The organism is Alloactinosynnema sp. L-07, assembly GCF_900070365.1.
GTDB lineage: Bacteria > Actinomycetota > Actinomycetes > Mycobacteriales > Pseudonocardiaceae > Actinokineospora.
This window is the reverse complement of record NZ_LN850107.1, coordinates 1359050-1414997: the sequence shown is the minus strand read 5'-3', so window position 1 is coordinate 1414997 and position 55948 is coordinate 1359050. Positions and strand designations below refer to the sequence as shown.

General features: G+C 70.3%; 54 protein-coding genes and 1 pseudogene (1 of these 55 only partly in view). 22 read left to right on the top strand and 33 right to left on the bottom strand.

Going from position 1 to position 55948, the window contains the following annotated elements; all coding sequences use genetic code 11:
• Positions 1 to 78: 78 nt before the first annotated feature.
• Complete coding sequence (gene arc / locus BN1701_RS06765; protein WP_054046519.1) at positions 79 to 1917, bottom strand: proteasome ATPase; 1839 nt, start codon at positions 1915 to 1917, stop codon at positions 79 to 81.
• 479 nt (positions 1918 to 2396) lie between these two features.
• Here arc and BN1701_RS36770 point away from each other — a divergent pair, with 479 nt between their 5' ends.
• Together BN1701_RS36770 and BN1701_RS37130 are read left to right on the top strand one after the other, a co-directional pair.
• Entirely contained in the window at positions 2397 to 3074 is a 678-nt protein-coding gene (locus tag BN1701_RS36770; protein WP_054046517.1) for a hypothetical protein, read from the top strand.
• A gap of 92 nt (positions 3075 to 3166) precedes the next feature.
• The gene (locus BN1701_RS37130) at positions 3167 to 3934 is read left to right on the top strand and encodes a hypothetical protein (protein WP_054046515.1); all 768 of its coding nucleotides are present in this window, start codon (positions 3167 to 3169) and stop codon (positions 3932 to 3934) included.
• A gap of 55 nt (positions 3935 to 3989) precedes the next feature.
• Here the strand turns inward: BN1701_RS37130 and BN1701_RS06750 are convergent, their stop codons facing one another.
• Both BN1701_RS06750 and BN1701_RS06745 read right to left on the bottom strand, forming a co-directional pair.
• A complete protein-coding gene (locus BN1701_RS06750) occupies positions 3990 to 4823 on the bottom strand; it encodes a tRNA (adenine-N1)-methyltransferase (RefSeq protein ID WP_054046513.1) in 834 nt (277 codons plus the stop codon).
• A gap of 73 nt (positions 4824 to 4896) precedes the next feature.
• Positions 4897 to 5997: a site-2 protease family protein gene (locus BN1701_RS06745; protein ID WP_054046510.1), complete on the bottom strand. Its 1101-nt coding sequence runs from the start codon at positions 5995 to 5997 to the stop codon at positions 4897 to 4899.
• Positions 5998 to 6077: 80 nt separating this feature from the next.
• Between BN1701_RS06745 and BN1701_RS06740 the strand changes: the two genes are divergently transcribed.
• Together BN1701_RS06740 and BN1701_RS06735 are read left to right on the top strand one after the other, a co-directional pair.
• On the top strand, positions 6078 to 6977 hold the full coding sequence (locus BN1701_RS06740) for a RecB family exonuclease (RefSeq protein ID WP_054046508.1): 900 nt from the start codon (positions 6078 to 6080) through the stop codon (positions 6975 to 6977).
• Positions 6977 to 7747, top strand: a complete 771-nt coding sequence (locus BN1701_RS06735; RefSeq protein WP_054046506.1) for a thioesterase family protein — start codon at positions 6977 to 6979, stop codon at positions 7745 to 7747. The genes BN1701_RS06740 and BN1701_RS06735 overlap by 1 nt, the downstream gene beginning before the upstream one ends.
• A 214-nt stretch (positions 7748 to 7961) precedes the next feature.
• Here BN1701_RS06735 and hisG read toward each other — a convergent pair whose 3' ends face one another.
• The 3 genes from hisG to BN1701_RS06720 are packed head-to-tail and all read right to left on the bottom strand — an operon-like array spanning position 7962 to position 9585.
• The gene (hisG, locus tag BN1701_RS06730) at positions 7962 to 8807 is read right to left on the bottom strand and encodes an ATP phosphoribosyltransferase (RefSeq protein WP_054046504.1); all 846 of its coding nucleotides are present in this window, start codon (positions 8805 to 8807) and stop codon (positions 7962 to 7964) included.
• A 47-nt stretch (positions 8808 to 8854) separates the two neighbouring features.
• Positions 8855 to 9118, bottom strand: coding sequence for a phosphoribosyl-ATP diphosphatase (locus BN1701_RS06725; protein ID WP_054055680.1), 264 nt, complete (start codon positions 9116 to 9118; stop codon positions 8855 to 8857).
• Positions 9119 to 9171: 53 nt separating this feature from the next.
• On the bottom strand, positions 9172 to 9585 hold the full coding sequence (locus tag BN1701_RS06720) for a DUF3995 domain-containing protein (RefSeq protein ID WP_067521084.1): 414 nt from the start codon (positions 9583 to 9585) through the stop codon (positions 9172 to 9174).
• A 64-nt stretch (positions 9586 to 9649) separates the two neighbouring features.
• On the opposite strand from BN1701_RS06720, the gene BN1701_RS06715 reads away from it, so the two are divergent.
• Positions 9650 to 10216 (top strand): TetR/AcrR family transcriptional regulator, encoded by a 567-nt coding sequence (locus BN1701_RS06715; protein WP_054055679.1) that lies wholly within the window; start codon positions 9650 to 9652, stop codon positions 10214 to 10216.
• Here the strand turns inward: BN1701_RS06715 and BN1701_RS06710 are convergent.
• Positions 10200 to 10877, bottom strand: a complete 678-nt coding sequence (locus BN1701_RS06710) for an HAD family phosphatase (RefSeq protein WP_054055678.1) — start codon at positions 10875 to 10877, stop codon at positions 10200 to 10202. The genes BN1701_RS06715 and BN1701_RS06710 overlap by 17 nt on opposite strands.
• 11 nt (positions 10878 to 10888) lie before the next feature.
• Positions 10889 to 14434: a methionine synthase gene (gene metH / locus BN1701_RS06705; RefSeq protein WP_054046499.1), complete on the bottom strand. Its 3546-nt coding sequence runs from the start codon at positions 14432 to 14434 to the stop codon at positions 10889 to 10891.
• Between the two features lie 73 nt (positions 14435 to 14507).
• On the opposite strand from metH, the gene BN1701_RS06700 reads away from it, so the two are divergent.
• On the top strand, positions 14508 to 15410 hold the full coding sequence (locus BN1701_RS06700; RefSeq protein WP_157368401.1) for a PAC2 family protein: 903 nt from the start codon (positions 14508 to 14510) through the stop codon (positions 15408 to 15410).
• Between the two features lie 147 nt (positions 15411 to 15557).
• Here the strand turns inward: BN1701_RS06700 and BN1701_RS06695 are convergent, their stop codons facing one another.
• Entirely contained in the window at positions 15558 to 16148 is a 591-nt protein-coding gene (locus tag BN1701_RS06695; RefSeq protein ID WP_231949517.1) for a hypothetical protein, read from the bottom strand.
• Between the two features lie 81 nt (positions 16149 to 16229).
• On the opposite strand from BN1701_RS06695, the gene BN1701_RS06690 reads away from it, so the two are divergent.
• Genes BN1701_RS06690 through BN1701_RS06680 form a run of 3 tightly spaced genes read left to right on the top strand, consistent with a single transcriptional unit; the run spans position 16230 to position 18727 of the window.
• Positions 16230 to 17501: a cyclopropane-fatty-acyl-phospholipid synthase family protein gene (locus tag BN1701_RS06690; protein ID WP_231949516.1), complete on the top strand. Its 1272-nt coding sequence runs from the start codon at positions 16230 to 16232 to the stop codon at positions 17499 to 17501.
• Positions 17498 to 18268, top strand: coding sequence for a DUF1295 domain-containing protein (locus BN1701_RS06685; RefSeq protein WP_054046493.1), 771 nt, complete (start codon positions 17498 to 17500; stop codon positions 18266 to 18268). Before BN1701_RS06690 ends, BN1701_RS06685 begins: the two co-directional genes overlap by 4 nt.
• Before the next feature lie 6 nt (positions 18269 to 18274).
• The gene (locus BN1701_RS06680; protein ID WP_054046491.1) at positions 18275 to 18727 is read left to right on the top strand and encodes a peroxiredoxin; all 453 of its coding nucleotides are present in this window, start codon (positions 18275 to 18277) and stop codon (positions 18725 to 18727) included.
• Between the two features lie 14 nt (positions 18728 to 18741).
• Here the strand turns inward: BN1701_RS06680 and BN1701_RS06675 are convergent, their stop codons facing one another.
• From BN1701_RS06675 to BN1701_RS06650, 6 genes are all read right to left on the bottom strand, one after another.
• A complete protein-coding gene (locus tag BN1701_RS06675; protein ID WP_369800667.1) occupies positions 18742 to 19446 on the bottom strand; it encodes a peptidylprolyl isomerase in 705 nt (234 codons plus the stop codon).
• Between the two features lie 112 nt (positions 19447 to 19558).
• Positions 19559 to 20743, bottom strand: a complete 1185-nt coding sequence (locus BN1701_RS06670) for an LCP family protein (protein ID WP_231949515.1) — start codon at positions 20741 to 20743, stop codon at positions 19559 to 19561.
• Positions 20744 to 20862: 119 nt separating this feature from the next.
• Entirely contained in the window at positions 20863 to 22086 is a 1224-nt protein-coding gene (locus tag BN1701_RS06665) for a cyclopropane-fatty-acyl-phospholipid synthase family protein (protein WP_054046489.1), read from the bottom strand.
• The gene (locus tag BN1701_RS06660; RefSeq protein WP_054046487.1) at positions 22083 to 22805 is read right to left on the bottom strand and encodes a DUF1365 domain-containing protein; all 723 of its coding nucleotides are present in this window, start codon (positions 22803 to 22805) and stop codon (positions 22083 to 22085) included. Before BN1701_RS06660 ends, BN1701_RS06665 begins: the two co-directional genes overlap by 4 nt.
• Positions 22802 to 24061: an NAD(P)/FAD-dependent oxidoreductase gene (locus BN1701_RS06655; RefSeq protein ID WP_054046484.1), complete on the bottom strand. Its 1260-nt coding sequence runs from the start codon at positions 24059 to 24061 to the stop codon at positions 22802 to 22804. The genes BN1701_RS06660 and BN1701_RS06655 overlap by 4 nt, the downstream gene beginning before the upstream one ends.
• A gap of 9 nt (positions 24062 to 24070) precedes the next feature.
• Complete coding sequence (locus BN1701_RS06650; RefSeq protein ID WP_054046482.1) at positions 24071 to 24766, bottom strand: alpha/beta hydrolase; 696 nt, start codon at positions 24764 to 24766, stop codon at positions 24071 to 24073.
• A 73-nt stretch (positions 24767 to 24839) separates the two neighbouring features.
• Here BN1701_RS06650 and BN1701_RS06645 point away from each other — a divergent pair, with 73 nt between their 5' ends.
• Complete coding sequence (locus tag BN1701_RS06645) at positions 24840 to 25676, top strand: alpha/beta fold hydrolase (RefSeq protein WP_054046480.1); 837 nt, start codon at positions 24840 to 24842, stop codon at positions 25674 to 25676.
• A 144-nt stretch (positions 25677 to 25820) separates the two neighbouring features.
• Here the strand turns inward: BN1701_RS06645 and BN1701_RS06640 are convergent, their stop codons facing one another.
• Both BN1701_RS06640 and BN1701_RS06635 read right to left on the bottom strand, forming a co-directional pair.
• Positions 25821 to 26516, bottom strand: a complete 696-nt coding sequence (locus BN1701_RS06640) for an ABC transporter permease (RefSeq protein WP_054046478.1) — start codon at positions 26514 to 26516, stop codon at positions 25821 to 25823.
• On the bottom strand, positions 26513 to 27424 hold the full coding sequence (locus tag BN1701_RS06635; RefSeq protein ID WP_054046475.1) for an ABC transporter ATP-binding protein: 912 nt from the start codon (positions 27422 to 27424) through the stop codon (positions 26513 to 26515). The genes BN1701_RS06640 and BN1701_RS06635 overlap by 4 nt, the downstream gene beginning before the upstream one ends.
• A 145-nt stretch (positions 27425 to 27569) precedes the next feature.
• On the opposite strand from BN1701_RS06635, the gene BN1701_RS06630 reads away from it, so the two are divergent.
• From BN1701_RS06630 to BN1701_RS06615, 4 genes are read left to right on the top strand one after another with little or no spacing between them, the layout of a single operon-like run.
• Positions 27570 to 28694 (top strand): sensor histidine kinase, encoded by a 1125-nt coding sequence (locus tag BN1701_RS06630; RefSeq protein WP_231949514.1) that lies wholly within the window; start codon positions 27570 to 27572, stop codon positions 28692 to 28694.
• Positions 28691 to 29287: a DNA-binding response regulator gene (locus BN1701_RS06625; protein WP_054046471.1), complete on the top strand. Its 597-nt coding sequence runs from the start codon at positions 28691 to 28693 to the stop codon at positions 29285 to 29287. Before BN1701_RS06630 ends, BN1701_RS06625 begins: the two co-directional genes overlap by 4 nt.
• Positions 29288 to 29337: 50 nt before the next feature.
• Entirely contained in the window at positions 29338 to 29940 is a 603-nt protein-coding gene (locus BN1701_RS06620) for an NTP transferase domain-containing protein (RefSeq protein ID WP_054046469.1), read from the top strand.
• Positions 29906 to 30619: a sugar isomerase domain-containing protein gene (locus BN1701_RS06615; RefSeq protein WP_054046467.1), complete on the top strand. Its 714-nt coding sequence runs from the start codon at positions 29906 to 29908 to the stop codon at positions 30617 to 30619. Before BN1701_RS06620 ends, BN1701_RS06615 begins: the two co-directional genes overlap by 35 nt.
• Before the next feature lie 6 nt (positions 30620 to 30625).
• Here BN1701_RS06615 and BN1701_RS06610 read toward each other — a convergent pair whose 3' ends face one another.
• Positions 30626 to 32476 carry an ABC transporter ATP-binding protein gene (locus BN1701_RS06610; protein WP_231949513.1) on the bottom strand — a complete coding sequence of 617 codons (1851 nt, stop codon included), beginning with the start codon at positions 32474 to 32476 and terminating at the stop codon, positions 30626 to 30628.
• A gap of 302 nt (positions 32477 to 32778) precedes the next feature.
• Between BN1701_RS06610 and BN1701_RS06605 the strand changes: the two genes are divergently transcribed.
• Complete coding sequence (locus BN1701_RS06605) at positions 32779 to 34068, top strand: glycosyltransferase family 87 protein (RefSeq protein WP_082860284.1); 1290 nt, start codon at positions 32779 to 32781, stop codon at positions 34066 to 34068.
• A gap of 21 nt (positions 34069 to 34089) precedes the next feature.
• Here BN1701_RS06605 and BN1701_RS06600 read toward each other — a convergent pair whose 3' ends face one another.
• Together BN1701_RS06600 and BN1701_RS06595 are read right to left on the bottom strand one after the other, a co-directional pair.
• Positions 34090 to 34365: a helix-turn-helix domain-containing protein gene (locus BN1701_RS06600; RefSeq protein ID WP_255364598.1), complete on the bottom strand. Its 276-nt coding sequence runs from the start codon at positions 34363 to 34365 to the stop codon at positions 34090 to 34092.
• A gap of 120 nt (positions 34366 to 34485) precedes the next feature.
• Positions 34486 to 36114 (bottom strand): ABC-F family ATP-binding cassette domain-containing protein, encoded by a 1629-nt coding sequence (locus BN1701_RS06595; RefSeq protein ID WP_054046465.1) that lies wholly within the window; start codon positions 36112 to 36114, stop codon positions 34486 to 34488.
• 175 nt (positions 36115 to 36289) lie between these two features.
• Between BN1701_RS06595 and BN1701_RS06590 the strand changes: the two genes are divergently transcribed.
• The gene (locus BN1701_RS06590) at positions 36290 to 37051 is read left to right on the top strand and encodes an SDR family oxidoreductase (protein ID WP_054046463.1); all 762 of its coding nucleotides are present in this window, start codon (positions 36290 to 36292) and stop codon (positions 37049 to 37051) included.
• Positions 37052 to 37057: 6 nt separating this feature from the next.
• Here the strand turns inward: BN1701_RS06590 and BN1701_RS35280 are convergent, their stop codons facing one another.
• From BN1701_RS35280 to BN1701_RS06575, 3 genes are read right to left on the bottom strand one after another with little or no spacing between them, the layout of a single operon-like run.
• Positions 37058 to 37498 carry a hypothetical protein gene (locus tag BN1701_RS35280; RefSeq protein ID WP_157367794.1) on the bottom strand — a complete coding sequence of 147 codons (441 nt, stop codon included), beginning with the start codon at positions 37496 to 37498 and terminating at the stop codon, positions 37058 to 37060.
• Positions 37499 to 37553: 55 nt separating this feature from the next.
• Complete coding sequence (locus BN1701_RS06580) at positions 37554 to 38222, bottom strand: acVLRF1 family peptidyl-tRNA hydrolase (protein WP_054046458.1); 669 nt, start codon at positions 38220 to 38222, stop codon at positions 37554 to 37556.
• Positions 38222 to 39772 (bottom strand): deoxyguanosinetriphosphate triphosphohydrolase family protein, encoded by a 1551-nt coding sequence (locus BN1701_RS06575; protein ID WP_157367793.1) that lies wholly within the window; start codon positions 39770 to 39772, stop codon positions 38222 to 38224. The genes BN1701_RS06580 and BN1701_RS06575 overlap by 1 nt, the downstream gene beginning before the upstream one ends.
• Before the next feature lie 86 nt (positions 39773 to 39858).
• On the opposite strand from BN1701_RS06575, the gene BN1701_RS06570 reads away from it, so the two are divergent.
• Together BN1701_RS06570 and BN1701_RS06565 are read left to right on the top strand one after the other, a co-directional pair.
• Entirely contained in the window at positions 39859 to 40962 is a 1104-nt protein-coding gene (locus tag BN1701_RS06570; RefSeq protein WP_231949512.1) for a lycopene cyclase family protein, read from the top strand.
• Between the two features lie 169 nt (positions 40963 to 41131).
• Complete coding sequence (locus BN1701_RS06565) at positions 41132 to 42868, top strand: EAL domain-containing protein (protein ID WP_054046456.1); 1737 nt, start codon at positions 41132 to 41134, stop codon at positions 42866 to 42868.
• Positions 42869 to 42872: 4 nt separating this feature from the next.
• Here the strand turns inward: BN1701_RS06565 and glmS are convergent, their stop codons facing one another.
• The 4 genes from glmS to BN1701_RS06545 are packed head-to-tail and all read right to left on the bottom strand — an operon-like array spanning position 42873 to position 46935.
• A complete protein-coding gene (glmS, locus tag BN1701_RS06560; protein ID WP_054046454.1) occupies positions 42873 to 44699 on the bottom strand; it encodes a glutamine--fructose-6-phosphate transaminase (isomerizing) in 1827 nt (608 codons plus the stop codon).
• Positions 44700 to 44711: 12 nt separating this feature from the next.
• Positions 44712 to 44984: a hypothetical protein gene (locus BN1701_RS06555; RefSeq protein WP_054046452.1), complete on the bottom strand. Its 273-nt coding sequence runs from the start codon at positions 44982 to 44984 to the stop codon at positions 44712 to 44714.
• Positions 44985 to 45043: 59 nt separating this feature from the next.
• The gene (locus tag BN1701_RS06550) at positions 45044 to 45685 is read right to left on the bottom strand and encodes a response regulator transcription factor (RefSeq protein WP_054046450.1); all 642 of its coding nucleotides are present in this window, start codon (positions 45683 to 45685) and stop codon (positions 45044 to 45046) included.
• Positions 45682 to 46935, bottom strand: a complete 1254-nt coding sequence (locus BN1701_RS06545; protein WP_054046448.1) for a histidine kinase — start codon at positions 46933 to 46935, stop codon at positions 45682 to 45684. Before BN1701_RS06545 ends, BN1701_RS06550 begins: the two co-directional genes overlap by 4 nt.
• Positions 46936 to 47124: 189 nt before the next feature.
• Between BN1701_RS06545 and BN1701_RS06540 the strand changes: the two genes are divergently transcribed.
• Positions 47125 to 49116 carry an AarF/ABC1/UbiB kinase family protein gene (locus tag BN1701_RS06540; RefSeq protein ID WP_054046447.1) on the top strand — a complete coding sequence of 664 codons (1992 nt, stop codon included), beginning with the start codon at positions 47125 to 47127 and terminating at the stop codon, positions 49114 to 49116.
• Between the two features lie 438 nt (positions 49117 to 49554).
• Positions 49555 to 50295, top strand: a complete 741-nt coding sequence (locus tag BN1701_RS06535; RefSeq protein ID WP_231949511.1) for a bifunctional 2-polyprenyl-6-hydroxyphenol methylase/3-demethylubiquinol 3-O-methyltransferase UbiG — start codon at positions 49555 to 49557, stop codon at positions 50293 to 50295.
• On the opposite strand, the pseudogene BN1701_RS37125 reads toward BN1701_RS06535, so the two are convergent.
• A pseudogene (locus BN1701_RS37125) lies at positions 50285 to 50431 on the bottom strand (multicopper oxidase domain-containing protein); the annotation flags it as partial. The gene BN1701_RS06535 and the pseudogene BN1701_RS37125 overlap by 11 nt on opposite strands.
• Before the next feature lie 926 nt (positions 50432 to 51357).
• Between BN1701_RS37125 and BN1701_RS06520 the strand changes: the two are divergent.
• Together BN1701_RS06520 and BN1701_RS35275 are read left to right on the top strand one after the other, a co-directional pair.
• Complete coding sequence (locus BN1701_RS06520; protein ID WP_054046439.1) at positions 51358 to 51594, top strand: hypothetical protein; 237 nt, start codon at positions 51358 to 51360, stop codon at positions 51592 to 51594.
• Positions 51595 to 51624: 30 nt separating this feature from the next.
• Complete coding sequence (locus BN1701_RS35275) at positions 51625 to 51795, top strand: hypothetical protein (RefSeq protein WP_157367792.1); 171 nt, start codon at positions 51625 to 51627, stop codon at positions 51793 to 51795.
• A gap of 20 nt (positions 51796 to 51815) precedes the next feature.
• Here the strand turns inward: BN1701_RS35275 and mug are convergent, their stop codons facing one another.
• The 5 genes in view from mug to BN1701_RS06495 are tightly spaced (at most 21 nt apart) and all read right to left on the bottom strand, a layout consistent with a single transcriptional unit that may run on beyond the window.
• Positions 51816 to 52385, bottom strand: a complete 570-nt coding sequence (mug, locus tag BN1701_RS06515) for a G/U mismatch-specific DNA glycosylase (RefSeq protein ID WP_054046437.1) — start codon at positions 52383 to 52385, stop codon at positions 51816 to 51818.
• Between the two features lie 21 nt (positions 52386 to 52406).
• Positions 52407 to 53543, bottom strand: coding sequence for a glycosyltransferase (locus BN1701_RS06510; RefSeq protein ID WP_054046435.1), 1137 nt, complete (start codon positions 53541 to 53543; stop codon positions 52407 to 52409).
• The gene (locus BN1701_RS06505; protein ID WP_054046432.1) at positions 53543 to 54307 is read right to left on the bottom strand and encodes an alpha/beta fold hydrolase; all 765 of its coding nucleotides are present in this window, start codon (positions 54305 to 54307) and stop codon (positions 53543 to 53545) included. The genes BN1701_RS06510 and BN1701_RS06505 overlap by 1 nt, the downstream gene beginning before the upstream one ends.
• Positions 54307 to 54579, bottom strand: a complete 273-nt coding sequence (locus tag BN1701_RS06500) for an acyl carrier protein (protein ID WP_054046430.1) — start codon at positions 54577 to 54579, stop codon at positions 54307 to 54309. Before BN1701_RS06500 ends, BN1701_RS06505 begins: the two co-directional genes overlap by 1 nt.
• Positions 54576 to 55948, bottom strand: the final stretch of a protein-coding gene (locus tag BN1701_RS06495; protein WP_054046428.1) for a type I polyketide synthase. 2791 nt of this gene lie beyond the right edge of the window; only the last 1373 of its 4164 coding nucleotides appear in the window; the start codon falls outside the window, past its right edge; the stop codon is at positions 54576 to 54578. Before BN1701_RS06495 ends, BN1701_RS06500 begins: the two co-directional genes overlap by 4 nt.

Below are 55948 nucleotides of genomic sequence, written 5' to 3'. Positions count from 1 at the left end.
CTTCGTCTCGATCTTTCGCGCGAAATCTACAAGACGAGACCCCGCACGGACTCGTGCGGGGTCTCGTCTTGACTGTCCTTACAGGTACTGGCCGGTGTTCGTCGCGGTGTCGATCGCCCGGCCCGAGTCCTGGTTCTTTCCGGTCACCAGGGTTCGGATGTAGACGATGCGTTCGCCCTTCTTGCCCGAGATCCGTGCCCAGTCGTCCGGGTTGGTCGTGTTGGGCAGGTCCTCGTTCTCGGCGAACTCGTCGACGATCGCGTCGAGCAGGTGTTGCACCCGCAGGCCGCGCTGCTGGGTCTCCAGCACCGACTTGATCGCCGCCTTCTTGGCCCGGTCGACGATGTTCTGGATCATCGCGCCGGAGTTGAAGTCGCGGAAGTAGAGAACTTCCTTGTCGCCGTTGGCGTAGGTGACTTCGAGGAACCGGTTCTCTTCGGTCTCCTCGTACATACGCTCGACCGTGTGCTGGATCATGGCGTCGATGCACGCGCGGCGGTCGCCGCCGAACTCGGCCATGTCCTCGTCGTGGATCGGGAGTGTGCTGGTGAGGTACTTGGAGAAGATGTCCTTCGCCGCCTCCGCGTCCGGCCGCTCGATCTTGATCTTCACGTCGAGCCTGCCTGGTCGCAGGATCGCCGGGTCGATCATGTCCTCGCGGTTGGACGCGCCGATGACGATGACGTTCTCCAGGCCCTCCACACCGTCGATCTCGCTCAGCAGCTGCGGGACGATCGTGGTCTCCACATCGGAGGACACGCCGCTGCCTCGGGTCCGGAAGATCGAGTCCATCTCGTCGAAGAACACGATCACCGGGGTGCCCTCGGACGCCTTCTCGCGCGCCCGCTGGAAGATCAGCCGGATGTGCCGCTCGGTCTCGCCGACGAACTTGTTGAGCAGCTCAGGGCCCTTGATGTTCAGGAAGTAGGACTTCGCCTCGGACGGCTTGCCCTTGGCATCGGGGTCGCTGGCGGCCCTGGCGGCCGCGACCTGCTTGGCCAGCGAGTTCGCCACCGCCTTGGCGATGAGCGTCTTGCCGCAGCCAGGCGGGCCGTAGAGCAGCACGCCCTTTGGCGGGCGCAGCTCGTACTCGGCGAACAGGTCGGCGTGCAGGAACGGCAACTCGACGGCGTCGCGGATCTGCTCGATCTGCCGGAACAGGCCACCGATGTCGGTGTAGTCCACATCGGGCACCTCCTCCAAGACCAGATCTTCCACTTCGGCCTTGGGCACCCGCTCGTAGGCGTAGCCGGACTTGGTGTCGACCAGCAGCGAGTCGCCGGGCTTGAGCGGCGAATCGCACAGCGGGTCGGCCAGCCAGACCACTCGCTCCTCGTCGGCGTGCCCGACGACGAGCGCGCGGCTCGCTTTCTCCTCGTCATCGGAGGTCAGCAGCTCACGCAGCGTCGACACCTCGCCGATGCGCTCGTAGCCTCCCCCCTCGACCACGGTCAGCGCCTCGTTGAGCCGGACCGACTGGCCCCGGCGAAGAGTGTCCGCCTCGACCGCTGGCGACACCGAGACGCGCATCCGCCGACCCGCGGTGAACACGTCGACGGTGCCGTCGTCGTGGCCGGTCAGGAACACCCCGTAACCGCTTGGCGGCTGCGCGAGGCGATCGACCTCCTCACGCAGCGCGAGCAGCTGCCCGCGTGCCTCGCGCAATGTGTCGACCAGCTTGGCGTTGCGCTCGGTGAGCTGACTCACTCGCTCCGACGCTTCGGCCAACCGCTGTTCGAGCAGCCGCGAGTGCCGCGGCGATTCCGTCAGTTTCCGGCGCAGCAGGGAGACTTCCTCTTCGAGGAATCGGATCTGCGCGGCCTCCGAGCGCGACTCGCGCTCGTCTGGCTGGCCGGGCGTGTCACCGTGCTCATCGTCGGCTTCTTCTGGCCGACTGCCGGGACGATCGTGCTGCATGTCGGCACCTCCTCCCGAACTCGTACTTCTACGGTACCGGCGATCACCGACAACAACAGAGCTTCCGGATGTCGGAACCCGCGTGTCACGCCCCGGCAATACCCACTCGGCTGCACTTGATCGGCCAAGTCGGTCATGCCACGACAGGACACACCACTACGTTGCGTCGGTGTATTACGCCAACCGCGCTCCACATTGGCAACCCCTTTTGGCCACCATGTGGACACCTCACGGGTCGCGAGGGGTTTCGATCACGCTGCGCGCCCGCCGCGAGTGTTCTCATTTCGTCACCTAATCGCGGCTGCGAGGAGTCCCACCAGGGGCAAGGGGCCGACCTGGGGCCAATACCATGCCCATACCACGAGGCCGATGCGGTCGGGATAGTTTGGCGTGGAACGCGACGGCCCAGTCAGCCGTCTAGAGGACGACGCAAGACCGCCGACCCGCGCGGGTGCAGATACTAGGAGTCAGGGGCGCGCATGACCTACCCACCGCAGCAGCCAGGGCCGTATGGCCAGCAGCCGCCGCCGGGACCGTACGGCCAGCAGCCCGACCCGTTCGCAGGCCAGCCCGCCTACCAGGGCTTCGGCGGCTACCCCGGTGGCGGCCAGCCGCCGCTGCCGCCCAAGCCGAACAACACCGGCAAGATCATCGCCATCGTGGCCATCGCCCTGATCGTGCTGGTCGGCGCCGGGGTCGGCGTCTACTTCCTCACCAAGGGCGACGACAAGGGCACGACCGCGGCGCCATCAGGCACCTCGGAGTCGAAGAAGCCACCGACCTCGGAGAGCTCCGACAACGACGGCCCGACGAAGACCTCCGAGAAGCCCTCCGCGGGCAGCGGCGACCCGCAGAAGATCGTCGACGCCTACATCAAGGCGTACACGAAGAAGGACTTCTCCTCGGTCACCGCCGAGGCGTGCGAGGCGTACAAGAAGAAGTACGGCACCGACACCTCAGAGCTCGAGAGCAAGCTGAGCAAGTACACGGTGACCGGCAAGGCCAAGGGCGATCCCGTGGTGAAGGGCAGCACCGCGACCGCGGAGATCGACCTCGAGCTGACCCCGGAGGGCGGCACACCCCAGCCCGCGCACATCCGGATCAAGATCGTCAAGGAGTCCGGCGTGTGGCGGTTCTGCGGTGAGGAAACCGCCTGATCCACGCATGCGGCCCGCGGGCTCACACTAAGTTCACCCCAGACGATCGATAAGCCACACCTTCCGCACAACCAAGGAGTCGGGTCCGCGAGATGACCTACCCACCGCAGCAGCCCCCCGGTCCGTACGGGCAGGACCCCTACGGCCAGCAGCCGCAGGACCCGTACGGCCAGCAGCAGCCGCCCCAGCAGCCCTACGGGCAGCAGCCGGGCTACGGCCAGCAGCCCCAGCAGTACGGCGGGTACGGACAGGACCCGTACGGCCAGCCGCAGGACCCCTACGGCCAGCAGGGCTACCAGCAGGCGGGCATGGTGCCCCCGCCGAAGAGCAACACCGGCAAGATCGTCGCCATCGTCGCCATCGCGATCCTTGTGCTCGGCGGCGCGGGCGTCGGCGTGTACTTCCTGACCAAGGGTGACGACAAGAACAACACCGCGGGCGGCGGGGGCGGCGCGACGAGCACCACGACGAAGCCGAAGACCACGACCAAGACCACCTCGGAGGAGGAGACCACCACCTCCGAGAAGGAGACCACCACGACCACCAAGGCCACCAGTGGCGGCGGTGGCGGGGGCGGCGGTGGCGACGACATCAAGGCAGCCGGCCTGAAGTACGCCGAGGCGGTCAACAACAAGGACGAGGCCACGGCCAAGAGCCTGACCTGCGACGGGACCGACCCCGGCATCATGTACACCAGCGTGGCGCCCAACGGCGGCAAGGTGAAGGTCGTCGGCGAGCCGGAGATCTACGGTTCGGCGGGCGGCAAGGTCGACACCGAGGTCGTGGTGGCCAATAGCGACCCGATCGACTTCCCCATCGTGTTCGAGAAGAAGTCCAAGGGCTGGTGCGTCTCGCTCTGAGCGAACGCGCGCGGTTACCGGGTGGCCAGGGCGAGAGCCCTGGCCACCGGCATGTTCAGCCCTTGCTCGGGCGGCGCTGCGGCTTGGGGGTGACCACGCCGTCGGCGAGCCTGCGGCTGGTCAGCAGGAACGCGGTGTGCCCGATCATCCGGTGCTCTGGCCGCACCGCAAGGCCGACGGCGTGCCACGGCCGGATCAGGGTCTCCCAGGACTGCGGCTCGGTCCAGCAGGTCTGCTCGCGCAGCGCCTCTGTCACCCGGGAGAGCTGGGTGGTGGTCGCGACATAGACGACAAGCACGCCGCCGGGGATGAGGTTCGCCGCGACCGTGGACAGCTGGTCCCACGGCGCGAGCATGTCCAGGATTACCCGGTCGACCTCGCCGGTGTGCGTGGCCAGGTCGGCGACGGTGAGCGTCCAGTTCGCCGGGTGCTCGCCGTAGAACTGCACGACGTTGCGTTCGGCGTGCTCGGCGTGGTCGTCGCGGATCTCGTAGGACGTGACGCTGCCGGTGGGGCCGACCGCGCGCAGCAGCGAGCAGGTCAGCGCGCCGGAGCCCGCCCCCGCTTCCAGCACCCGCGCGCCGGGGAAGATGTCGCCCTGCATGACGATCTGGGCGGCGTCCTTGGGATAGATCACCTGCGCGCCGCGCGGCATGGACAATACGTAGTCCGACAGCAGCGGACGCAGCGCGAGATACGAGGTCCCGGCCGCGGAGGTCACCAGCGAGCCCTCAGGAGCGCCGATGACGTCGTCGTGGGCGAGCGCGCCGCGATGGGTGTGGTACTTCTCCCCCGGCTGGAGAATCAGGGTGTAGTGCCTGCCCTTGGGATCGGTGAGCTGCACCCGGTCCCCCGCCTCGAAGGGACCGCTGACCTTGCGTGCCGACACCGACGCCTCGCTTCCTGCCTGGTTGACCGGGTGAGATGGTCGCAGAGGCGGGCGGGGGCCGGTGAGTCAACCCCTAGGTGGCCGATTCCAGAGCCGCGCGCAGGTCGTCGCGGTGCAGCACCCCGCACGGCCTGCCGTCGTCGTCGACCACGAGGAACTGCCAGGCCGGGGTGTGGTGGACCCGGTCGATGATGTCCTCGCCGGACTCCGCGGCGAGCAGCACGGACTCCGGCCGGATCGGCTCGGCGGCCTGCTCGGCGGGAGCGCCGGGGGAACGCTGGGCCAGTTCGGCGGCCGCGATCTCGTCTAGCAGCCCCGCGGCCACGCCGTCGGCCCGCACCAGGACCACCCCGCGCCCGGCCGCGGCGGCCAGCGCGTCGGCCACCCGGCTCTCCGCGGGCAGTTGCAGGATGGGCCTGCACACGTCGGACAGCCGCAAGCCTGCGGGCCAGGTGCTCAGCCGCTCGGCGGTCCGTTCGCCACCCGCTCCCGCGGCGACGAACCACGCGGTGAGCAGGCACACCCCGAGGCGCAGCCAGCGATCCGGGGCTTCGGTGGCCAGTCCCCACAGCGCCCACGCGACGAGCAGCGCGGCCACGGCCCAGCCGCCCGCCACAGCCGCCTTGGTGCCCGTGCCGCGTTTGCCGGTGAGCGCCCACACCCCCGCGCGGAGCATCCGGCCGCCGTCGAGGGGCAGCCCGGGAAGCAGGTTGAACACCGCGACGGCGGTATTGGCGAAGGCGCACTCAAGCACCAGCAGCCATACCGGGGTGTCGGCAGGCATCACCAGCGCCGCCAGCCCGAACGCGGCGGCCAGCAGCACCGACACCGCGGGCCCGGCCGCGGCGACCAGGCCCTCGTGCGCCGGGCGGCGCGGCGTGCGGGTGATCTCGGACAGGCCGCCCAGCAGAAACAGCCGAAGCCTGCGCACCGGCAGCCCTAGCCGCAGCGCGACCACGCAGTGGCCGAGTTCGTGGGCGAGCACCGACGCCCCGAGCAGCACCGCGAACGCGGTGGCCAGCAGGATCGAGGTCACTGTGGTCGCGTCCGGCAGCAGGCTGCGGACCAATGGCGTGTAGAACACGACGACAGCGGCGGCGCCGAGCCACCACGACGGCGCCAGCACGACCGGCACGCCCCGATAGCGGAACAACAGGAGTCCGGCGCCGGCCATTGCGCCACCATAGCCGCAGCGGCCGAACACGCTCGGCGGCGTCGCCGAAAACTGTCGGTGGTCACGGCTATGGTCTGGGCATGTTCTCCGGACCTGGAACGGACCCGGCGGCGGCCCCGGCGGAGTCGGCGGCCCCGCGTCGCCCCGCGCTGTCGCCATCGCGTGCGGGTGACTTCAAGCAATGTCCGCTGCTCTACCGGTTCCGCGCGATCGACCGGCTGCCGGAGACCCCGTCCAAGGCGCAGGTGCGCGGCACGGTCGTGCACGCTGTCCTGGAACAGCTCTACGCGCTGCCCGCCGCCGAGCGGGTGCCCGACCGCGCCCACGCGCTGGTCGCCCCGACGTGGGCGAAACTGGCCGAGGAGCAACCAGAGCTGACCGCGATCTTCGACGAAGAGTCCGATGTGGACGAACAGCGGGCGAGCTGGCTGGCCTCGGCGGGCCGGATGATCGACGGGTACTTCGAACTGGAGGACCCCCGCAGGCTCGAACCGGAGGCGTGCGAGCTGCTGGTGGAGACCGAACTGGACTCCGGGGTGCTGCTGCGCGGCTACATCGACCGGCTCGACGTCGCCCCGACCGGCGAGATCCGCGTGGTCGACTACAAGACCGGCGTCGCCCCCCGGGAGATCGGCGAGGCGAAGGCCCTGTTCCAGATGAAGTTCTACGCGCTGGCCCTGTGGCGCCTGCGCGGCGTTGTCCCCCGCCAGTTGCGCCTGATGTACCTGGCCGACAAGCAGTCCCTGGCCTACGCCCCCGACGAGGCCGAACTGAAACGGTTCGAACGCACCCTCGACGCGATCTGGACGGCCATCCTGCGCGCCGCCCCGACTGGAGATTTTCGCCCGAACAAGAGCAGATTGTGCGACTGGTGCTCCCACCAGGCCATCTGCCCCGCCTTCGGCAACACCCCACCGGACTACCCCGGCTGGCCCGAGCCCGACTCCGGCGACGAGACAATCCTGGAGCGCGCGGATTGATGTCGTTCTACCGCAAGCTGAGCGAAAGCCGCTTCGAGTCGACCCCGCACACCACGGGCCCGTGGTCGGCCGACAACCAACACCTCGGCCCACCGACCGCGCTCCTGGCCAGGGCGATGGAAGCGCTGCCCGCCGCACTTCCGTCCATGATCGCGCGGGTGACAGTGGAGATCCTCGGTCCGGTGCCGGTAGCCGAGGTCGAGGTGCGCGCCGAGATCGAGCGCCCCGGCAAGTCGGTCGAACTGCTCGCCGCCACCCTGATCGCCGAAGGTCGCGAGGTCGTCAGAGCCAGAGCCTGGCGACTGATCACCTCAGACTCGATCAACGTCCGAACCGACGACGGCCCCCCACTGCCCGCGCCAGAGACGGGCCGTGTGATGACCCGCCCAGACGGCTGGGGCGCAGGCGCCGTCGACGCGATGGACTGGCGCACCCTCACCGGCGCCTTCGACATCCCCGGCCCGGCAACGGTATGGGCGCGGCAGAAATACCCGTTGGTGGAAGGCGAAGACCCAACCGCCCTACAGCGGCTGATGATCCTGGCCGACTCCGGCAACGGCGTCTCAGCGTTGCTGGATCCACGAAAATGGTTCTTCATCAACACCGAACTCACTGTCCACATCAGACGCTACCCCGACGGCGAGTGGCTGGGCATGGACGCCCACACAGAGATCGGTGAACACGGCATAGGCACCGCGTTCACCGTCCTCCACGACCGCCAAGGCCCCACAGCGCGCGGGGCTCAAGCGTTGCTGGTCAGACCACGCTAGACAGAACAGCAGACGGACAGTGCAGGCAGGCCCACAGAACGCAAGGGGCCAAACGAAACGGCCTGTTTGGGTGGTTCGCCTTGATTTGGGGTGAATGGGCCTAAACTCGCGGTGCGGGTGAGGTTCCTTGAGCTCGCCTTTTGACCCGCACAGGCCCATTCGAGGGGCCCCAAATCAAGGCGAACCACCCGAACAGGCACCCACCAACCAAGCCCTAGAGCCTGCAAGCCCTGATATCAGAGGCAAGCACGGCTTTCGCACCCAGAGCCGCAAGCCGATCCATGATCGCGTTGACTTCCTTACGCGGCACCATAGCCCGCACAGCCACCCAATCAGCACTAGCCAGTGGCGCCACCGTCGGCGACTCCAACCCAGGCGTAATCTCGATCGCCGGTTCCAGCAACGACCGCGGGCAGTCGTAGTCCAACATCATGTACTGCTGAGCGAACACAACACCCTGCAACCGCGCGGTGAGCTGGTCACGCGCAGGCGACACCGCCGCGGACGACCGCTCAACCAGCACAGCCTCAGAAGCACAGATCGGATCGCCGAACGCGACCAGATTGTGCTGGCGCAGGGTCCGCCCGGAACCCACGACATCGGCAACAGCGTCCGCCACCCCGAGCTGGATCGAGATCTCCACCGCGCCATCGAGGCGGATCACGTCAGCCGTGACGCCGCGCCGCGCAAGGTCGTCAGCGACGAGGTTCGGATAGGACGTAGCCAGCCGCTTGCCGTCAAGGTCGCCGACCTTCCAGTCCCGACCCGCGGGCGCGGCGTAGCGGAAGGTCGAGCCACCGAAGCCGAGCGCGAGCCGCTCGGTGACCGGGGCGCGCGAGTCGAGGGCGAGGTCTCGGCCGGTGATGCCGAGGTCGAGCTCACCCGACCCGACATAGATGGCGATGTCCTTGGGGCGCAGGAAGAAGAACTCGACCTCGTTGGCGGGGTCGATGACGGTCAGGTCGCGGGCCTCGTGCCGCTGCCGGTAGCCGGCCTCGGTGAGCATCTCGGACGCGGCTACAGCCAGCGCCCCCTTGTTCGGTACTGCGACGCGCAACATCTGGTGACTCCCTGGGGATGGTGGTCTGCGGGATCGCGGCCTACCGATCAGAGATGTCGGTAGACGTCCTCCAGCGCCAGTCCCCGGCCGAGCATCAGGACCTGCACGCGGTACAGGAGCTGGGAGACCTCCTGGGCCAACTCGTCGTCGGTCTGGTACTCGGCGGCGATCCAGACTTCACCCGCCTCTTCGAGCACCTTCTTGCCTTGCGCGTGCACACCGTCGTCCAGCGCAGTGACCGTTCCCGAGCCTTCCGGCCGGGTCCGTGCCCGCTCGCTGAGTTCGGCGAACAGCTCGTCGAACGTCTTCACGAGCGACGATCCTTCCATCCCGGACCCGACCGGTGTCGACAAGGGGACCCAGGTCACCCGATCGCGACCGCCAGACACGCCCCGCCGAGCACGACACACAGCGGCGCGTACACGCGCAGGTCGAGCCGGGCGAACTCGGTGTCGCGCCGCGACGACTGGACGAACCCGCCGAGCCCGCGCAGCAGCAGCACGATCCCGGCACCCGCCGCGCCGACCGGCACACCCCAGTCCGGCCCGATCGCGGCCACGATCCCCGCCTTCGCCGCGACCAGGTAGGCCGCGGCCAGCAACGCGACCACGACCAGCGCGGTCAGCGGCTTGCTCGGCAGCTTGTCGGCCTCCACCCCGACGATCTTGCGCGCGAACTCCTCGGGCGTGCGCAGCGGCCAAGGCGAGAACATCCACACCACGTGCAGCACGCCGACCAGCACCAACACCACCGCGGCCGACCACCCGAGAACCAGCATGACCACTCCCCTCCACCATCCATACACCACTGTATGGACTCGTTCCGTACAGTACTGTATGGCCGTGCCGAAGCCCAGACTCACCCGCACCGACTGGATCACCGCGGCGCTCGCCGCCCTGGCCGAGGGCGGGGTGAGCGCGGTCGCCGTCGACCCGCTCGCCAAACGCCTCGACGTCACCCGCGGCAGTTTCTACTGGCACTTCAAGTCCCGCGACGACCTGCTGCTCAGCGCGCTGGAGTGGTGGGAGCAGGAGGGCACCGCGTCGGTCATCGAGCGGGTGGGCCACCTGGCGGATCCACGGGAACGCCTGCGCACGCTGTTCCACATCGCCTTGACCGAGGACCCGACCGACGGCCTCGAACCCGCGCTCGTCGCCCACGCCGACGACCCGCTGGTCGCACCCGCGCTGCACCGGGTGACCGCACGGAGGCTGGACTTCCTCACCACCGCCTACACCGACGCGGGCCTGGCCCACGATCGTGCCCGCGTCCAAGCCGTGGTGGCCTACTCGGCCTACATCGGCTGGACGGAACTACGCCGCGCCGCGCCGACGGTCGCCACCGAGACCGTCGACGACCCGATCGCGTTGACGTACTTGATCGAGACCTTGGTCAACGGCGGAAACTAAGAAACATGTCCCTGAGCACGTCCGCCCCGACACCCACCAGGGACTCGCGGAACACCCGCCGCTCCCCCTCGGCCACCGGCACGTCACACGGGACCACCAGGACCACGCACCCGGCGGCGACACCCGCCGCGACCCCGGTCGGCGAGTCCTCGATGGCCACACACCGGGCTGGGTCGACACCGAGCAGCCGCGCGGCCTTGAGATAGGGCTCGGGCAGCGGCTTGTTGAGCCCATCGACCTCGTCCCCGCACACCGTCACGTCGAAGAACTCCCGGCCGACGGTGTCCAGCGCGATCTCGGCCAGCGCCCGCCCGGTGGAGGTGACCAGGGCCGTCGGCACGCCGGTCGCGCGGACCGCCCGCAGCGCGTCCTCGGCGCCCGGCCGGAACACCGCCTTCGTGGCGAACAGCTCAACCATCCGGCCATCGATGTAGGCGATCGCGTCGGCCACCTGGGCCTCGGTCGGCTCGATGCCCACCGCGCCGAAGAGCAGGCTCATGGTGGTCGGCACGTTGGTGCCGACCATCGCGTGCCTGATCTCCGGCGCGAGGGTGCCGCCGAGCTGTTCGGCCAACTCGTACAGCGGGATGTCCCAAAGCTTTTCCGAGTCGAGCAAAGTGCCGTCGAGGTCCCAGAGGACCGCGGCAGGCAGGTTGTTCACGAACTCCCCTGTCACGTGTTGAAGTACTTGGCTTCCGGGTGGTGCAGCACGATCGCGTCGGTCGACTGCTCCGGGTGCAGCTGGAACTCCTCGGACAGCTTGACGCCGATGCGCTCGGGGTCGAGCAGGTCGACGATCTTGGCGCGGTCCTCCAGGTCCGGGCAGGCGCCGTAGCCCAAGGAGAAGCGGGCGCCGCGGTAGCCGAGCGAGAAGTAGTCGGTGATCTCGGCCGGGTCCTCGTCGGCGACGGCGCCGCCGCCCGCGAAGATCAGCTCCTCCCGGATGCGGCGGTGCCAGTACTCGGCGAGCGCCTCGGTGAGCTGCACGCCCAGGCCGTGCACCTCCAGGTAGTCCCGGTAGGAGTTGGCCGAGAACAGGTCGTTGGCGGTGTCCGCGATGGGTTGGCCCATGGTGACCAGGCTGAAGCCGACCACGTCAACCTCGCCGGACTCGCGCGGGCGGAAGAAATCGGCCAGGCAGAGCCTGCGTTCCTTGCGCTGGCGCGGGAAGGTGAACCGCAGCCGCTCCGGTGCGTCGGGGGTCGGTTCGGTGAGGATCACCAGGTCGTCGCCCTCGGCCACGCACGGGAAGTAGCCATAGACCACCGCGGCGTGCGCCAGCACGTTCTCGATGGCCAGCCGGTCCATCCAGTACCGCAGGCGGGGACGGCCCTCGGTCTCGACGAGTTCCTCGAACGTCGGCCCGGCGCCGCCGCGCACGCCCTTGAGGCCCCACTGGCCCATGAACGTCGCGCGCTCGTCGAGCATCCTGGCGTAGTCGGCGACCGGGACGCCCTTGACGATGCGGTTACCCCAGAAGGGCGGCGTCGGGATCGGGACGTCGGTGGCCACATCGGACCGCGCGGGCTGCTCGACCTCGTTGGCCTCTTCCTTGGCCTTGCGCGCCTCCGCGATGCGCAGCGAGCGCTCGCGGCGGGCCTTGCGCTCGGCGGCCTTGGCCTGCATCTCCGCGTCGACCAGCGGGGACTCGCCGCGCTTGGCCGCCATGATCGCGTCCATCAGGCGCAGGCCCTCGAACGCGTCGCGGGCGTAGCGGACGTCGCCGAGGTACATCTCGGTGAGGTCGTTCTCGACGTAGGCACGGGTCAGCGCGGCGCCGCCGAGCAGTACGGGCCACCGGGCGGCGACCTCGCGCGAGTTCATCTCCTCCAGGTTCTCCTTCATGATCACCGTGGACTTGACGAGCAGGCCGGACATGCCGATCACGTCGGCCCGGTGTTCCTCGGCGGCGTCGAGGATGGTGGTGATGGGCTGCTTGATGCCCAGGTTCACCACCTCATAGCCGTTGTTCGACAGGATGATGTCGACCAGGTTCTTGCCGATGTCGTGCACGTCGCCCTTGACCGTGGCGAGCACGATGCGGCCCTTGCCGCCGTCGTCGGACTTCTCCATGTGCGGCTCGAGGTGGGCGACCGCTGCCTTCATCACCTCCGCGGACTGGAGCACGAACGGCAGCTGCATCTGGCCGGAGCCGAACAGCTCGCCGACGGTCTTCATACCCGACAGCAGCGTGTCGTTGATGATCTGCAGCGCGGGCCGCTCCAGCAGCGCGTCGTCGAGGTCGGCGGCCAAGCCCTTCTTCTCGCCGTCGACGATGCGCCGCTCCAGCCGCTCGAACAGCGGCAGCGCCGCCATCTCCTGGGCGCGGGAGGCCTTGGAGGAGGCCACCGTGGCGCCCTCGAACAGCTCCATGAGCTTCTGGAGAGGGTCGTAACCCTCGCGGCGGCGGTCGTAGACCAGGTCGAGCGCGACGGCGCGGCGGTCGTCGGGGATGCGCGCCATGGGGACGATCTTCGAGGCATGCACGATCGCGGTGTCCAGCCCGGCCTGCACGCACTCGTGCAGGAACACGCTGTTGAGCACCTGGCGCGCGGCGGCGTTGAGGCCGAAGGACACGTTCGACACGCCGAGGGTGGTCTTCACCTCGGGGTAGCGGCGCTTGAGCTCGCGGATCGCCTCGATGGTCTCGATGGCGTCCTTGCGGACTTCCTCCTGGCCGGTGGTGATCGGGAAGGTCAGACAGTCGACGATGATGTCGCCGACCCGCATGCCCCAGTCGCCGACCAGCGCGTCGATGGTGCGCGCGGCGATGCGGACCTTGTCGTGGGCGGTGCGCGCCTGGCCCTCCTCGTCGATGCACATGACCACGACGGCCGCGCCGTGCTCCTGCACCAGCTCCATCATCCGGTGGTAGCGCGAGGTGGGGCCGTCGCCGTCCTCGAAGTTGACCGAGTTGACCGCGCAGCGGCCGCCCAGGCGCTCCAGGCCCGCCCGGATGACCTCGGGCTCGGTGGAGTCGAGCATGATCGGCAGCGTCGACGCGGTCGCGAGCCGACCGGCCAATTCGGACATATCAACCGCGCCGTCGCGGCCAACGTAGTCGACGCACAGGTCGAGCATGTGCGCGCCGTCGCGGGTCTGCGCGCGGGCGATCTCGATGCAGTCGTCGAACTTGGCGTTGAGCATGGCCTCGCGGAACGCCTTGGACCCGTTGGCGTTGGTCCGCTCGCCGATCACCAGCACCGACGCGTCCTGCTGGAACGGAACGGCTTGGTAGAGCGAGGACACGCCCGGTTCGGGGCGCGGCTTGCGCGGGTTGGGCTTGAGGTCGCGGATGGCCTCGACGACCTGGCGCAGGTGTTCGGCGGTGGTGCCGCAACAGCCGCCGATGAGCCGGGTGCCGAAGTCGGTGACGAACGCGGACAGCGCGATCGCGAGTTCCTCCGGTGAGAGCGGGTAGACCGCGCCGTTGGGGCCGAGTTCTGGCAGGCCCGCGTTCGGCATGACCGACAGCGGGATGCGCGAGTGCTTCGACAGCGTGCGCAGGTGCTCGCTCATCTCGGCCGGGCCGGTGGCGCAGTTCAGGCCGATCAGGTCGATGCCCAGCGGCTCCAGCGCGGTGAGCGCGGCGCCGATCTCCGAGCCCAGCAGCATGGTGCCGGTGGTCTCGACGGTGACCTGGGTGATGATCGGGACGCGCCTGCCCTCGGCGGCCATCGCGCGCTTGGCGCCGATGATCGAGGCCTTGGTCTGGAGCAGGTCCTGCGAGGTCTCGACGATCACGGCGTCGATGCCGCCCACGAGCATGCCCTTGACCTGCTCCTGATAGGCGTCACGCAGTGTGGCGAACGGCGCGTGGCCCAGGGTGGGCAGCTTGGTGCCGGGACCGACCGAGCCGAGGACGAACCGGGGTCGGTCGGCGGTGCTGAACTCGTCGGCCACCTCGCGGGCGAGCCGGGCACCCGCCTCGGACAGCTCGAAGATCCGCTCGGGGATGTCGTACTCGGCCAGGTTCGCCAGGTTCGAGCCGAAGGTGTTCGTCTCGATCGCGTCGGTGCCCGCCGCCAGATAATCGCGGTGGACCTGCCGAACGACGTCAGGACGGGTGACGTTCAAGATCTCGTTGCAGCCCTCTAGACCGGCGAAGTCGTCGAGTGTGAGATCCACTCCCTGCAGCATGGTCCCCATCGCGCCATCGGCGACGAGCACACGGTCGTTGAGGGCGGCGATGAACGGCGACTGGATGCTGTCCGGCATGTCGCCAAGCCTACGATCTCCGTCCAGACCGACAGGGTCGTAGTCTTGCGCAGTGACCGATCCGGACCCGAAGATGGCTGCCGACTCCGAGCCCAAAGTCGAGCCGCAAGATCTCGTCGACCCCGTGATGGTGGCGGCGTTCGAGGGCTGGAACGACGCGGGAGACGCCGCGAGCACAGCGATCGAGCACTTGCAGCTCACCTGGGACGCGACACCGCTGCTGGAGATCGATCCCGACGACTACTACGACTTCCAGGTGACCAGGCCGACTGTCCGCATGGTGGACGGTGTCACCCGAAGGGTGGAATGGCCCACCACTAGGCTGTACGTGTGCAGGCCGCCGGGATCCAACCGCGACGTGGTGCTCGTCCATGGCATCGAGCCGAACATGCGCTGGCGCAAGTTCTGCGCCGAACTGCTCCAGCACATCGATGACCTGGGGATTCAGACCGTGGTGACGCTGGGCGCGCTGCTCGCCGACACCCCGCACAGCCGCCCGGTGCCGGTCACCGGGACCGCGTACGACGCGAACTCGGCCGCACAGTTCGGCCTTGAGCGTTCGCGCTACGAGGGGCCCACCGGCATCGTCGGAGTGCTCCAGGACGCGTGCGTGCAGGCGGGGGTCCCGGCGATCTCGATCTGGGCCGCGGTGCCGCACTACGTCTCCCAGCCGCCCTCGCCGAAGGCCACCCTGGCCCTGCTGCACCGCGTCGAGGAGGTCCTCGACGTCGAGGTGCCGCTGGGGACGCTGCCCGAGCAGGCCGAGGAATGGCAGCGCACGGTGAGCGAGATGGCCGAGGAGGACGAGGACGTCCGCAACTATGTCCGCGCTTTGGAAGAACGCGGAGACGCCGAAAACACCCTGAACGAGACCAGCGGCGACGCCATCGCCGCCGAGTTCGAACGGTATCTGCGCCGCCGCAGGCCCGGAGGATCTGGGCGCGGGACGTCGGGGCCGGGTCCCACCGGGGTGTGACGACAAGGGTTCGCGCCGCCGCGCTTTACGTCGGCGGCTTCCTCGGCCCGTTCGCGGGCTCGGTAACGACGTCGATGCTGCCCGAACTGGGCGCGGAGTTCGGCGTGCGCGGTGTCGCGGTCGATGCCTTCCGTCAGACCAGGGTCGTCAGCGGATCAGCAGCAGTACCGCGCCGCCTACGAGTGGGCCCATCGCGGCGCCGACGACGACCTGGGCCACCGTGTGATCGCCGAGCACTACGCGGGACCAGCACACGAGGGCCACGGGCATCAGCAACAGCAGCGCCCACGGGCCGTACAGCAGGGCGATCATCACGACCGCGCCCGCCGCCACCGCCGCGTGCAGCGACACCTTCCACCACGTCGTCACCGCGATGCAGGCCGCCAAAGTGGTGACCATCGCGACGATCAGGCCGACGACGTCGCGGGGAGCGCCGCCGATCAGGAGGATCGCCAGGCCGACGGCGGTGGAGGCGAGGCCGACCGCCAGTGGCACGAATCGGTGCTCGCGGTCGCGGACGTGGTGGCCGTCCCAACGGCCCTGGCGGGCGCCCCGGATGATGAAGAGCATCGGCAGGACGCTGGAGAACAGGGCGACCACAACGCCCCACAGCACGGTCTCGCCGAGGTGGCGGCCGGTCGCCTTCCATGCCACCGCGAGCGGCAGTACCAGCACGACAGCCGCCGGAGAAAAGACTTCCGTGGTCAGTTTGGCCAGTCGCAGTCGAAGCCCGTCCACACCAATCCTCAGTCCGAATGGCACCGAATGCCCCTGTGGCTGCCCCGTGCGACAGCCGGTCCTACGAACGACGGGAGAACCGTGGCCATCGCCTCCACGCTGGCGCGGACCGCCGAGCGAGTCCTCGGCGTGCCGCTGCCTGTCCGACTCCGTGCCTGGGACGATAGCGAGGCCGGTCCGCCCGGGGCGCCGGTGGCCGTCGTGCGGTCGCGGCGGGCGCTGCGCAGGCTGCTGTGGAACCCCGACGAACTGGGGCTGGCCCGCGCGTATGTCAGCGGTGACCTGGACGTCGATGGCGATCTCGCGGAGGCGCTCTCGCTGTTCTGGGCGCTGGCCCGAGACCGCCGGATCACCAGACTCTCGCTGCGAGACAAGGCCGAGGTCGTCGCCACCGGGCTGCGGCTCGGCGTTTTCGGCCCCCGCCCGCCCGCTCCCGCCGTCGAGGCCCGGCTGGCTGGCGACCGGCACACCAAAGCGCGCGACCGGGCCGCCATCGCCCACCACTACGACCTCTCCAACGCCTTCTACCAGCGCGTTCTCGACCCCCAGATGGCGTACTCGTGCGCGTACTTCGAGTCCCCCGACCAGACAGTCGAACAGGCGCAGTACGCCAAGCTCGACCTCGTGTGCGCCAAGCTCGGGCTACGCCAAGGCGACCGCCTTCTCGACGTCGGCTGCGGCTGGGGTTCGCTGGCCATCCACGCGGCCCGGCACTACGGCGCCCGGGTCGTCGGCATCACGCTCTCGGCTGAGCAGCGGGCGTTCATCCTGGCCAGGCTCGACGAGTACGGGCTGGCCGACCAGGTCGAGGTCCGCCTCCAGGACTACCGCGACCTCGCCGACGAGCCCTTCGACGCCATCGGCACCCTGGAGATGGGCGAGCACGTCGGCGCCGAGAACTACCCCGCCTACGCGGCGACGTTGTTCCGCATGCTCAAGCCGCGGGGCAGGCTGCTGCTCCAACAGATGTCGCGCGGCGCGACGGCGCAGGGCGGCGGGGCGTTCATCGAGTCCTATGTGGCGCCTGACATGAACATGCGGCCGGTCGGCCAAACAGTCGATCTGCTCGAACACGCCGGCCTGGAGGTCCGCGACGTGGAGGCCCTGCGAGAGCACTACATCTGGACGGTCCAAGCCTGGGCTGACACGCTCGAAGCCCAGTGGGACGAGTTGGTCGGCCTGGTCGGCGAGCAGCAGGTGCGGGTGTGGCGGCTCTATCTCGCGGGCGGGGCGCTGGCGTTCCGGGAGAACCGGATGGGTGTGCACCAGATCCTGGCCGTGCGGCCCACGCCGACCGGGGTCAGCGGATTTCCGGCCACCCGCGGCGACACCTTGGAGCGAGCCGCCTCATGATCCTGAACCTGGTCGTCACCCTCGGTGTGACCCTGCTGGTGATGGTGATCGCTTTCGCCCTCAGCGTCCGGCGCCGCAAGTACGACACGATCGACACGGTGTGGGGGCTCGGCTTCGCGGTCGTCGCGCTGGTGACGTTCGGCATGGCCGACGGCCCGTTCGCCTACCGCGTGGTCCTCACGGCGCTGACCGTGATCTGGGGTGTGCGGCTCGCGGTCCACCTGCACGTGCGCAACCACGGCAAACCGGACGACCGACGCTATGCGGCGATCGAGGCCAAGGCCAAGGGCAGCCCCCAGGCCCACATGTTCCGCGTCGTGTTCCTGACCCAGGCCGCGATCCTGTGGTTCGTCTCGGCCCCCATCCAGATCGGCCAGTACGGCGACGACTCGTTCGGCCCGCTCGCCTACGCCGGGGTCGCGGTGTGGCTGATCGGCTTCGGGTTCGAGACGGTGGGCGACTGGCAGCTCAGCCGCTTCAGGGCCGACCCGGCGTCCACTGGCAAGGTGCTCGACACCGGACTGTGGCGTTTCACTCGTCATCCCAACTACTTCGGCGACGCCTGCGTATGGTGGGGCCTGTACTTGATCGCCTGCCACTCGTGGGCAGGCGTGGCGACCCTGCCCGCGCCGATCCTGATGACGTTCCTGCTGGCCAAGGGCACCGGCAAGCCGATGACCGAGAAGCACCTGTCCAGTTCCCGCCCCGGCTACGCCGAGTACGTCGCCCGAACCAGTGGATTCTTCCCGCTACCGCCAAGGAGATAGCCGCCGATGCAGCCCGGTGACCTCGCCCCCGACTTCAAACTCGCCGACGAGACCGGAACGCTGCGGTCGCTGCGTGAATTCCTGGATAACGGCCCCGTGGTGCTGTTCTTCTACCCGCACGCGATGACCCCTGGCTGCACCGCCGAGAGCTGTCACTTCCGCGACCTGGCCACCGAGTTCGCCGAGGTCGGCGCGCAGCGGATCGGGATCAGCCCGGACGGGGTCGACAAGCAGGCCCAGTTCTCGTCGATCAACTCGTTCGACTTCCCGCTGCTGTCGGACCCCGACGGCGCGGTGGCCAGTCAGCTCGGCGTTCGCAGGCGGTTCGGTCCGCTGCTGACCAGGCGCATGACGTTCGTGATCGACACCGACTTCAAGATCCTGGAGATCATCAAGAGCGAACTGCGCATGTCAGTGCACGCAGACAAGGCGTTGGCGGCCCTCCGCGCCCGCGCGTAAGGGCCGCCACCACCTCACCAGGCCTTGCGGATCTTGCGGATCGTCGTGGTCAGCTTGGGCGTGCCGTCGACCGGCGCCGGATCCTCGGCGGTCGGCTCGATCCCGCCCGCGGCGACCTTGTCCAGCGTCGCCAGTCCCCCGGCGTCGACCGACCCGAACACGGTGTAGTTCGGCCGCAACCGCGAATCCCCGTAGACGAGGAAGAACTGGCTTCCGTTGGTGTTCGGTCCGGCGTTGGCCATGGCCAGCAGCCCCCGGCCGTAGACCTTGCGGGTGCCCGTCGTGTCGCCGGGCCACGGCGGCAGGTCGACCGGCAGTTCGTCCTTGTACTTGTAGCCCGGCCCCTTCTCACCGGTCCCGCTCGGGTCGCCGCACTGCAGGACCTTGAGCGTCGGGTACGCGGTGAGCCGGTGGCAGGTGGTCACGTCGTAGAAGCGGTGCCGGGCCAGGTGCAGGAAGCTCTGGACCGTGCACGGCGCCTTTGCTCGGTCCAGGGTGAGACCGATTCTTCCTTGGGTGGTCGGCACGGTCAGCTCGACCGTGCCCCGACTCGGGGTCCGCTTGGGGTCCGGTGGCAGCGGCACCTTGCGCGCCGCCGGGTCCTCCAGGGTCTGCGTGTACTGACAGGGACCCTTGGTGACCTTCGGCGGGTGGTCCTCGGCGGTGGCCACAGCCGCTGAGGTCACCAAGGATCCCGCGATCAGCGCGGTGGTGACCAAAGCTCGAGACAGCCTTGTGAGCACGAACCTCTCCTTTGATCGACAGCAGCGAGCGAGTGTAGGGGCGCGCTGTGTGACAGGAACAGGTCCGAAGTGGGTTAGCGATTACCAATCAGCCGCCGGGGCCGACGATGACCTCGTCGGGGACTTCGGTGTCGTTCTTGAGCGCCGCGAACAGCTTCGGCGCCTTGACCTTGTCCCAGAGGATCGCCGAGCCGACACCCTTGACGTTCTGGCTGCCGCCCATCGGGATGGTGGTCGTGATGAGGTTGCCGTCGCCTGCCCCGCCCATCGCGAACGCCACCGGGGGCAGGTTGTGCAGGTGCGTGTCGCTGTTGACCGTGATCGCATCCGGTGCGCTGCCCAGCAGCGGGAACAGCTTGAACGGGTTGGCCAGGGTCCCAGCCGAGGTGGCTTTCTTCGTCAGGGCGCCGATGAACGCGCGCTGGCGGATGACGCGGTCGAGGTCGGCCCGCGGCCCCTTGCGGGTCCGGACGTAACCGAGCGCGTTCTTGCCGTCGAGTTCCTGGCAGCCCGCGGGCAGGTTGATGCCCGCCAGCGGGTCGTCGATCGGCGCGTCCAGACACATCTCGACACCGCCGACCGCGTCGACCACGTCGGCGAACCCGCCGAAGCCGATCTCCATGTAGTGGTCCAGCCGCAGGCCGGTGTTCAACTCGACGGTCTTGGCCAGCAGCTTGGGACCGCCGAAGGCGTAGGCGGCGTTCAGCTTGTTCTTGCCCTTGCCCGGAATGTCCACAAGGGAGTCACGCAGCAGCGAGACCAGGGTCGGCCGGACATCGTTGTCCGGCAGGTGCAGCAGCATGATCGTGTCGGTGCGCTGGCCCTTGGCGTCACCGGTGGACAGGCGCTCCTCGTCCTCGGCGGTGAGCCCTTCGCGGCTGTCGGAGCCCACGATCAGCCAGTTGGTGCCCGAGGCGGCCGCGGGCCTGCCCTCATAGTCGGTAAGCGCGTCGACCCGGGTCAGCGAGGTCTCCAGGTAGATCCACAGACCGGCGACGAGCGCGACGATGACCACCAGCGCGGTCAGCGCGATCTTGCGCCCCCGACGCTTGCGGCGCGGGGGCGGCGGACCGCCGAATCCCTGCTGCTGGGGCGGCACCGGTCCGCGCGGCGGCTGCTGCCTGCGATCGCGTCCGGCGGGGGGCCGGTACGGGTCGACGGGCGGGGGCGGTGGCTGGTGCTGCTCGGGCTGGTAGGGCTGTGGCATGGCCCTGGTGGGCGGCACGTACTTCGGCGGTCGACCCTGCGGTCCCTGCCCATGTCCGTAGCTCACGAATGTCCACCAGCCCGACGCGTCACGAAGTCCAGTCCCCTTCACCGGCGGAGTGCAGCCGAATGCATGGAGTGTCCCACTCCCACACTTATGGACGCGGGCCGCCCACCGGGGTTGCCTCAGCCGCCGATCGAGAGCTGCCGCACATTGAGGTACCCGGACCGGAAACCGGCCTCCGAGTAGGCCAGGTAGAACTCCCACATCCGCCGGAAGGTCTCGTCGAAGCCCAGGTCAGCCACCTCGTGCCAGCGGTCGAGGAACCGCACCCGCCACTGGCGCAGGGTCTCGGCGTAGTCGAGGCCGAAGTCGCGGAAGGCGTGCACCCGCATCCCGGTGTGCCGGGCCAGGGTCTGCTCCATCGACTCCGGGGAGGGCAGCAGGCCGCCGGGGAAGATGTACTTGTGGATCCAGGTGTAGGAGTCCCTGGAGGCAAGCATCCGGTCGTGCGGCATGGTGATGGCCTGCAACCCGAACCGGCCGCCGGGCTTGAGCAGCCGGTCGACGGTGGCGAAGTACGTCGGCCAGTACCGCTCCCCCACCGCCTCTATCATCTCCACGCTGACCACGGCGTCGTAGGTGCCATGGGCCTCGCGGTAGTCGCGCATCAGCACCTGGACCCGGTCGGTGAGCCCGGCTTCGGCGACCCGGCGCTCGGCCAGCGCCTTCTGCTCCGCCGAGATCGTGAGGGACGTGACCCGCGCGCCGCGCTCGGCGGCGCGGATCGCCAGCGCGCCCCAGCCGGTGCCGATCTCCAGCACGTGCGAGTCCGGGCGCACGTCGGCGTAGTCGAGCACGCCGTCGATCTTGCGGATCTGTCCTTTGTGGAGGTCGCCGCTGCCTGTCTCGAACCACGCCGACGAGTAGGTCATCGACTGGTCCAGGAACGTGGCGAACAGGTCGTTGGACAGGTCGTAGTGACGGTGGATGTTCGCCCGCGCGCCGTCGACGGTGTTCTGCTCGTCGGCCGGGTGGCGGCGGTCGACCCAGCGGCGCAGCGCCTGCAGCCGCGGCGGGATCAGCGTGCTCAGCCGGGCGGCGAACTCGGTCAGCAGCTCGACGAGATGCGTCGAGGTCCAGTCGCCTGCCATGTACGACTCGCCGAACCCGACCTTGGCGTCCACTCCGAGCCGGTGGAAGAACGCCGACGGCCGGTGCACGCGCATCACCGGCGACCGCGGCCCGCCCGCGCCGATGCGGTGGCCGCCGGGGAACACGACACGGATCGGCAGCCCCCGCACGGCGTTGGCGAACAACGCGCGCGCGATCCGGGCCCTGGCCGGGCTGTGCGGCGGGGTGAACAGCCCGCCCCAGGCGCCGTCCGTCCGCAGAGAGGTGTCGGTCATCGAACTCCTTCTTGGGGGAGGTGGCGGGGGCGGCGCACGACGGGGACCCGGCGCAGCCACAGGGCGATGCCGTGGCGACGGATGAGGGCGGTGACCCGCTGGGGCAGCAGCGGCCTGCGCGTGACCATGCGGATCACCTCCGTGGGCGTGGCCTGCCTGCGGTCCCCGGTGAGCGTCGCGGTGAACGGTGTCGTGCCGTGCTGCCGCAAGGTCACCGTCAGGGAAAGCGTCGCACCGGGACGCGGCAGCCGCATCCGGTACTCCCCGCCCATCTCCAGGAACGGGGACACATAGAACTGTTTGTCCGCCCGCGCTCGACCGGCCTGGTCGGTGTGCAGCAGATAGCAGTGACGCTCGCCGTAGGTGTTGTGGACTTCGGCCACGACACACTCGACTTCGTCCTCGGCGTCGTGCACCCAGTAGACGGTGATCGGGTTGAACACGTGGCCCAGCACACGCGCGTTGGCGAGCATCAGGATTCGGCCGGTCACGGTGACGCCCTGGAGTGCCAGCCAGCCGACCAGGTTGTCCTTGATGGACGCAGACGGGTCACCGAGGTGATCCCGCGCGTCGAACCGAGCGAACGGGCGCAGCCACCACGGCAGGCGCGGCGGGTCGTCGAGGTCGATCAGCCACAGGTAGACCGGGTGCCGGAACGACCGGTGCAGCCGCTCGGTCCGGATGTGGCTGACGGTGGCGTCGTAGATCGCGGCGGTCACGTCGCCCAGCCCGCGCCGAACGACTCCGCCGCGCGCACGCCCGACGCGCAGCCGTCCTCGTGGAACCCCCAACCATGGTAGGCGCCTGCGTAGGCGAGCACGCCGTCGTTGAGCGCGGGCAGCCCGCGCTGGGCGACCAGCGTCTCGGGGGTGTAGATCGGGTGCTCGTAGACCATCGTGCGCAGGACCGCGTTCTCGGCGACCCGGTCGCGTGCGTTGAGCGTGACCACGTAGTCGTCCGGTTCGGACAGTCCCATGAGCCGGTTCATGTGGTAGCTGACCCGCACCGGCCCGTCGGCCGAGTCGCAGGCGGACTTGAGGTAGTTCCACGACGCCCGCGCGTCGCGAGCGCGCGGCAGGATCGAGGTGTCGGTGTGCAGGAGGGTCTCGTTGACCGAGTACTCGAACGCGCCGAGCACCGACCGCTCGGTCGGCGTCGGCTGGGCCAGCAGCCGAAGCGCCTGGTCGGGGTGCGTGGCCACGACAACGCGGTCGAAGCGGTGCGCCTCGTCGGCGTCGTCGCGCAGTTCGACATGGTCGGCGTGCCGGATCAGCGCGCGGACCGGCGTGGACACCTGCACCGCGGACAATCCCTTGGCGGCGCGCTCGACGTAGGTGCGCGAGCCGCCGACCACGGTCTTCCACGTGGGCGAGCCGGTCACCGAGAGCATGCCGTGGTGCTGGAGGAACTCGAACAGGTACCGCGCCGGGTAGCGCATGCTCGGCTCGGCGCCCGCCGACCAGACCGCCGACACCAGCGGCACCAGGAAGTGGTCGACGAAGAAGCGCGAGTACCCGCCGACCACGATGAACGCGCGCAGGGTGATCTCGCCGGGATCGTCGCGCAGCACGCGTCGGGCGTGCCGGTGGAAGCGCTTCACCTCGCCGAGCATCCGCAGGAACCGCGGCCGGGTCAGACTCTCCCGCTGTGCGAACAGACCCCGCGCCCCACGCGCCCCCGCGTACTCCAATCCGCACCCGTCGCAGCGCACGCTCATCGACATCTCGGAGTCGCGGGTGGCCACGCCGAGTTCTCCGAACAGCCGCAGCAGGTTCGGGTAGGTCCGCTCGTTGTGCACGATGAACCCGCTGTCGACCCTGGCGAGGGTGCCGTCGGAGGTCGGCAGGTCGTGGGTGTGGGCGTGTCCGCCGAGCCGGTCGTCTGACTCGAACAGGGTCACGTCGAACCGCTGCCGCAGCAGGTACGCGGCGGTCAGCCCGGACACGCCGCTCCCGATCACCGCCAAGCGCCGCACTGGGCCTCCCTAAAGGGGGATGCGCAGCCCTTCCGGTGAGGGCCGTCCCAGGGCATTCGTAATCACCGGGTCGATCGGTTGGGTGCCGAGGACACCGAGAACGAAACCGGTCACCAGCCGGGTCCAGGTGTCGGCCTTGCGCAGCAGCGCGTGCCCCTCGTCGTGCACGTCGAAGTGGACGACCTGATCGGTGACCACCTTGGCGCGGCGGGCGAAGGAGAAGGACAGCTCGGGATCGGTCGTGCGGTCGTTGAGACCGTGGGCGATCAGCACCGTCCGGCCCACCAGGTGGTCGACCGGCTCCTTGGGCTTGGTCCACGGCGCCAGCGCGCACACCGCCACGACCGACGGGTCGCCACCCGCTCGCAGCGCCGTCCGGCCGCCCATGGAGTGTCCGACCAGCACGACGGGGACGTCACCGTGGGCGAGCCGGATCTGGTCCAGCGCCCACTCGGTGTCGCGGACCGGGTCCCGATCGGGCGCGTTCCAGCCGCGATAGCGGTAGCGCAGCGCCCACACGGCGATGCCCTGACCGGCGCCCGCCCTGGTGATCGCTTTGGCGAAGGGCAGCATCCGCAGATAGGCGGGGCGCCAGGCGCCCACGCGGGCATGGCTGCGCTCCTGGCCACCGTGCAGCAGCAGGACTACGCCGCGCACGCCGGTGGTCGGGCCGAAGGTGCGGTACCGCGGTTGGGGGTCGGTCACACCTCAATCTTCGCAACACCCGCCAGTCCGGGCTGGTGTGTTCCCGCTTACTCCCTCGCAATAGGGTCGGCGGGTGACCGAACACGTCCAGATCACCACCGCCGCGGGCACGTTCGACGCGCTCGCGGCGGGTGCGCCCGGTGACCGGCCGGTGCTGCTGCTGCACGGATTCCCGCAGGCGTCGACCGAGTGGGCGCACCAGGTCGCCGAGTTGGGCCGGGCCGGGTTCCACGCGGTCGCCCCAGACCAGCGCGGCTACTCCCCCGGCGCGCGGCCCGCGGACGTGGCCGACTACAAGATGGACGAACTCGTCGGCGACGTGATCGCCATCGCCGACGAGTTGGGCTGGTCCCGGTTCGACCTGGTCGGCCACGACTGGGGCGCCGCGGTGGCCTGGCACACCGCCGCCGAGCACCCCGACCGGCTGCGCACCCTCACCGCCGTGTCCGCCCCGCACCCGGCGGCCATCGCGCGGGCGTACAAAGAGGACGAGGACCAGCGGCTGCGGTCGCAATACATCTCCGTCTTCCAGGAGCGCTCCGCGGAGAAGCGCCTGCTGGTCGACAACGGCGCCGCGCTGCGCCAGCTGTTCGAGTACCGGCCGCCGCGCTCGCACATCAACGACTACATCACGCGCCTGTCCGAGGAGGGCGCCATGATCGCGGCGCTCAACTGGTACCGGGCGATGAAGTGGAACGTGCCACCGGACGCGGTGTCGGTGCCGACGATGTTCGTGTGGGGCACCGAGGACGTCGCCTTCGGCTCGACGGCCGCCCTCGGCTGCGACAAGTGGGTCACCGGCGCCTACCGCTTCGAGATGCTCGACGACCTGACCCACTGGATCCCGGAAGAGGCCCCCGAGGCGCTCACCGCGCTGCTGCTCGACCACCTCGGGTCACCCGTCTCCTGACGTTCAACCGCGCGGTTGATCGGTTCGCCGCGTGCCGAACACGATGGTTTCCCACCAACTCGTAAGCGTGGAGGTAAACCGTGTTCCACAGGCCATCGAGCCGGTTCCTGTGGCCCTACGGCCAGGACACCTTCGCGTGCGAGGTCAGGACCGTGGTTCCCACCGGAAGTACCGGCGCCCCAGCCACACCGTCGCACCCGCCCAGGCAATCATGACCGCGATCGGGACCAGCGGGTCGCGCCCACCGTCGAGCCCGGCGCGCACCAGCTCGGCGGTCGCGCCGCCAGGGACCGCCAGCAGCCACCTGGACGGGGCGGGGGTGGACAGCACCCACATCGCGCCGCCCATCATGGCCGCGACCAGCGGCGCAGTGGTGATCTGGGCGTTCTCCGGGGTCGCGGTGACCGCCGCCGTGGCCAGGCCCGCGCCCGCCGCGACGAGCGTCCCGCCCACGATCGCTGCCGCCATCGCCGCGAGGTCCTTGGGCAGCGGCGCCCCGGCGACCATGGCGATGCCGACGAACAGCGCGCCCTGGATCAGCCCCAGGACGAGCATCGGCGTCATCACCCCGGCCAGGATCACCGGTTCGGCGGTCTCACCGCTGCGCAACCGCTTGAGCGAGAGGTCCTGCCGCCGCGACACGAGCGCGGTCGTGGTGCTGACGTAGACGGTCAGCCCATGGACCACCAGCACCTGCATCGTGACCGGCGCGACCCAGTCGCCGTCGTTGCGCAGACAAGCGAACGCGACGCCGAGCAGCAACGGCATCGCCAACGCCATCGCCGCCGTGGTCTTGTTGCGCAGCAAGAGAAGCAGCTCGATCCGAGCCAGCGCGATCATGCCGCCACCGCCGCCACGCCATGGAAGACATCGGACAGGGACGCGTGGTGGGCGCGGAGCCTGCCGAGCTGGACACCGCGACCGGCCGCCCACGCCAGGACCACCGCCAGGTCGTCCTGCAGTTCGCGGGTGCGGATCTCGACGCGGCAGGCGAGAAACGCCTCGGGGTCGACCAGGCCGCGCACAGCGGGCAGGTCGTCGAACGCCAGTCCCTCTGGCCGGACAAAGGAGATCCGCGACGACTCGCGTTCGAGCACGTCTGCCAGCGAGCCGCACACCTCGATCCGACCCTCGTGCATGATCGCGATGCGGTGCGCCAACTGCTCCGCCTCCTCCAGGTAGTGGGTGGTGAGGACGACCGACGTGCCCTCGGCCAGCAGTTCCCGCACGATCCGCCAGGTGCGGCGGCGGGACTCGGGGTCGAGGCCCGTCGTCGGCTCGTCGAGGAACAGCAGCTCCGGCTTTCCGAGGGTGGCGAGCGCCAGATCGAGTCGCCTGCGCTCACCACCGGACAGGGACTTGATCCGCACATCACGCCGGTGCGCGAGGTCGGCCAGCTCCAGCGCTTCGTCCACTTGCGACGGTCGGGTGGTCAGATCTCGCCACAGCCGCACGGCTTCCCGGACCGTCATCTCGCCGGGGAATCCCGACTCCTGCAGCATCACGCCGGTCCGAGGCCGCACCAGCTCCCGGTCGGTGTCAGGGCGCAGGCCGAACACCCGCACCATGCCCGCGCTCGGGACACGCAGCCCCTCCAGGACTTCCATGGTGGTCGTCTTGCCCGCGCCGTTGGTGCCCAGCAGGGCGAACAGCTCACCCCGCTCGACGACGAAGTCGACGCCACGCACGGCCTCGAACCCGCCGTAGCGGCAGCGCAAGTCCACCACCTCGATAACTGATTCGGTCATGGGTAAAGCGTCGCGGGCCTGCCGCAGGCCCGGTAGGCCGGTGGATCATGTCCGGTCGGCGGAAACACCGGTCTTGCCATGACAAATGTCAGGCCGGTCCCGCCGCGACACGGCCGTCGGCGCCGATCGCCGTACATTCATGCGCGTGGGAACCCCCCTGGACCGAATGCGCAGCTACACACTCTGGACTCTGGTCGGCACCGCGGTGCTGATCATGTTCTTCCTCGGCCTCGGCGTCTATCAGCGTGGCCTTTGGCACGTGGTGCCGGTCGTCGTCGTGCTCGTCCAGTACGTGCGGATCAGCGCGACCGCCATGCCTGGTCTCGGGATCGGCGCGCCGCGGCCATGGGAGATCCCGGCCACCGCCGTGGTCGCGCTGGCCACCTGGTGGTTCAGCCTGGTCGACACCATCGACGGGCTCGCCTGGGCGATGCTGCCCGCGAGCACCCTCGGCGCGGTCGCGGGCAGGCTCGCGGGACATCTCCGCTGGTGGGCGACGGTGCTCGGCGCCGGGTTCATCGCGTTGTCCGGTCTCGGGGTCGCCCAGTTCGCGGGCACGATGACCGCCGACCCGGTCGGGTGGACCATGGGCCTCACACTGGTCTGCGCGATCTTCGCGATGAGCAACCTGATCCAGGTGTGGCTGTGGTCGGTGATCCGCCAGCTCGACGAGGCCAGGGCGCTGGCGGCCGACCTCGCCGTTGCCCAGGAGCGGCTGCGCTTCGCCGCCGAGCTGCACGACGTCCAGGGCCACCACCTACAGGCGATCGCGCTCAAGGGCGAGCTGGCCGAACGCCTCATCGGCCACGACGACGCGGCCGCCCGCGTTCAGGCCGCCGCGGTGAGCGAACTGGCCAGGCAGGCGCTGCGCGAGACCCGCGGCGTCGTACACGGCTACCGCCGCACGAGTCTGTCCACCGAGATCGGCAACGCGGTCGACATCCTCCGCGCGGCCGGGATCGCCACCGCGGTCGACGGCGACGCCCGGCTCGTGCCGCCGTCGCTGCAGCCGCTGTTCGGCGCGCTCATACGGGAAGGAACAACGAACATCCTGCGCCACAGCGCCGCCGCCGCGTGCGAGCTGACGATGTCGGTCGTCGACGGGCGAGCCGAGGTGCGGCTGGGCAACGACGGCGTGCGCCGGGAACCCGGCCCACGCGGCAGCGGATTGGACAGCCTCACCGAACGGTTCGCCGCGGTCGGCGGCAACCTGCGCGTGCACGACGCCGACGGCCGCTTCGAGCTGGTCGGCGAGGCGGGCCCGCGATGATCCGGGTGGTACTGGCCGACGACGAGGACCTGATCCGCGGCGCCCTCGCGGCGCTGCTGGAACTGGAGCCCGACATCACCGTCGTGGCCGAGGTCAGCGACGGCGACGCCGCGGTCGCCGCGGTCGAGCGGCTGCGGCCGGACCTGGCGGTGTTCGACCTGGAGATGCCGCGGCGCGACGGCGTGGCCGCCGCCGAGGCTGTCGGACACCGGACCGCCGTGGTGATCGTGACCAGGCACGCCCGGCCAGGGGTCCTCAAGCGGGCGCTGGCGGCGGGTGTGCGCGGATTCGTCCCGAAGACCACCCCGGCCTCCCGCCTGGCCACGATCCTGCGCGACGTCCACGCGGGCGGGCGCTACGTGGACTCCGAGATCGCCGCGAGCGCGCTGACCGAGGACGCGTGCCCACTGACGGCGCGCGAGCTGGAGATGCTGCGCCTGACCCGGCGCGGCGGCTCGATCCAGGACATCGCGCGCAGCGTCCACCTCGCGCACGGCACCGTCCGCAACTACCTGTCCTCGGCGATGGCGAAGCTGAACGTGTCGTCGCGGCACGACGCGGCGCGGCGGGCGTGGGACGAAGGCTGGATATAACCGCCGGTCACGACTTTTCGATCATCGGGAGTTAGCCCTAAGCTCGCTCCATGGCGGCCCCCAAGGTGGCGGGCCTGCTCCTGGCCGCGGGCGGGGGCAGGCGCTTCGGGATGCCGAAAGCCCTGGCCCCCTACGGCGGCGGTCTGCTGGTCGAACACGCGGCGAGAACGCTGGTCGACGGCGGCTGCGAGCCGATCGTGATCGTGTTGGGCGCGGGCGCGGACGAGGTCCGCCACCGCGCCGACCTGCCCGGCACCCTCGTCGACAACCCCGACTGGGCCGACGGCATGGGCTCGTCGCTGCGCGTCGGCCTCGCCGCGGTGGGACCGGCCGACGCGGTCGTCATCCTGACCGTCGACACCCCTGGCGTGACGCCCGCCGCCGTGCGCAGAATCAGCGCGCTGGCCTCGGCGGACGCGCTGGCCAGGGCGACCTACGACGGCGTGCCCGGACACCCCGTGCTCATCGGCCGGTCGCACTGGCGCGGGGTCGCCGCCGCGGCCGACGGCGACACTGGTGCCCGCCCCTACCTGACCCGGCACCCGGTCACCGAGGTGCCGTGCGCGGACATCGCCGACGGCACCGACGCCGACCGGCCGGACGAACTGAGGAGGCTGAATGCCCGAGGACCCGATGCTGGCGCATCTCGCTGAGGTGGGCACGCACAACGCCGAGGCGCTCGACGACGTGGCGGACCTGGTGCTGGCCTGCATCCGCGCCGAGGGGCTGGTCCTCACCGCGGGCGCGGGCCACTCGCTGGCCGCGGTGGCCGAGACGTTCTTCCGGGCGGGCGGCCTGGCCTGCGTCCACCCGCTCTACCACGAGGACCTACAGGTCTTCGGCAGCACCCGGCGCGCGGTCGAGTCGGAGAGGCGCCCAGGACTGGCCCGCGGCGTGTTCGGCCAGCTGCGCCTGTCCGGGCACGACGTGCTGTTCCTGTTCTCCAACTCCGGGGTCAACCACTACCCCGTCGAACTGGCCATCGCCGCGATCGACGCCGGGTGCCCTGTGGTCGCGGTGACGTCGCTGGCCGCGACCACCGCCGCCCCGCGCCGGGCCGGGTCGACGGTCGCGCAGAACTCCACCATCGTGCTCGACACGCTCACCGAGCCGGGCGATGTCTCCTACCCGGAGAAGAACGCGGTCACCGCGTCGCTTTCCTCGCTGAGCAACGTGTACCTGTGGAACCAGGTCTTGGTCAGGCTTTTCGACCGGGCCGAACGCGACGGGTTCGCCCTACCGTTGTGGCGAAGCTCCAATGTGGAGGGTGGAGACGAGGCCAACGCCCTGCTCATCGAACGCTACGGCCCCCGCATCCCGCCGCTCAGCTAAGAGGGGTCAAGCGGCGGCGTCCTCCTCGGCGAACTGGGTTCGGTACAGGTCGGCGTAGCGGCCGCCCGTGGCAAGCAAGACGTCGTGGGTACCCCGCTCTACGACCTCGCCCGACTCGACCACGAGGATCTGGTCGGCCGCGCGGATCGTCGACAGCCGGTGGGCGATCACCAGGGCCGTGCGCCCGGCCAGCGCGGTCGCCAGCGCCTCCTGCACGGCCACCTCGGACTCGGAGTCCAGGTGCGCGGTCGCCTCGTCCAGGATCACCACCCTGGGCTGGGCGAGCAGAAGCCGGGCGATGGTCAGCCGCTGCCGCTCGCCGCCGGAGAGCCGGTAGCCGCGCTCGCCGACAACGGTGTCGAGCCGGTCGGGCAGCGACTCGACCAGCCTGCCGAGCCGGGCCTGGCGCAGGGCGTGCCAGATGTCGTCGTCGGTGGCCTCAGGGCGGGCGTAGGCCAGATTGGCCCGGATCGTGTCGTGGAACAGGTGGCCGTCCTGGGTGACTACCCCGACCGCGCCGCGCAGGTCGGCGAACGTGACATCCCGAACGTCGACACCGGACAGTCGGACGGCACCGGAGTCGACGTCGTAGAGCCGCGGGATGAGCGAGGCGATGGTCGACTTGCCCGCGCCGGACGAGCCGACGAGCGCGACCATCTGGCCGGGCTCGGCGCGGAACGAGACCCCGTGCAGCACTTCCTCGCCGCCGCGCTGGTCGAGCACGGCGACCTCCTCCAGCGACGCCAGCGACACCCGGTCGGCGGCCGGGTAGCCGAAGCGGACCGCGTCGAACTCCACCGACAGCGGGCCGGTGGGCACCGGGCGCGGACTCGGGTTCTCGTCGATCATCGGCGGCAGGTCGAGCACCTCGAAGACCCGCTCGAAGGACACCAGCGCGGTCATCACGTCGACCCGGACGTTGGCCAGCGCGGTGAGCGGGCCGTAGAGCCTGGTGAGCAGCAGGGCCAGAGCGACCACGGTGCCCGGGGCGAGGTCGCCGGTCAGCGCGAGGTAGCCGCCGAGGCCGTAGACCAGGGCCTGGGCCAGCGCCGACACCAGCTGAAGGCTCGTCATGAACCAGCGGGTGGCCATCGCGGTACGCACCCCGATGTCGCGGACGCGGCCCGCGCGGTCGCCGAACTCGACGGCCTCGGCGTCGGGGCGGCCGAACAGCTTGACCAGCGTCGCGCCGGGGGCGGAGAACCGCTCGGTCATCTGGGTGGTCATCGAGGCGTTGAGCGTGGACGCCTCGCGCTGCAGGTCGGCCATCTTGCGGCCGACCCGGCGGGCGGGCAGGACGAACACCGGCAGCAGCACCAGCGCCAGCGCGGTGACCTGCCACGACAGCGTCATCATCACCGCGAGCGAGAGCACGAGCTGGATCACGTTGGTGACCAGCCCGGAGAGCGTGGACGTGAACGCCCGCTGGGCGCCCATCACGTCGTTGTTGAGCCTGCTGACCAGCGCGCCCGTGCGGGTGCGGGTGAAGAACGCGACCGGCATGCGCTGCACGTGCTCGAACACCGCGCGCCGCAGGTCGTAGATCAGGCCCTCGCCGATCCGCGCGGACTGCCAGCGCTCGGCGACGCCCAAACCCGCGCCGACGATCGCCAGGCCCGCGATGGCCACGGCCAGCCAGACCACGACCGACACCGGCTCGCGCCCAACGATCGCGTCGACCACCTGGCCCGCCAGCAGCGGCGAGCTGACCCCCAGCACCGCCGAGACGACCGTGAGGACCAGGAAGATGATGAGCCGCGGCCGGTGCCTGCGGCTGAAGCTGAAAACCCGGCGGATCGTGCCCTTGCGCAGTCCCTTGGGGACGTCGGACCGCATCGAGCGCGCCATGCCTCTCATCGAGAAGTTATCCACGCGCACCCCCTCTCTCGAACAACTCCCGTACAACGCCGCGGCGGCCATGGAACTTCCCGCCCACGTCGGTGGCGGTGGCCACTGGCTAGTGGCTCGTCCAGGAACGTCGGCCTGGTATCGGCGTGTCCACGGCGTCGCTGCCAAGGCGCGGGGACAGCGCGCGTACCGGGTGTACGTGGCTGTTCCCGCAACGCGGGCAGCGGCGTCGTGGGCATGTCGAGACCTGGTCGGCGTTCCTGGACGGGCCACTATGTAGCCTGCCGTGACCGGGTGACGAAAGGGTGGCGATGGGTGGGGACGCGGGGCGCGCGGAACTGCGGCTCGACCTGCTGTTCTACGCCTTCGGCGGGGTGTTCGCCCTGGTCACGGCCGTGCTGTCGGAGTTCTACGGCTATCGGGTGTGGGGCAATTTCGCCGTGAGCGGATATTTCGCCGCCGCCGCCCTGACCCTGCTGCGCCCGACCCAACGCTGGCTGCCCGTCGTGGTCTCGGGCGTGCTGAGCATCGTGGCCCCGCTGCTTTACCTGGCCTTCCGGCGCGCGCCGGACTTCACCTGGGGCCCGTGGCCGTGGTCGTTCCCGGCGCAGCCCGAGGTGTGGGTGATCGAACGCGCGGCCCGGCTGCTGCTGGCCGACGGCACGCCGTACACCGACCTGGCCACCCTCGGCCGCACCGCCCACCCGGACGACTACACGCCCTACGGCCCGGCGATGAGTGTGTTCGGCCTGCCACGCGCGGTGTTCGGCGACCACCCGCTGACCGACTCGCGGGTGATGTTCCTGCTCGGCTCCGCGCTGGCGGTCTGGGCGGCGTGGCGAGTGCTCGGGAAGCCCACGATCTCCGTGCGCGGCGCGCAGTTGGCCGCGATCAGCCCGCTCACCGCGCTGACGCTGAGCGTCGCCGGTGACGATGTCGCCATCGTGGCCATGATCGTGCTGGCGGCCGCGCTGGCCTACCGCGTCAGTCCCGTATGGACTGGCGCGGTCTGCGCGGTCATGGTCGCCATGAAGCTCACCGCGATACCCGCCGCCGTGGTCATCGGGTTCGGCGTGCTCGCCCACGCGGGTGGGCGCGCGCTGTCCCGCTACCTCGGCGCGCTGGCCTCGGTCGGCGCGCTCATCACCGTGCCCGTCCTGGCCGCCGATCCGGCGTCCTTCGTCGAGCACGTCATCAAGTTCCCGGTCGGACTCGGGCAGGCGTCCTCACCCGCGTCCAGCCCGCTGCCCGGCCACCTGATCGCCGGGACAGGCCCGGTCGGGCACGTGATCGCGTTGGTCCTGCTCGGCATCGCGGCCTGCGCGATCACGGCCTGGCTGGTGGTGCGTCCACCCCGTTCGGGCACCGAGGTGCTGGTCCGGGTCGCGGTGGGCCTTGGCGCGGCGATCCTGCTGGCGCCCGCCACACGGTGGGGCTATCTCGTCTACCCCGTCGCGCTGGCCGGTGCCGCGATCGCCTTCGCGGCGATCACGGCCACCCCGGGTCCGGCGTCCCAGCGGGACCCCGGACCCGACTCCGCGACCGATCACCCGGCGGGGCCCAGTGCCGGCACGACACCCAACCCCTCCGGCTTGTCCTAGCCGGACGGACGCGAGCCGTCCTTACTTCTTCTTCGTGCGGGTCGCGCCACCACGCCCGCGCAGAGTCACGCCGGACTCCGACAGGACCCGGTGCACGAATCCGTACGAGCGTCCGGTGCTTTCCGCTAGCGCACGGATGCTGGCGCCCTTCTCGTACTTCTTCTTCAAGTCAGTGGCGAGTTTGTCGCGCGTGGCACCGGTGATCCGCGCGCCTTTCTTGAGGTCAGCCACGTTGTCCGCCTTCCGTCGCGAATGGTGGGGGCCTCGGAGACCCCTACCGCCGCAATGATCGAACACGGTGGCGCGGAATGCCAGACGAGATGACAAAAAGGTGTCACACAGGGGTGATCACCGTTGATACCCGGTCCGGGACACAGGGTGATCTTTGAATACAAGATCCCTGCGTAGTGCCCAATTTCAGGCGAGCTGAACGAGTTCCAGGTACTCCGCGGACCAGTGATCCTCGGTCCCATCTGGGAGAAGGATCACCCGCTCGGGTTCCAGCGCCTCGACCGCTCCGGGGTCGTGGGTGACCAGAACGACCGCGCCGGAGTACCGCCGCAGCGCGTCGAGGACCTGTTCGCGGCTGGCCGGGTCGAGGTTGTTCGTCGGCTCGTCGAGCAGCAGCACGTTGGCCGCGCTGGACACCAGACCGGCCAGCGCCAGCCTCGTCTTCTCGCCACCGGACAGCGTCCCGGCGGGCTGGTCGAGCTGTTCACCGGTGAACAGGAACGTGCCCAGCAGCGACCGCAGCTGCTGTTCGCCGGTGTCCGGGGCGGCGTGGCGGATGTTGGCCCAGACGCTGGCGTCGTGGTCGAGCGTCTCGTGCTCCTGGGCGTAGTAGCCCAGCCGCAGCCCGTGACCGGCGATGACTTCACCCGAGTCGGCCTTCTCCATGGCGCCGAGCAGGCGCAGCAGCGTGGTCTTGCCCGCGCCGTTGAGGCCGAGGACGACGACCCGCGAACCCTTGTCGATCGCCAGGTCGACGCCGGTGAAGATCTCCAGCGAACCGTAGGACTTGCTCAGTCCCTCCGCCGTGAGCGGCGTCTTGCCGCACGGGGCGGGTTCCGGGAAGCGGATCTTGGCGACCTTGTCGGACTGGCGCACGGCGTCGAGCCCGCCGACCAGCTTCTCGGCGCGTTTGATCATGTTCTGCGCGGCGACGGCCTTGGTGGCCTTGGCGCGCAGCTTGTCGGCCTGCACCATGAGGGCGCCTGCCTTCTTCTCCGCGTTGGCCCGCTCGCGCCTGCGCCGCTTCTCGTCGGACGAGCGCGCGTCGAGGTAGCGCTGCCAGCCCATGTTGTAGAGGTCGACCTCGCCGCGCACGGCGTCGAGGAACCAGACCTTGTTGACCACGTCGGCCAGCAGGTCGACGTCGTGGCTGATCACCACGAGACCGCCGCTGTGGCCCTTGAGGAACCCGCGTAGCCAGGCGATCGAGTCGGCGTCGAGGTGGTTGGTCGGCTCGTCGATCAGCAGGATCGTGCCGGACCCGCCGCCCGCGCCCGCCTCGGAGGCCGCGAACAGGATGCGCGCCAGCTCGACCCGGCGGCGCTGACCGCCCGAGAGCGTGCTCAGCGGCTGGTTGAGGACGCGGTCGGCCAGGCCGAGGTTGGAGCAGATCCGCGCGGCCTCGCTCTCGGCGGCGTACCCGCCGAGGCTGGAGAAGCTGTCCTCGAGCCTGCCGTACTTGCGGACCGCGGCGTCGCGCTTGGCCTCGTCGACCAGTTCCGCCATGGCGGTCTGCGCCTTCTCCATCTCGCGCAGGAGCTGGTCGAGCCCGCGTGCGGACAGGACACGGTCCTTCGCGATGACCGAGAGGTCGCCTTCGCGGGGGTCCTGCGGCAGGTAGCCCATCTCGCCGGTGCGGTGGACGTTGCCCGCGTAGGGCTCGCCCTCGCCGGACAGGACACGCAGAGTGGTGGTCTTACCGGCTCCGTTGCGGCCGACCAGGCCGATCCGGTCGCCCGCCTGGATGCGCAGCGTGGCGTCGGAGAGCAGGATGCGCGAGCCCGCGCGAAGTTCGAGGTCGGTTGCGGTGATCACAGTGAAGGCTCCGTCTATCGCTTGGGCATGGCAGGGGTCGTCTGCCCGACCGCCTCGACGGCCGGGCCCTCCCGCACATCAGTCGATGAGAAGCACGAGGCCCAGTGTACGGGTCGGCGTCGACCGGTTTCCGGCCGCACTCGAACCTAAGCGCTTGCTTAGCTAGGGTGCTGGCATGACTCTCGCCGGAAAGACCGCCATCGTCACCGGTGCCAGCCGCGGCATCGGCCTGGCCATCGCCACCGACCTGGCCCGCGCGGGCGCGGCCGTGACGATCTCGGCGCGCAAGCCCGAGCCGCTGGAGGCCGCCGCCGCGGCGATCCGCGCCGCGGTGCCGGAGGCCAGGGTGCTGGCCGTACCCGCCAACACGAGTTCGGCCGAGGACCGCGCGACCGTGGTGTCGCGGACGGTGGCCGAACTGGGCGGCGCGGACATCCTGATCAACAACACCGGGATCAACCCGGTGTACGGGTCGCTGATCGACGCCGACCTCGACGGCGTGCGCAAGATCTTCGACACGAACGTGGTGGGTGCGCTGGGATACATCCAACTCGCGGTGAAGGCGTGGATGGGCGAGCACGGCGGCTCGATCGTGAACATCGCGTCGGTGGCGGGCCTGCGCTCGACCGGGGTGATCGCCGCCTACGGGGCGAGCAAGGCCGCGCTGATCCGGCTGACCGAGGAACTGGCCTGGCAGCTCGGGCCGAGGATCCGGGTCAACGCGGTAGCCCCGGGCGTGGTGAAGACCCGCTTCGCCGAGGCGCTCTACGCCCAGGGTGAGGACGAGGCCGCCAAGGCGTATCCGCTACGGCGCCTGGGCGTGCCGGAGGACGTCGCGGGTCTGGTCACCTTCCTGGCCTCGGAACAGGCCGGGTGGATCACCGGGGAGACCATCCGGGTGGACGGTGGCCTGCTGGCCACCGGCACCCTGGGCTGAGGCTCGCTACGCGGTGGTGGTCGGCGCCGCCGAGGTCGTCGGGGTCTGGCTGGTCGTGGGCGGCGCCACCGGTCCCCGACGCTCGCCGCGGCGGGGACCGTGGCCGGGACCGGGACCGAAGTCGGGGCCACCGCCGCGGAAGTCGGGCCGGGCGTGGCCGGGATGTCCGCCGCGCCCGCCGCGGCCGTCGCTCGCGTCTCCGATGAAGTAGCCCGCCACGCCGCCGCCGAGCAGCAGTCCCGCGCCGACCAGGGCCGCGACCAGCAGGCTGACCACGCGCTTGGGCTTGGTGGCTGCCACGGGTTGCGCGACCGACGGCGGCGAGGCTGCCGGGGACTCGGTGCGGATCTCGGCGGTGGGGGTGGGATCAGCCTGCGGAGTTGGCTGCGCCGGGGGGTCTGCGGGTGCTGGTCGGTCCTGCGGACCGGACGGAGGTGTCTCGCTCATGGGTCCCACTCTGCGCCGCGAGTCTGTGTCCAGCCTGTGTGTGAGCTGGGAACACTCATCCGTCCCGGACGACGACCTCGATCGAGAAGGCCCGCACCGCCGCGTCGTCGAGGACCGTCCGGCGCGGCTCGGGGACGTCGAGTACCCGCGGCTCGGCGATGGCGAACACCGCCGCCAGCGCGCGGTCGGCCCGCAGCGTGTCCAGCGCCCGCTGATCGCCGCCGAGGACGACCGCGGCCAACTCCTCGACCCTCGAGCCCAGAACCTCGGCGACATCCTTGGCCGCCGCCTCCAACGCGTGTCGCGCCTGGCCTTCGCGCCTTCGGGCGAACCGCTGCTGCGACCACCCGCCCGCCGCGCTGCGGCCGTGCACCTGGTGCCGGTCGGTCCGCGACACCACGACCTTGCCCGCCGCGGCGACACCGACGCTGTGGCCGCCCAACCGGACGAGCAGCAGCCCGACTTGGCGAGGCTTGGCCAGGTGGGCGACCAGACTGTCGACATTCAGGGTCGGCCACTCCCCCACGCCCTCGATGGGCGCGTACGGCACGGAAACCGTCGCAGTGGCACCGTCGGCCGCCTCGACCACCACGGTCTCCGGGGTGACCAGCGTGCGGGTGATCCCGTCATGGCGGGCGCCGAAGCGCTCGAACCAGCCCGCGACGCGGTCGGCCGTCACCTCGACGCCCCGACCGCCGCCCGCGACCGCGCGCGCCCTGGCCATCAGAGGACGAACGCGTCGGACCAGGACTGCCCGGTGCGTCCGGACAGCGCATCGAGCAGCGCTGCGGCCTGGCCGTCGGTGAGCGAGGCGACGAAGTCGATCACCGCGCGGCCCCTGGCCAGGGTGAGCACCCCGCCCGGCGGGGTCTCGCCGGTGGCGCCGACGAGAGTCTCCGGGCTGCTCCCGGCCAGCGAGGCGTACTCGCCGTGGGCGAGTTCGACCAGGTCGTGCAGCCTGCGCGGGAGCCGGTCGGCCTCATACGGATCCGACAGCCACTGCTCGAGCGCCTCGACCAGCCAGGTCAGCAGCCGAGCCTGTCCGCGCTGGTAGAGCGCCAGGTCGGGGCGCAGCAGCACGAACCGGCGGTGCACGAACTTGAGGACCTGGACCTCGTGCCACTGCTCGCGGCCCAGCAGCACGTGCCCGGAGCGGGTGGGCGGATCGGCCAGCACGTGCACACCCGCGACCAGCCGCGCGGTCCAGCCCGACGAGAACCGGCCGAACGCCTGCTCGGCGGCAACCGAACCGTCGAACGGCACCGACAGCAGATCGTCGACCAACTCGGCGCGGACCCGCGACACCGCCGCGGCGAAGACCTCGTCGTCGACGATCCACGAGTCGCGCGCGTGCAGGCGCCGCCGCAGGGTCTCCAGCGACTGCCCGGGCTTGCGCTGCCACCGGGCCAGCTCGGCGTCGTCGAGCGCGGCGAACTCGGCGCGGTCGGTCTCCCACTGGCCGAGTTCGGCCGAGACCGGCGCGTGCTGCAGGACGCCGACCCGGTGGAAGTCCTCCAGGTCGTGGATGGCGTAGGCGATGTCGTCGGCGTTGTCCATCACCGAGGACTCCACCGTCTGCTGCCACGGGTCGACCCGCTTGTCGAACGACGCTCGGCACTGGATCACGTCATCGATCTCGGTGATGTAGGCCGAGAACTTGCTCGACCCGGTGCCCGGCGCGTCCTTCGGCTCGGCCGCGCCGCGAGGCGGGTCGGCCATGTCGCGTGGATGAGGGGTCGGGTAGGTCAGCCGGGTCCACGGGTACTTGAGTGTCGCCGCGCGGACGGCCGCGGTCAGGTCGAGGCCCGCCGCACGGGGGCCGCGGGTGTCGGTGGTGGTGATGATCCGGAAGCTCTGCGCGTTGCCCTCGAACCCGTCCGGGAGACCGAACCGGTGCCGGGCCAGCCGGTCGAGCACCTGCTCGCCGAGGTGGCCGAACGGCGGGTGGCCGAGGTCGTGGGCCACCGACGCGGCCTCCACCACGTCGGGGTCGCAGCCGCCGAGGTCCTCCAGCACCGGGGCCAACACGGGATCGGAGATCAGCCGCTCGGCGATCGCCCTGGCCACCTGCGCCACCTTGAGGCTGTGGGTGAGCCGGTTGTGCAGCAGCCCGGAACCCGCCGCGCTCACCACCTGCGTCACGCCGCCCAGGCGGGCGAAGAACGGCGAGGCCACGATCCGGTCCCGGTCGCCGCGGAACGGGGACGCGGCGAGATCGACCGGCCCGGCGGCGGCATCACGCCGGGACTCACGCTGACGCAGATGATCGGGCACGTCGTGAGGCTAGGGCATGTCCTGCGGATCAGAACACGCCCTAGTACGGCGGCCTGGCGGTTGCGCCCGCCAAGGATCGGCGTGGTGTGATCAGCGCCGTGGATGTCGTGGTCGTCGGCGCGGGGCCCGCCGGGTGGGCGCTCGCCCATCACTGCGTGGGCGCGGGGCTGGACACCATGCTCGTCGACCCGGCGCCGTTCGCGCCGTGGCCCGCGACGTATGGCCTGTGGCTTGACCAGTGCGCGGCCCTCCCCGCTGACTCCTACATCCGGGTGCGCACGGTGCACGCGGGAGGACGGCCGCTTGACCGCGGTTATTGCGTGCTGCGCAACGACGTTGTCCTCGCCGGGTTCAGCCGGGGTGTCACCGTGGTGACCGGGCAGGTGACTGCCGCTGACCGCGGCCCGCACGGTGTGACGGTCGCGCTCGCCGACGGCACCAGGATCGCCTGCGCGGTCGCGGTCGACGCGTCTGGAGCGCGGCGAGTGTTGTCCGGTGGGCCGTTGGCGGGACCGCGCGCCGAGCAGACCGCGTTCGGAGTGATCGTTCCCGCAGCGTCTTTCGTGCCGGCGGGCGAGGCCGTGTTCATGGACCACTGGGCCACCGTCGGCGGTCTCGCCACCTTCCTCTACGCCGTCCCGCTGCCCGACGGACGCGTGCTGCTGGAGGAAACGAGCCTGGCCGCGCGGCCCGGTGTGCCCCGCGCCGTCCTGCGCGACCGCCTGGCCGCGCGTGGTGTGGACATGACCGGTCCGGTCGAGTGGGTCCGGTTCGCGCTCGACGTGCCACCGCCGTGGCGCGGGGACGCGGTCGCCTTCGGCGCCGCCGCGGGCATGATCCACCCGGCCACCGGCTACAGCCTTGGCGACGCGTTCGCGCTGGCCCCGCGGGTGGCCGCGGCGATCGCCGACGCGCCGCGCGGCAAGGCGGGCGTCGCCGCGCGCCAGGCTGTCTGGTCGCCGCGCGCCCAGGTCGTGCACCGGTTGCGCAGCCGCGGCCTGCGGACGCTGCTCGCGCTGCCCGCCGACCGCCACCCGCAGTTCTTCGAGTCGTTCTTCACGTTGCCCTCGGAGCTGCGCGACGCCTACCTGACCGGCCGTGAGGACGTCCGGGGCACCGCCGCCGCCATGGCCGCGGTGTTCCGCGCCGTCCCGTGGGGAATTCGCAAAACAATCCTTCTATTGCGGTAATAATTTCCGTCACGCGTGCTGGGAAACGATGACTAATCCGTTCGGGTAGCCCTCCGGAGCAGCTGTTGTGTGACAATCGCTCACCCAGCACCGGTGAGCGAGACCACAGGCTCATGAACAGCTGGTGACGACCCGTCACGAACCGGCCGGTAGCAGGCAGAATCGCCCCGTGACCGTGGTTCAGGACGTCAGCTTCGCGTTTCAGCCGTTGCTCAGTACCCGAACCGGCGAACCCGTCGCCATCGAAGCTCTCGCGCGACCGGGAACCGGCGGTATTTACGACTTGCTCCGGCAAGCCGGAAAAGCGGGACGCCTAGTCGAAACGGATATCGCACTGGCCGCCAGGGCCGTGGCCGCCGCGGCCCACCACGACCGCACGGTGCCGCTGCACATCAACCTCGTGGCCGCCACCGCCGCCCGCGCCGACGAGCTGATCTCGACGATGCGCCTGCCGCTGGGCCAAAGCGGGCGCGCCACCACCGAGGTCGTCCTGGAGATCACCCCGCCCTTCAGCCGCGTGCACCGCGCCGAGCTGATCCGCGGCCTCGCCCAGCTGCGCGAGGCCGGGTACCGGATCGCCTTCGACTCCGTCGGCGACGGCGACCTGCCGCTGTCGCTGCTCGCCGACGTCGGCCCCGACCTGATCAAGCTCGACAGCCACCTGATCGGTGGGCTGCCTGACGACGCGCCCAGCCTGGCCGTGGTCGAGAGCCTGGCCCACTACTGCTCGCGCACCGGCATCCGGCTGGCCGCGGTCGGCGTCGACAACGAGGACCAGTTGCTCTGCCTCAACCGGCTTGGCGTCCGCCTGGCCCAGGGCAACTTGCTGGCCGGCGCCTCGCAGGACGCGACGACCACCGCCGTGCCGCTGCCCCGCCCGGTCGCCGAGATCATCGAGCTGAACGCCACGACCACCACCGGCGACGTCACCGGTGTCCCGCTGGTGTCGGACTTCGTGCGGCCCGCCACCACGCTGCCGGACACGGCGACCGCCGAGGAGGTCCGCGACACCTTCGCCGCGGCCCCGGCGATCACCGGCCTCGTGCTGGTCGACGAGCACGGCAGGCCCGCGTACTCCGTGGAGCGCAGCCGGTTCCTGATCGCGGTCACCGGCCCGTACGGGCACGCGCTCAACGCCAAGAAGGCCGCCAGCAGGCACGCCGACGCGCCGCGGGTGATCCGCGCCGACGCGACCGCCATGCAGCTGCTGGAGATGGTCAACGACGCCGACTGGGAGCGCTCCGGCGACGACATCGTGGTCACCGACCACAACCGGGTGTGCGTCGGCGTGGTCCGGCTGAGCGAGGTCGTCCGCGGCGTCGCCGAGGCCAAGATCGAGCAGGCCGCCGCGCTCAACCCGCTCACCAGGCTGCCCGGCAGCGAGGTGGTCGACCGGGAGATCGACCGGCGGATCAACAACGCCGAGATGTTCGTCGTGGCGTGGCTCGACGTGGACGCGTTCAAGGTCGTCAACGACACCGTCGGGTTCGCCGCTGGCGACGACCTCATCCGGTCCCTTGGCCGCGCGCTGGCCGACGCCGAGGCCGAGCTGCCCGGCGTGCGCGTCGGCCACGTCGGCGGCGACGACTTCCTGATCGTGACCGAGCTGGACGAGATCGCCCCGCTGGTCAGCCGCGTGGTCGACCGGGTGTGGAGCACCGAGGGCCTGCCGGTCACGGTGTCGCTGGCGTCGCTGGTGTGCGGGGTCGGCTCCGTGCGCTCCTACCGCGAGGCTTCGCGGCTGCTCGCGCCGCTGAAGAAGCAGGCGAAAGCCGTCGCCGGGTCGAGCTGGGTGCTCACCCGACCAGGCGCCGACCGCGTCGAGGTGCTGCGCGGCCGGACCGGGCCGGGCCCCCAGCACGCGCTGCGGGACGCCCGGCCGACGACTGTGTACTCGGCGGTCTAGCCGGTCACTCGACGGTGACGCTCTTGGCCAGGTTGCGGGGCTTGTCCACGTCGCGGCCCAACTCGACGGCCAGGTGGTAGGCGAGCAGTTGCAGGGCCACGGTCAGCACGATCGGGTCGAGTTCGGGCTCACCCCTGGACACCCGGATCACGTCGTCGGCCAGCCCCTCGGGCAAGTCGGCGTTCGTCACCGCGATCACCGGGCCGCCGCGGGCCTTGATCTGCTCGATCGTGCCCAGGTTCTTCGACAGCAGCTCGTCATCCGGAACGACCACGACACTGGGCATGTCTGCGTCGATCAGGGCCAACGGGCCGTGCTTGAGCTCGGCCGACTGGTAGGCCTCGGCGTGGACGTAGGAGATCTCCTTGAGCTTCTGCGCTCCCTCCCGCGCCACCGGCCAGCCGCGCACGCGGCCGAGGAAGAACATGTGCTTGGCGCCCGCGTGCCGCTTGGCTACCTCCCGGATGGCGGCGTCGTCACCCAGGACCTCCTCGATCCGCGCCGGGAGCGCCCGCAACCCGGCGACGATCCGCTGGCCGGAGGCGGCGGACAGGTCGCGGACCCGGCCCAGCAGCAACGCGAGCATGGCGAACGAGACGGTCATGTTGGTCATCGCCTTGGTCGAGGCGACCGAGACCTCCGGGCCCGCGTGCAGGAACACCCCGCTGCCGCACTCGCGCGCCACCGCGCTGCCCACCACGTTCACCGCGCCGATCACCCGGCCGCCCTTGCGGCGCAGCTCCTGCACGGCGGCGAGCGTGTCCAAGGTTTCGCCGGACTGGCTGATCGCGACGTAGAGGGTGTCCGGGTCGACCACCGGGTTGCGGTACCGGAACTCCGACGCGGGCTCGGCGTCCGCCGGGATCCTGGCCAGTTCTTCGACCAGGTTCGCCCCCAGCTGACCCGCGTAGTAGGCCGAGCCGCAGCCCAGGAATTTGACCCGCCGCACCGCGCGCAGCGCCATCGCGTCGAGCCCGAGCCCGCCAAGGTGGGCGGTGGCGAACCGCTCGTCGAGCCTGCCGCGCAGCGCCCGCTCGACCGCCTCGGGCTGTTCGGCCATCTCCTTGCGCATGAAGTCCGGGTGGCCGCCCAGCTCGTAGTCGTCGGCGACCATGTCGACGGTGGTGGGCTCCTTGCTGGTCCGGCGGGCCTCCAAGGTGCTGGTGCGGTACTCACCGGCGCGGACCGTCGCGAGTTCGCCGTCGTCGAGGAAGACCACGCGCTGGGTGTGGTGGACCAGAGCGGCGACGTCGGAGGCCACGAACATCTCGCCCTCGCCGATGCCCAGCACGATCGGGCTGCCGTTGCGGGCCACGACCAGCTCGTCGGGTCGGGTGCGGTCCAGCACGACCAGCCCATAGGTCCCTTCGACCTGCCGCAGCGCCGCCCGCACGGCGTCCTCCAGCGACCCTGCGCCCGCGGCGAGTTCCGCGGCGATCAGGTGGGCGATCGCCTCGGTGTCGGTCTCGGACACCAATTCGACGCCCGCGGCGCCCAGCCGGGCCCGCAGTTGCTTGGCGTTCTCGATGATCCCGTTGTGCACCACCGCGATCCGCCCCTCGGCGTCGAGGTGCGGGTGGGCGTTGCGGTCGGAGGGCTCACCATGGGTCGCCCAGCGCGTGTGGGCGATCCCGATCGTCGACGGCGTGGGCTTGGTGAGCCGGTCACGCAGCTCCTGCACCCGCCCGGCGGCCTTGGTCACCACCACCTTGCCCCGCCGCACCACGGCGACCCCAGCCGAGTCGTACCCGCGGTACTCCAGCCGGTGCAGCCCCTCCACCAGCACCGGAATGGCGTCCCGCGTACCCACATACCCGACGATCCCGCACATGCACCTGGCTCCTCACCCGTAGACGATGCGCCGCAACTGCCGCTCGGTCAGCACCGGCGGCGCGACCGCCCGCGCCGCCAACTCCACGGTGACCACGGCCCAGATCTGCGCGTTGCGGTACTGCCCGCGCCGCAGCTCGGCATGTCTGCGGCGCACGTAGTCCTCGGTCGTCTCGCCGAAGTAGGCGACCACATCGGCGACGACCCGCGCGGCGACACCCAGGGGAAGTCCCGTGGTGCCCGCGACGTGCCGGACGAGGTCCGGCGGCGGTGACTCGGTCACCATCGGACACTGACAGGCAAACCACCCTTATGGCAACTTTCCTGCCCGAAATCGGGCAGGAACTACGCTGGAACGATGAATCCTGACTCGTAGGCGGTGATCACCGCCTGAGTCCGGTCCCGGGCTTGGAGCTTCGCGAGGACATTGCGCACGTGGGTCTTCACCGTCTCCACACCCAGGTACAGCCGCTTCGCGATCTCACCGTTGGTCAGACCGCCCGCCATCAGCCGCAGCACCTCGGACTCGCGATCGGTCAGACCCGCCGACTCCAGCCCTCGGCTGCCCCGGTCGCGGCTGATCGCCAACGCGCGGATCGCGGCCGGGAACAACAGCGACTCACCGCTCGCGACCACCCGGATCGCCTTGACGATCTCGTCCGGCTGCGCCCGTTTGAGCAGGAACCCGCTGGCCCCGACCCGCAGTGCGTCATAGACGTAGTCGTCGTTCTCGAAGGTGGTGACGACCAAGACCTTCGGCGCGCCAGGCTGGGCGAGCAACCGGGTCGTGGCCGAGATCCCGTCGACCGCCGGCATCCGGACGTCCATCAGCACGACATCCGGCCGAGTCCGGGCAACCACCGACGGCACCTCCGCGCCGTCCCCCGCCTCCCCCACGACCTCGAGGTCCGACTCCGCGTCGATGATCGCGCGCAGACCCGCGCGGATCAGTTCCTCGTCGTCGACCAGCACCACCGAAACGCTCACCGCTCCCCTTTCGACCATGCCGGGATGCGCACCGACACGCACCAGCGACCTTCCTTGGGCCCCGCGCTCATCCGCCCGTGCAGCAGTCCGACCCGCTCCCGCATCCCGGCCACCCCACGCCCGCCGTGTTCCCGGCCACGCCCAGGATCAAGCGGGTTGTCGATGTCGATCGCCAGTTCGCCACGCCGCACGACCAGCCGCACGTTCACCGCCACCATCCCAGCGTGGCGCACCACATTGGTCAGACACTCCTGAACGATCCGATACGCCTCCCTGGAGACCGGATTCGGCAGCCGCCCCAGGTTTCCATCCACACTGGACTCGATGGTGACCCCCGCCGCCTGAGTGCTCCGCAGCAGCGCGGGCAGGTCTTCGAGCGTCCACTGTGTCGACGCGGGCGGCCCATCCTCCCGCAGCAGTCCGAGCACGTGGTCGAGATCGGCGAGCGCCGACCTGGCCGAGTCCTCGATCGCACCCAGTGCCCGCTCCGCGAAGGCAAGGTCGCTCTCCAGCACCCGCCGCGCCGCGGCCGCCTGCACGGTCACCACGCTCAGCGCGTGCCCGACCGAGTCGTGCAGGTCGCGAGCGAGCCGATTGCGCTCGGCGAGCCGCTCGGCCTGCTTGGTCATCGCGGCCAGTCGGTCCGCCGCGGTCGGCCCCAGCAGCCACGGAGCCGCCCGGCAGAACAACCCGCCCAGGTACACGACCAGGTGCACGAGCCCGAGCACACTGAGCAACCCAACGGCGGGCAACCACGCGCTGGCCCAGCCCTCTGGCATCAGCACCGGCCGCCCACCGATGTCTAATCGGCCCGTGAACGGGACCGGGATCGTGAACAGCAGGACGAACGGCATCGCGAACGTGATCGCGGCGATCACCCCGCCCGTGATCAGGTGTTGCGCGATCCACGCCGCCCACCGAATCCGCCGCGGCCACGACGTCACCCGACCCATCCCGTGATCAGGAACCGCGTCGCCCAGCAGCTCTCTGGCCGCGGTCCCCTCGATCACCCGTACCGCCGGGATCAACGACATGGCGGTCATGGCGATCACCATCACCATCATGATCGCCAACGTCTTCAGCCACACTCCCTCCTGCGTGGTGGTGACCGGACTCACCGCGGACACCACCGCGGAGCTGAAGAGTCCAAAGGGGACAAGCAGCGCGCCACCCAGGATCAGGTACACCCAGACCCGGTACGTCGACATCCGGCCCACCGGCCCGACTACCCGCCATGCGATCGAGATCATGCTTCGATCCTGGCAGAGGGCGGTGACGGGACACCTCCCTCGCGAGGTGGAGCCGGGTCCCTCGATAGGTGGAGATCGAGTCCTCGGTCCGCTCTCCCTCGCCAGAGGGAGAAGGCTCGTCCCTCCGAGGGATGCACCACCCACTGCTCCACGGAAGACTTGAGGTGTCCTCGCAACGAAAGAGAGTCGATGAACTACCTCCTGATCAGCCTGTCCGGCCTGGTGATCCTCGCGATCAGCGTGAAGGTGATGATCGTCGGAGCCCGCCGCGCGCTCGGTGTGCACGTCGGCACGATCCGGGCCACCGTGGCCGCGTTCGTGGCGTGGAGCTTCGCAGGCCTCGCGTGGCGCTGGATGCCGGTGCCCGCCGCGGGCAAAGAGGAGTCCGCCTTCCTCTTCATCATCCCGATATTCGGTGGCACGCTGCTGTTCGCGGTGGCGATCCTGTTCGTGTGGGAGGTCGTGTGGCCCGCGGGCACCGGGCTCGGTCCACTCGGGTCACTCCGCGCGCTGCGCGGGCGCCTGTCGAGAGCACGGCGCTACACCAAGATCACCGCCATCGCAGTCCGCCACGGCCTGGGCCCGTACCTCGCGGGCCGCGGCCGGGAGGCTGAGCAACGCACAAGCCTGGCGCGTTCACTTCGCCGGGCACTCGAGGAAGGCGGGGTCACCTTCGTCAAGCTCGGGCAGGTCCTGTCCACCAGGTCCGACCTCTTGCCACAGGAGTTCGTCGACGAGTTGAGCGTGCTACAGGACCGCGTCGCCCCGGTGCCCGCCGCCGCGATCGACGCCGCCTTGCGCGCCGAGTTGGGCGCCGCACCCGGCGAGGTGTTCGCGGAGTTCGATCCGGAGCCGCTGGCGTCGGCGTCGATCGCCCAGGTGCACCGGGCCAAGCTGCGCTCCGGCGCCGACGCCGTGGTCAAGGTCCAACGGCCCGATGTGCGCGCGACGGTGGAACGCGACCTCGACATCATCCATCGCCTCGCCCACACCCTGCAGGCCAGAACATCATGGGCGCGTTCGCTGGGCATCGTCGCGTTGGCCGAGGGATTCGCCACCGCGCTGCTGGAGGAGCTGGACTTCCGGGTCGAGGCCCGCAACCTGGCCTCGGTCGCCGCGGCCTCGGGCGGACATGCCCCCGACGCCGCGGTCAAGCTGCCGGTGGTGCACGCGGAGCTGAGCTCCGAGCGGGTGCTGGTGATGGAACGGCTCGACGGCGTGGCGCTGGGAAAGGTCACCACCGTTCCCGACCCACAGGGCACGGCACGGCTGCTGCTGCACAGCCTCCTGCGGCAGGTGATGGAACACGGCGTGTTCCACGCCGACCCCCATCCGGGCAACGTCCTGTTGCTCGCCGACGGCAGGCTCGGCCTGCTCGACTTCGGCTCCGTCGGCCGACTCGACACCACCTTGCGGGACGGCTTGCGCGAACTCCTGCTCGCCATCGACCGCGCCGACCCGGCCGCCCTGCGCGACGGCCTGCTGGCTGTGGTCGACCGACCAGAGGAGATAGACGAACGCCGACTCGAACGCGCCCTGGGCACGTTCATGGCCGCGCACCTGAGCCATGGCAGCGGCCCCGACATCGCGATGTTCACCGACCTGTTCAAGGTCATGACGTCGTTCGAGCTCAGTGTCCCCCCAGCCATCGCCGCGGTGTTCCGCGCGTTGACCACCATGGAAGGCACCCTCGCGGGCCTCGCCCCAGGCTTCGACATCGTCACCGAGTCCCGCACCTACGTCGCCGACCGCGCGATCACCCACGCCACGGTCGACTCCGCCCGCGAGACCATGACCACCGAACTGCTCGCCCTGCTCCCCGTCCTCCGCAGACTCCCCCGCCGAATCGACCGGATCAGCGGAGCGGTCGAAGAGGGCCGACTGTCCGTCAACGTCCGCCTCTTCGCCGACGAACGCGACCGCACTTTGGTGACGGGGATGCTCCAACAGGTGCTCCTCGCCCTGGTCGGCGCCACGGCGGGGATCATGGCCGTCCTGTTACTGGGCAGCGCGACGGGCCCGGTCCTGCTCGGCACGGTGACCTTGCACCAAGCCTTCGGCTACAACCTGCTGCTGATCAGCGCACTGATCGGCCTCCGCCTCCTCTTCACCGCCTTCAGCGCAACCCGCACACCCCGTGCGAACCACCCGAACGCCCGCGCGACCGGCAGCACGCGGTGACCCCAGCCCCTGCGACGACGACCAGACCACGGAAGGGAGGGTGACCAGCAAGACGTAGCACTCGACGTCCGTCCGGCAATGCAAGTGATCACGAGCAGCCGCGAGAGCGGGTGAACGTGAGCGGGATCGATGACCGGTACCTGGACTACGCCCACCGGCATGAGCTGACGTCCGGCTTCAGTCACGAGGACGACATTCCCGACCCGTACACCCACGGCGAGGCCCCTCAACGGGAGCGGGCGGTCCCGTCCGCCCGGAGCCAACCTCGACCTCACTCATCGAAGAGGGCACCGTCGGACGACCACCCGCGCACACTGCCCGACACTCGACGGAGAGGAGGAAACATGGCCTGAGCTGGGGTTTTGTGCAGTTTCCGGGTAAGATCGCCTCGTTCCTGACGGCGGTGCGATAGACCGAAACATACGCTCAGTCGACGACGTGCTGCGGCTCCTCGACGGGTTGTTCGCGCGGGACGCGGACCGGTGGACGGCCGGTGCGGGCTCCACGTGGTGGGACCAGTTCTACGCCGACCGGGACAAGCCCGTGCCGTTCTTCGTGGCGAAACCGGACGAGAATCTCCTCGACTACCTCGACCGAGGCCTGCTCACCCAAGGCCGTGCCCTCGACCTGGGCTGTGGGCCGGGGCGCAACGCGATCCACCTCGCGTCGGTTGGGTTCGATGTGGATGCCGTCGACCTTTCCCCGACGGCTGTCGGCTGGGCTGAGGAGCGCGCGCGGGAGGTTGGGGTCCAGGTTCGGTTTCGGTGCGCGGACGCGTTCGCGGCTGACGATCTCGGCGGGCCGTACGACCTGATCTACGACTCCGGGTGCTTCCACCACCTCCCCCCGCACCGCCGGGTCAGCTATCTCGATCTCCTCGACCGGGCGCTGGCTCCTGGTGGGCACCTCGCCCTGACGTGTTTCGCGGCCGGGGCGATGGGGTCCGAGTTGGCAGACGCGGCGTTCTACTGCAACGCGCGGCTTGATGGGGGGCTGGCATACACGCCGGAGTCGTTGCGGTGGATCTTCTCGGACCTGACGGAGGTCGAGTTGCGCCGGATGCGGGACGAACCGGCTGACTCCGCGAGCTTCGGGGAGTCCTTTCTCTGGACGGCCTTGCTCCGCAAGGGCAACCGCGCCGAGGAGCACACCGCGTTCGGGATGCCGGTCAGGCGGTAGCCGTCCGGGTGTCGAAGCGGGCCATCATCACCATGTCCTCGTGCTCAAGATTGTGGCAGTGCACCAGATAGCGCCCGGTGTGGCCGGTGAAGCGGACCGCGACGTCCACAAAGTCCGCGGGCCCGATGTCCACGGTGTCCTTCCACCCGTCGTCGTGTGGGCCCGGGTCGCCGCCGCGGCGGGAGACGACCTGGAAGGGCCAAGTGGACGTGCACCGGGTGGTGCAGGTCGCTGACGAACCGCCGGATCTCCACGTCGCCTAGGGGCGCGAGCAAGTCCGTTGCCCGTTCGATGTGCTCGGCGAGGCCGAGTGCTGGGCCGCCATCCGCTCGGTCAGCTCCGCCGGCGCGGCCCAATCGACCAGCTTCGGCCACAAGTACTCATCCTCGGTCTCATGGTGGTTGTGCAGCGCCGTCAGGATGAACTCGAGGTGCGCGGCGACCGCTTCGCGGCACGACGACAGGCGGGCACCTGCGGACGATCCGCGCGAGCAGGCGGAGCTCCCGGCGGAAGATCCGATGGACGGCCACCATGTCGTCGGTGTCGGGCGCGGGTGACGGTGATGCCCATCGGCCTGTCGGTGGACATGACGGCGCCTCCGCGCCGAGTTGGGCGAGCACCGCGTGCCGGTCGTGCAGGGTCCACTGCTCCGCGAAGCGCCCGTCGGGGCCCATGCGGGCGATCGACACGGCGCTGATCCGGATGCGCTTGCCGGTCGTGGGCACCCGTTGAAGGCCGCGCCGCAATGGTGCCCGTCACGGTCAGCCGCCGGACGAGGGTGTCGCCCCCGGCGATCTGCTCCTCGATGTGCGACCGCAGGTCGGGGAAGGCGTCACGCAGGCAGACCACAAGGTCACACAGCTGCGGCGCGGTCGGCTTGGTCGAGGCCCTCAAGCGATCCGATGACTACCCGACGGAGGCCGTCGCGCTGTTCCGCGAACTCGGCGAGACCGCCAAGATCGCCGAGGGTCTGCTTCAGCGCGGCACGAACGCGTCCGGGCTGACGCCTACTTCCAGGAATGCCTTGCGCTGCACCGGTCACTGGGCGACTAGCGAGTCGCCGTGCAGATCCTGACCCACCTCAGCCAGGTCGCCCTGCTTGCCGGCGACGCGCAGCGCGCCCTCGATCTGGGGTTGGACAGTCTGGCGGGCTCGCGCCGCTTCGACGACCGGTGGGCGATCGCCATGGCGGCCACCACCGTCGGGCACGCGCGCATGGCCGAGGGCCAGGTCGAGCGGGCTCGAACCGCTTTCGACGAGGCGGCGAAGGTCTTTCACGACATCGGCAACCCGCTCTAGCTGGCGTGGTGCCTGGAGGGGTTCGCGGGCGTGGCGGTCGCCGACGGCAGACTCGACGTGGCCGCGGGCCTGTGCGCGGCCCGCGACGCGTCGCAGGAGGGCATCGACGGGCACCTTCCGCCGATGCACCCGGACGCCTATGGCGCACGGTCAGCGCGGTGGCGCGGCAGGCACCGCTCGCGCTGCCCGTCAACGAGTTGATCAGCCTGGTGGTGCGGTGATCACCGGGTCCGCTCCCGCAGCGTGCGGAACTCGGCGGCCAACTCCCCGAGTTGGTAGTGCGCGTTGAGGCCGCTCGGATTCGGCAGCATCCACAGCTCGGCTGATCCCAGGCCTGCCGCCTGCGGGCCGATCACCGCTTCCCGCGCACCGAACGCCGCCCGATAGGCCGTCACGCCGACGATCGCGACGGTGCGCGGCCGGTACTGCTCGACCAGCGCGCTCAGCCGTTCGCCGCCCGCGGCCAGTTCGTCTTGACTTACCTCGTCGGCGCGCGCCGTCGCTCGGGCGACGAGGTTGGTCAGGCCGAGGCCGAAGCCCGGCAAGAGGTGCTGCTCGGCGGGCCGCAGCAGGCGTGGGGTGAAGCCGGACTGGTGCAGCGCGGGCCAGAAGCGGTTGCCGGGGCGGGCGAAGTGGTGTCCGGTGTAGGCCGAGTACAGGCTCGGGTTGATACCGCAGAACAACACAGTCAGGTCGGTGCCCAGGACGTCGGGAATGGTGCGGTCGCGGGCGGCGGCGAGTTGCTCGCGGGTGGGCGGAGACACCCACCCATGGGACCAGAACTCGATCATCCCCGCCACCGCGCGACTGCGTTACCTGATCAACTCCTCCAGCAGACCCGCTGCCGCGACCGCGCCGCCCCCGCTGTGGAAGGAGGTTTGGATCCGGCGGGCGGCCTGCGCGTACTCCGGTTTCGCCAGGGCCGCGTCGACCGCGTCGGCGATGTCCTCGGCACTCGCGCGGGTGAACCGCAATCGCACGCCCGCCCCGGCTTCCACGACCTGACCCGCGATCACCTGCTGGTCGTCGCGAATGGGTGCCACGACCAGCGGCAGCCCGTGCCAGAGCGCTTCGACCACCGTGTTGTGGCCCGCGTGGCAGACGACGAGCGCGGTGTGGGCGAGGACGGCCAGTTGGGGGACGAACGGGGCCACGTTGATCGTGGGCGGTTGCGGCCCGAGGTGTCCGGCCGGGTCCACGATCACCGCCCGGAGGTCGTCGCGCCGGGACAGCGCCTTCGCGCACTCCGTGAGGAACCGTGCGCCCGCGTTCGCGTTCGCGGTGCCGAGGCTGACGAACACCGTGGGGACGTCCGAGTCCGGCCAGGGTGGCGTCCATTTCGCGGGCGCGCGGCCGTCGAGGATCGGGCCGACGAACCGGACCGGTCGCGCCACAGTGGACAACGGGCCGGTCAGTTCGGGGGTGGTGAAGGCCAAGATCAGCTGCTCGGAGAAGCGCGGATCGGCGGTGGCCCCGGACCGGTCGCGCAGTCTGTCGAGCTGGTCGATCACCCACTGCCCGACCTTGGGCGAGAACGGGTCGGAGAGTTCGGCCGATGTCGACGCCGAGGTCGCCCACGGAAGGCCGAGGCGGTCGGCGGCCAGCGCGCCCGCGTAGGTCTGCTGGTCGGCGACCACGACGTCGGGGCGGAACCGCTCGATCGCGACGGTGACGGCGGGGAGCATCGCCTCGGCCAACGGCACCAGATAGTCCTGCACGAGGAACTTCAGCGCCGAGGCACCGCGTAGGTCCGGCGGGCGTTGCGCGTCCGAGGCGAACGCGTCGATCCCGCAGTCGAACACGGCGTGGTCGGGCGCGATCGACCGCAGCCAGCCGCCCGCGCCCGCCCACGCTACCTCGTGGCCGCGCTCGGTGAGGGCGGAGGCCACGCCGAGCAGGGGCAGGACATGGCCGACGAGCGGCGGGACGACGAGCAGGAAACGGCTCATCAGCGCACCAGGTGGTTGCTCAGCCATGGGAGGACGAGTGCCCCGACCTCGCGCGGCGCCGAGCTGAGCAGCATGTGCCCGTGCCCCGGCACGACCTCGACCCGGCAGTCGGTGAGCAGCGGCGGGGCGGCGTCCAGCCGGGCGGCCAGGTCCGAGTCCCCGCCGACGACGAGCAGCACCGGGTGCTTGATCGACCGCACCTGTTCGTCGTCGAGCAGCCACTCGGAGGCGACGAGGTCCGCGGCGGCGTCGGTGGTGGTGGTCATCTTCTCCCGGGCCAGCGCCATCTTGTGGACCACCTCAGGCTGGTCGGTCAGGTAGTCCCGGTCGAGCAGCGCGGTCTCGACCTTCCCCAGTCCTGCCGTCGTCCGCTCCGCCCACGCCGCGGTCGGCGGTTCGGACTCGATGACGGTCAGCGACGCCACGGCGCCCGGGTAGCGGTGGGCATACGAAAAGGCGACAGTGCCGCCGAAGGAGTAGCCGACCAAGTGGACGGGCCCGTCGACGCCGAGCGCGTCGAGCAGCCCGGTGAGGTCGTCGGTGGAGTGGCCCAGGGTGTAGCCGGTGCGCGGGCGGTCGCTGCGGCCGTGGCCGCGCAGGTCGTAGGTGATGACGTCGAAGCCAAGGTCGGCGGTGGGCGCGGCGAGGGTGAAGTACCAGCAGGCCAGCGTGTCGAGCAGGCCGTGGATGAACACCACGGGCGGGCCCTGCCGGGGCAGCCGCTGGACGTGCAGCCGCAGGCCGTTGCTGTCGGCGTACGGCATCAGACGGGCTCCAGGCAGGAGTCGACGTAGTCCACCAGGTCCCCGACGCTCAGCGCGATGATGTCGTCGAGCTCCAGTTCGGACAGGTACTTGGGGAAGTTGATCGCCGCTCCGTAGCGGTCGGACAGGTGGTTGCCCAGCACGACGATGTCGATGCTCTCGAACGAGAGGTCGTCCTGGAACCCGGTCTCGCGGGTGATCGGCGTCCCCTGCGGCCCGCCGAGGACCTCCTCGATCATCCCCGCGATCGCGGCGAGGGTATCGGTGCTCACTTCGTGTCCTTTCCAGTCCAGGCGACGATGTAGTCCTTGCCCGCGTGGCACAGTCCTTCGAGGTGGACGTGCCATTCGGTGGTGTCGGTGCGGACGGTGATCCGCTCAGCCGTCGCCGCGGTCACCCGCGCCTGCCCCGGGTCGACTTTGCCGACAGCGTCCTTCGCGGCCCGTTCCGCATCCTCGACGGCCAAGCCGATGCCCACACCGCTCGCGCGCGGGCGGGCGATGGCGACACCGACCGCTTCGCAGTGCGCGACCGACACCTCCATCGGCGGCAGGTCGAGGCCGTGCCGTCCGGTCACCGTGCTGTCGTCCACGCTCAACTCGATGGGGAAGACGGTCTTCCGGCCGCTCCTGAGCAGGTGCGCGCGAACGGCGTCTTTCAGTGCCAGCCTGCCGAGCAGCCAGTGGCGCCTGCCGCGCGGGGGCGCGGCCTCGTACTCGGCCCACTCGTCGTCGGTGAGGTAGCCGCGGGCGATCAGCTCCCGGCTGGCCAGGTCGGTCCACGCCTCGCCGACCGCGACCCACTCGCCGCGCGACTCGCCGAGCAGTGCCGTGCCACCGTGCCGCTCGACGCCGCGGATCCGGTCGTCACTGGCGAAGCGGCGCAGTTCCCAGTCGTCGGCCTGCGCCCAGAGGGTCCCGTTGGCGCGCACGAGCTGCAGGCAGCCGATCACGGCGGTGTCGGTGACCGTGTCGATCCGGGCGTGGCAGTCGACGCGATCGCCCGGCCGGGGATGCGGCCCGAAGAAGCGGATCCCGCCGAACCGGACAGGGAAAGTGCGGCTGTCCCGCTCGAACTCTTCGAGGGTCCAGTAGCCGACGAAGTGCCCGGCGTTGTCCAGCAGCGATCCGGGGGCGGCGGGGGTGGTGATCACGCCGCGGATGTGCCGGGGTCCGATGGCGGTGATCTCGGTGACGCCTTGGTAGGCGGGCCCGTGGAACATCCAGCGCTGGTCGTACATCTGTTGCCCGGTAAGCAAAGGAGCACGCTCGTCGGCGGGCGGGCGCCAGACCTCGGGCTGTGTCGAGGGATAGGTCGGCGCGAGTTCGACAACGACGGACGCGTGCCCGGCCACGGTCACGCGGACGCGGTTCGCGGCTTCTGGTGCGAGGTGGAAAGTGACCTCGATCGGCGGCTCGACGGCCAACCACCGCTCGAACCGCGCGTCGTGCACAGCGATGGCCACGAACCCGGAGTTGTCCACAGGCGACCCCAAACGAAGATCGTTTGTCACCCCGGCCGGATAGACTGGCCAAGGGCCGTCCCCCCGGGGAAGGGTGGGGGCTGCGCTCGGGGTGATTGCGCTCTGAGTGGTCGCGCTCGGACTCTGTGCGCTCGGACTCTGTGCACTGGCGAACTGTT

What these genes read in the sequence shown, in the direction of transcription:
- BN1701_RS06635 (WP_054046475.1), bottom strand. Translation starts at nt 27,424, where the DNA reads ATGACCGAATCAGTTATCGAGGTGGTGGACTTGCGCTGCCGCTACGGC.
- BN1701_RS06580 (WP_054046458.1), bottom strand. Translation starts at nt 38,222, where the DNA reads ATGGCCAGGGCGCGCGCGGTCGCGGGCGGCGGTCGGGGCGTCGAGGTG.
- BN1701_RS06615 (WP_054046467.1), top strand. Translation starts at nt 29,906, where the DNA reads ATGCCCGAGGACCCGATGCTGGCGCATCTCGCTGAGGTGGGCACGCAC.
- BN1701_RS06540 (WP_054046447.1), top strand. Translation starts at nt 47,125, where the DNA reads ATGAACTACCTCCTGATCAGCCTGTCCGGCCTGGTGATCCTCGCGATC.
- BN1701_RS06745 (WP_054046510.1), bottom strand. Translation starts at nt 5,997, where the DNA reads ATGGCCGGCGCCGGACTCCTGTTGTTCCGCTATCGGGGCGTGCCGGTC.
- BN1701_RS06620 (WP_054046469.1), top strand. Translation starts at nt 29,338, where the DNA reads ATGGCGGCCCCCAAGGTGGCGGGCCTGCTCCTGGCCGCGGGCGGGGGC.
- BN1701_RS06625 (WP_054046471.1), top strand. Translation starts at nt 28,691, where the DNA reads ATGATCCGGGTGGTACTGGCCGACGACGAGGACCTGATCCGCGGCGCC.
- BN1701_RS06590 (WP_054046463.1), top strand. Translation starts at nt 36,290, where the DNA reads ATGACTCTCGCCGGAAAGACCGCCATCGTCACCGGTGCCAGCCGCGGC.
- arc (WP_054046519.1), bottom strand. Translation starts at nt 1,917, where the DNA reads ATGCAGCACGATCGTCCCGGCAGTCGGCCAGAAGAAGCCGACGATGAG.
- mug (WP_054046437.1), bottom strand. Translation starts at nt 52,385, where the DNA reads ATGATCGAGTTCTGGTCCCATGGGTGGGTGTCTCCGCCCACCCGCGAG.
- BN1701_RS06610 (WP_231949513.1), bottom strand. Translation starts at nt 32,476, where the DNA reads ATGAGAGGCATGGCGCGCTCGATGCGGTCCGACGTCCCCAAGGGACTG.
- BN1701_RS06545 (WP_054046448.1), bottom strand. Translation starts at nt 46,935, where the DNA reads ATGATCTCGATCGCATGGCGGGTAGTCGGGCCGGTGGGCCGGATGTCG.
- BN1701_RS36770 (WP_054046517.1), top strand. Translation starts at nt 2,397, where the DNA reads ATGACCTACCCACCGCAGCAGCCAGGGCCGTATGGCCAGCAGCCGCCG.
- hisG (WP_054046504.1), bottom strand. Translation starts at nt 8,807, where the DNA reads ATGTTGCGCGTCGCAGTACCGAACAAGGGGGCGCTGGCTGTAGCCGCG.
- BN1701_RS06665 (WP_054046489.1), bottom strand. Translation starts at nt 22,086, where the DNA reads ATGACCGACACCTCTCTGCGGACGGACGGCGCCTGGGGCGGGCTGTTC.
- BN1701_RS06505 (WP_054046432.1), bottom strand. Translation starts at nt 54,307, where the DNA reads ATGCCGTACGCCGACAGCAACGGCCTGCGGCTGCACGTCCAGCGGCTG.
- metH (WP_054046499.1), bottom strand. Translation starts at nt 14,434, where the DNA reads ATGCCGGACAGCATCCAGTCGCCGTTCATCGCCGCCCTCAACGACCGT.
- BN1701_RS06685 (WP_054046493.1), top strand. Translation starts at nt 17,498, where the DNA reads ATGATCCTGAACCTGGTCGTCACCCTCGGTGTGACCCTGCTGGTGATG.
- BN1701_RS35280 (WP_157367794.1), bottom strand. Translation starts at nt 37,498, where the DNA reads ATGAGCGAGACACCTCCGTCCGGTCCGCAGGACCGACCAGCACCCGCA.
- BN1701_RS06510 (WP_054046435.1), bottom strand. Translation starts at nt 53,543, where the DNA reads ATGAGCCGTTTCCTGCTCGTCGTCCCGCCGCTCGTCGGCCATGTCCTG.
- BN1701_RS06555 (WP_054046452.1), bottom strand. Translation starts at nt 44,984, where the DNA reads ATGGTGACCGAGTCACCGCCGCCGGACCTCGTCCGGCACGTCGCGGGC.
- BN1701_RS06605 (WP_082860284.1), top strand. Translation starts at nt 32,779, where the DNA reads ATGGGTGGGGACGCGGGGCGCGCGGAACTGCGGCTCGACCTGCTGTTC.
- BN1701_RS06700 (WP_157368401.1), top strand. Translation starts at nt 14,508, where the DNA reads ATGGCTGCCGACTCCGAGCCCAAAGTCGAGCCGCAAGATCTCGTCGAC.
- BN1701_RS06740 (WP_054046508.1), top strand. Translation starts at nt 6,078, where the DNA reads ATGTTCTCCGGACCTGGAACGGACCCGGCGGCGGCCCCGGCGGAGTCG.
- glmS (WP_054046454.1), bottom strand. Translation starts at nt 44,699, where the DNA reads ATGTGCGGGATCGTCGGGTATGTGGGTACGCGGGACGCCATTCCGGTG.
- BN1701_RS06735 (WP_054046506.1), top strand. Translation starts at nt 6,977, where the DNA reads ATGTCGTTCTACCGCAAGCTGAGCGAAAGCCGCTTCGAGTCGACCCCG.
- BN1701_RS06720 (WP_067521084.1), bottom strand. Translation starts at nt 9,585, where the DNA reads ATGCTGGTTCTCGGGTGGTCGGCCGCGGTGGTGTTGGTGCTGGTCGGC.
- BN1701_RS06680 (WP_054046491.1), top strand. Translation starts at nt 18,275, where the DNA reads ATGCAGCCCGGTGACCTCGCCCCCGACTTCAAACTCGCCGACGAGACC.
- BN1701_RS37130 (WP_054046515.1), top strand. Translation starts at nt 3,167, where the DNA reads ATGACCTACCCACCGCAGCAGCCCCCCGGTCCGTACGGGCAGGACCCC.
- BN1701_RS06640 (WP_054046478.1), bottom strand. Translation starts at nt 26,516, where the DNA reads ATGATCGCGCTGGCTCGGATCGAGCTGCTTCTCTTGCTGCGCAACAAG.